The 56,037-nt window shown below is 55.9% G+C and carries 60 protein-coding genes (2 of these 60 running past the window's edge); 32 read left to right on the plus strand and 28 right to left on the minus strand.

Going from position 1 to position 56,037, the window contains the following annotated elements:
* A protein-coding gene (locus tag LUQ43_RS06665) for a HEAT repeat domain-containing protein (protein WP_299965429.1) crosses the window boundary here: on the plus strand, positions 1-3,115 show its 3' portion. Its footprint begins 125 nt before the window's first position; only the last 3,115 of its 3,240 coding nucleotides appear in the window; the start codon falls outside the window, past its left edge; the stop codon is at positions 3,113-3,115.
* Positions 3,116-3,215: 100 nt separating this feature from the next.
* Here LUQ43_RS06665 and LUQ43_RS06670 read toward each other — a convergent pair whose 3' ends face one another.
* Both LUQ43_RS06670 and LUQ43_RS06675 read right to left on the minus strand, forming a co-directional pair.
* Positions 3,216-4,940: a histidine kinase N-terminal 7TM domain-containing protein gene (locus tag LUQ43_RS06670; RefSeq protein ID WP_299965432.1), complete on the minus strand. Its 1,725-nt coding sequence runs from the start codon at positions 4,938-4,940 to the stop codon at positions 3,216-3,218.
* A 96-nt stretch (positions 4,941-5,036) separates the two neighbouring features.
* Complete coding sequence (locus LUQ43_RS06675; RefSeq protein ID WP_299965609.1) at positions 5,037-5,612, minus strand: flavodoxin family protein; 576 nt, start codon at positions 5,610-5,612, stop codon at positions 5,037-5,039.
* A gap of 121 nt (positions 5,613-5,733) precedes the next feature.
* Between LUQ43_RS06675 and LUQ43_RS06680 the strand changes: the two genes are divergently transcribed.
* Positions 5,734-7,332, plus strand: coding sequence for a DEAD/DEAH box helicase (locus tag LUQ43_RS06680; protein ID WP_299965434.1), 1,599 nt, complete (start codon positions 5,734-5,736; stop codon positions 7,330-7,332).
* A gap of 178 nt (positions 7,333-7,510) precedes the next feature.
* On the opposite strand, the gene LUQ43_RS06685 is transcribed toward LUQ43_RS06680, so the two are convergent.
* Positions 7,511-8,068, minus strand: a complete 558-nt coding sequence (locus LUQ43_RS06685; RefSeq protein ID WP_299965437.1) for a DUF308 domain-containing protein — start codon at positions 8,066-8,068, stop codon at positions 7,511-7,513.
* 133 nt (positions 8,069-8,201) lie between these two features.
* Between LUQ43_RS06685 and LUQ43_RS06690 the strand changes: the two genes are divergently transcribed.
* Complete coding sequence (locus LUQ43_RS06690; protein WP_299965440.1) at positions 8,202-8,705, plus strand: hypothetical protein; 504 nt, start codon at positions 8,202-8,204, stop codon at positions 8,703-8,705.
* Between the two features lie 28 nt (positions 8,706-8,733).
* On the opposite strand, the gene LUQ43_RS06695 is transcribed toward LUQ43_RS06690, so the two are convergent.
* Entirely contained in the window at positions 8,734-8,943 is a 210-nt protein-coding gene (locus LUQ43_RS06695; RefSeq protein WP_299965442.1) for a hypothetical protein, read from the minus strand.
* Positions 8,944-9,115: 172 nt separating this feature from the next.
* Here LUQ43_RS06695 and LUQ43_RS06700 point away from each other — a divergent pair, with 172 nt between their 5' ends.
* A complete protein-coding gene (locus tag LUQ43_RS06700) occupies positions 9,116-10,381 on the plus strand; it encodes a nicotinate phosphoribosyltransferase (RefSeq protein WP_299965444.1) in 1,266 nt (421 codons plus the stop codon).
* A 69-nt stretch (positions 10,382-10,450) separates the two neighbouring features.
* Complete coding sequence (locus LUQ43_RS06705) at positions 10,451-11,182, plus strand: YkgJ family cysteine cluster protein (RefSeq protein ID WP_299965446.1); 732 nt, start codon at positions 10,451-10,453, stop codon at positions 11,180-11,182.
* 7 nt (positions 11,183-11,189) lie between these two features.
* On the opposite strand, the gene LUQ43_RS06710 is transcribed toward LUQ43_RS06705, so the two are convergent.
* The 3 genes from LUQ43_RS06710 to LUQ43_RS06720 form a co-directional block, all read right to left on the minus strand.
* Positions 11,190-12,953 (minus strand): CHASE4 domain-containing protein, encoded by a 1,764-nt coding sequence (locus tag LUQ43_RS06710; RefSeq protein ID WP_299965449.1) that lies wholly within the window; start codon positions 12,951-12,953, stop codon positions 11,190-11,192.
* Between the two features lie 180 nt (positions 12,954-13,133).
* Positions 13,134-13,946, minus strand: a complete 813-nt coding sequence (locus tag LUQ43_RS06715; protein ID WP_299965451.1) for an N-formylglutamate amidohydrolase — start codon at positions 13,944-13,946, stop codon at positions 13,134-13,136.
* A gap of 387 nt (positions 13,947-14,333) precedes the next feature.
* Positions 14,334-14,831: an adenosine-specific kinase gene (locus LUQ43_RS06720; protein WP_299965454.1), complete on the minus strand. Its 498-nt coding sequence runs from the start codon at positions 14,829-14,831 to the stop codon at positions 14,334-14,336.
* 175 nt (positions 14,832-15,006) lie between these two features.
* On the opposite strand from LUQ43_RS06720, the gene LUQ43_RS06725 reads away from it, so the two are divergent.
* Together LUQ43_RS06725 and LUQ43_RS06730 are read left to right on the plus strand one after the other, a co-directional pair.
* On the plus strand, positions 15,007-15,768 hold the full coding sequence (locus LUQ43_RS06725; protein WP_299965456.1) for a hypothetical protein: 762 nt from the start codon (positions 15,007-15,009) through the stop codon (positions 15,766-15,768).
* 10 nt (positions 15,769-15,778) lie between these two features.
* Positions 15,779-16,285, plus strand: a complete 507-nt coding sequence (locus LUQ43_RS06730; RefSeq protein ID WP_299965458.1) for a hypothetical protein — start codon at positions 15,779-15,781, stop codon at positions 16,283-16,285.
* A gap of 35 nt (positions 16,286-16,320) precedes the next feature.
* On the opposite strand, the gene LUQ43_RS06735 is transcribed toward LUQ43_RS06730, so the two are convergent.
* Positions 16,321-16,806, minus strand: coding sequence for a cytidine deaminase (locus LUQ43_RS06735; protein WP_299965460.1), 486 nt, complete (start codon positions 16,804-16,806; stop codon positions 16,321-16,323).
* A gap of 119 nt (positions 16,807-16,925) precedes the next feature.
* Between LUQ43_RS06735 and LUQ43_RS06740 the strand changes: the two genes are divergently transcribed.
* Positions 16,926-17,405, plus strand: coding sequence for a GyrI-like domain-containing protein (locus LUQ43_RS06740; RefSeq protein WP_299965462.1), 480 nt, complete (start codon positions 16,926-16,928; stop codon positions 17,403-17,405).
* 35 nt (positions 17,406-17,440) lie between these two features.
* Here LUQ43_RS06740 and LUQ43_RS06745 read toward each other — a convergent pair whose 3' ends face one another.
* Positions 17,441-17,722, minus strand: a complete 282-nt coding sequence (locus tag LUQ43_RS06745) for a DUF1294 domain-containing protein (protein ID WP_299965464.1) — start codon at positions 17,720-17,722, stop codon at positions 17,441-17,443.
* Positions 17,722-18,255 carry a DUF6125 family protein gene (locus tag LUQ43_RS06750; protein ID WP_299965466.1) on the minus strand — a complete coding sequence of 178 codons (534 nt, stop codon included), beginning with the start codon at positions 18,253-18,255 and terminating at the stop codon, positions 17,722-17,724. The genes LUQ43_RS06745 and LUQ43_RS06750 overlap by 1 nt, the downstream gene beginning before the upstream one ends.
* Before the next feature lie 726 nt (positions 18,256-18,981).
* On the opposite strand from LUQ43_RS06750, the gene LUQ43_RS06755 reads away from it, so the two are divergent.
* Entirely contained in the window at positions 18,982-19,347 is a 366-nt protein-coding gene (locus LUQ43_RS06755) for a hypothetical protein (protein ID WP_299965468.1), read from the plus strand.
* 6 nt (positions 19,348-19,353) lie between these two features.
* On the opposite strand, the gene dinB is transcribed toward LUQ43_RS06755, so the two are convergent.
* The 6 genes from dinB to LUQ43_RS06785 all read right to left on the minus strand — a co-directional run bounded on the left by dinB (position 19,354) and on the right by LUQ43_RS06785 (position 25,257).
* Positions 19,354-20,502, minus strand: a complete 1,149-nt coding sequence (gene dinB, locus LUQ43_RS06760) for a DNA polymerase IV (RefSeq protein WP_299965470.1) — start codon at positions 20,500-20,502, stop codon at positions 19,354-19,356.
* Between the two features lie 10 nt (positions 20,503-20,512).
* On the minus strand, positions 20,513-21,688 hold the full coding sequence (locus tag LUQ43_RS06765) for a hypothetical protein (RefSeq protein ID WP_299965472.1): 1,176 nt from the start codon (positions 21,686-21,688) through the stop codon (positions 20,513-20,515).
* 125 nt (positions 21,689-21,813) lie between these two features.
* Positions 21,814-22,305 carry a YkgJ family cysteine cluster protein gene (locus LUQ43_RS06770; RefSeq protein ID WP_299965474.1) on the minus strand — a complete coding sequence of 164 codons (492 nt, stop codon included), beginning with the start codon at positions 22,303-22,305 and terminating at the stop codon, positions 21,814-21,816.
* 3 nt (positions 22,306-22,308) lie between these two features.
* A complete protein-coding gene (locus LUQ43_RS06775; RefSeq protein ID WP_299965476.1) occupies positions 22,309-23,367 on the minus strand; it encodes a hypothetical protein in 1,059 nt (352 codons plus the stop codon).
* A gap of 134 nt (positions 23,368-23,501) precedes the next feature.
* Positions 23,502-24,488: a PEGA domain-containing protein gene (locus LUQ43_RS06780; RefSeq protein ID WP_299965478.1), complete on the minus strand. Its 987-nt coding sequence runs from the start codon at positions 24,486-24,488 to the stop codon at positions 23,502-23,504.
* 76 nt (positions 24,489-24,564) lie between these two features.
* Positions 24,565-25,257 (minus strand): hypothetical protein, encoded by a 693-nt coding sequence (locus LUQ43_RS06785; RefSeq protein WP_299965481.1) that lies wholly within the window; start codon positions 25,255-25,257, stop codon positions 24,565-24,567.
* A gap of 272 nt (positions 25,258-25,529) precedes the next feature.
* Here LUQ43_RS06785 and LUQ43_RS06790 point away from each other — a divergent pair, with 272 nt between their 5' ends.
* Positions 25,530-26,513, plus strand: a complete 984-nt coding sequence (locus LUQ43_RS06790; RefSeq protein ID WP_299965483.1) for a CorA family divalent cation transporter — start codon at positions 25,530-25,532, stop codon at positions 26,511-26,513.
* Positions 26,514-26,611: 98 nt separating this feature from the next.
* On the opposite strand, the gene LUQ43_RS06795 is transcribed toward LUQ43_RS06790, so the two are convergent.
* The 11 genes from LUQ43_RS06795 to fhcD form a co-directional block, all read right to left on the minus strand.
* Positions 26,612-27,181: a DUF5698 domain-containing protein gene (locus LUQ43_RS06795; RefSeq protein ID WP_299965486.1), complete on the minus strand. Its 570-nt coding sequence runs from the start codon at positions 27,179-27,181 to the stop codon at positions 26,612-26,614.
* A gap of 205 nt (positions 27,182-27,386) precedes the next feature.
* The gene (locus tag LUQ43_RS06800; RefSeq protein ID WP_299965489.1) at positions 27,387-28,355 is read right to left on the minus strand and encodes an isocitrate/isopropylmalate dehydrogenase family protein; all 969 of its coding nucleotides are present in this window, start codon (positions 28,353-28,355) and stop codon (positions 27,387-27,389) included.
* Entirely contained in the window at positions 28,352-29,152 is an 801-nt protein-coding gene (locus LUQ43_RS06805; protein ID WP_299965492.1) for a hypothetical protein, read from the minus strand. The genes LUQ43_RS06800 and LUQ43_RS06805 overlap by 4 nt, the downstream gene beginning before the upstream one ends.
* Complete coding sequence (locus tag LUQ43_RS06810; protein WP_299965494.1) at positions 29,149-29,619, minus strand: 3-isopropylmalate dehydratase; 471 nt, start codon at positions 29,617-29,619, stop codon at positions 29,149-29,151. The genes LUQ43_RS06805 and LUQ43_RS06810 overlap by 4 nt, the downstream gene beginning before the upstream one ends.
* Positions 29,619-30,830 carry an aconitase/3-isopropylmalate dehydratase large subunit family protein gene (locus LUQ43_RS06815; protein WP_299965496.1) on the minus strand — a complete coding sequence of 404 codons (1,212 nt, stop codon included), beginning with the start codon at positions 30,828-30,830 and terminating at the stop codon, positions 29,619-29,621. Before LUQ43_RS06815 ends, LUQ43_RS06810 begins: the two co-directional genes overlap by 1 nt.
* Entirely contained in the window at positions 30,827-31,954 is a 1,128-nt protein-coding gene (locus LUQ43_RS06820; RefSeq protein WP_299965498.1) for a homocitrate synthase family protein, read from the minus strand. The genes LUQ43_RS06815 and LUQ43_RS06820 overlap by 4 nt, the downstream gene beginning before the upstream one ends.
* Complete coding sequence (locus LUQ43_RS06825) at positions 31,935-33,206, minus strand: thiamine pyrophosphate-dependent enzyme (protein WP_299965500.1); 1,272 nt, start codon at positions 33,204-33,206, stop codon at positions 31,935-31,937. The genes LUQ43_RS06820 and LUQ43_RS06825 overlap by 20 nt, the downstream gene beginning before the upstream one ends.
* Positions 33,203-34,171: a radical SAM protein gene (locus LUQ43_RS06830; protein ID WP_299965504.1), complete on the minus strand. Its 969-nt coding sequence runs from the start codon at positions 34,169-34,171 to the stop codon at positions 33,203-33,205. Before LUQ43_RS06830 ends, LUQ43_RS06825 begins: the two co-directional genes overlap by 4 nt.
* Positions 34,153-35,049 carry a methanogenesis marker protein 11 gene (gene mmp11, locus LUQ43_RS06835; RefSeq protein WP_299965506.1) on the minus strand — a complete coding sequence of 299 codons (897 nt, stop codon included), beginning with the start codon at positions 35,047-35,049 and terminating at the stop codon, positions 34,153-34,155. Before mmp11 ends, LUQ43_RS06830 begins: the two co-directional genes overlap by 19 nt.
* Positions 35,033-35,989 carry a tRNA(Ile2) 2-agmatinylcytidine synthetase gene (locus LUQ43_RS06840; RefSeq protein WP_299965508.1) on the minus strand — a complete coding sequence of 319 codons (957 nt, stop codon included), beginning with the start codon at positions 35,987-35,989 and terminating at the stop codon, positions 35,033-35,035. The genes mmp11 and LUQ43_RS06840 overlap by 17 nt, the downstream gene beginning before the upstream one ends.
* A 91-nt stretch (positions 35,990-36,080) precedes the next feature.
* A complete protein-coding gene (gene fhcD, locus LUQ43_RS06845) occupies positions 36,081-36,965 on the minus strand; it encodes a formylmethanofuran--tetrahydromethanopterin N-formyltransferase (RefSeq protein WP_299965511.1) in 885 nt (294 codons plus the stop codon).
* 311 nt (positions 36,966-37,276) lie between these two features.
* On the opposite strand from fhcD, the gene LUQ43_RS06850 reads away from it, so the two are divergent.
* The 11 genes from LUQ43_RS06850 to mcrA all read left to right on the plus strand — a co-directional run bounded on the left by LUQ43_RS06850 (position 37,277) and on the right by mcrA (position 48,205).
* A complete protein-coding gene (locus LUQ43_RS06850; protein ID WP_299965612.1) occupies positions 37,277-37,549 on the plus strand; it encodes a 4Fe-4S dicluster domain-containing protein in 273 nt (90 codons plus the stop codon).
* Positions 37,550-37,559: 10 nt separating this feature from the next.
* Positions 37,560-38,735 carry a 4Fe-4S binding protein gene (locus LUQ43_RS06855; protein WP_299965513.1) on the plus strand — a complete coding sequence of 392 codons (1,176 nt, stop codon included), beginning with the start codon at positions 37,560-37,562 and terminating at the stop codon, positions 38,733-38,735.
* Between the two features lie 5 nt (positions 38,736-38,740).
* Entirely contained in the window at positions 38,741-39,322 is a 582-nt protein-coding gene (gene hdrC, locus LUQ43_RS06860; RefSeq protein ID WP_299965515.1) for a CoB--CoM heterodisulfide reductase subunit C, read from the plus strand.
* Between the two features lie 2 nt (positions 39,323-39,324).
* Positions 39,325-40,248 carry a CoB--CoM heterodisulfide reductase subunit B gene (hdrB, locus tag LUQ43_RS06865; protein ID WP_299965517.1) on the plus strand — a complete coding sequence of 308 codons (924 nt, stop codon included), beginning with the start codon at positions 39,325-39,327 and terminating at the stop codon, positions 40,246-40,248.
* 10 nt (positions 40,249-40,258) lie between these two features.
* Positions 40,259-42,427 carry a CoB--CoM heterodisulfide reductase iron-sulfur subunit A family protein gene (locus tag LUQ43_RS06870; RefSeq protein ID WP_299965521.1) on the plus strand — a complete coding sequence of 723 codons (2,169 nt, stop codon included), beginning with the start codon at positions 40,259-40,261 and terminating at the stop codon, positions 42,425-42,427.
* Positions 42,428-42,886, plus strand: a complete 459-nt coding sequence (locus tag LUQ43_RS06875) for a hydrogenase iron-sulfur subunit (protein WP_299965523.1) — start codon at positions 42,428-42,430, stop codon at positions 42,884-42,886.
* A 415-nt stretch (positions 42,887-43,301) separates the two neighbouring features.
* Positions 43,302-44,615: a coenzyme-B sulfoethylthiotransferase subunit beta gene (gene mcrB, locus LUQ43_RS06880; protein WP_299965525.1), complete on the plus strand. Its 1,314-nt coding sequence runs from the start codon at positions 43,302-43,304 to the stop codon at positions 44,613-44,615.
* Between the two features lie 17 nt (positions 44,616-44,632).
* On the plus strand, positions 44,633-45,103 hold the full coding sequence (gene mcrD, locus LUQ43_RS06885; protein WP_299965527.1) for a methyl-coenzyme M reductase operon protein D: 471 nt from the start codon (positions 44,633-44,635) through the stop codon (positions 45,101-45,103).
* A 2-nt stretch (positions 45,104-45,105) separates the two neighbouring features.
* Positions 45,106-45,741: a methyl-coenzyme M reductase I operon protein C gene (gene mcrC / locus LUQ43_RS06890; protein ID WP_299965529.1), complete on the plus strand. Its 636-nt coding sequence runs from the start codon at positions 45,106-45,108 to the stop codon at positions 45,739-45,741.
* 5 nt (positions 45,742-45,746) lie between these two features.
* Complete coding sequence (mcrG, locus tag LUQ43_RS06895; protein ID WP_299965531.1) at positions 45,747-46,514, plus strand: coenzyme-B sulfoethylthiotransferase subunit gamma; 768 nt, start codon at positions 45,747-45,749, stop codon at positions 46,512-46,514.
* 2 nt (positions 46,515-46,516) lie between these two features.
* A complete protein-coding gene (mcrA, locus tag LUQ43_RS06900; RefSeq protein ID WP_299965533.1) occupies positions 46,517-48,205 on the plus strand; it encodes a coenzyme-B sulfoethylthiotransferase subunit alpha in 1,689 nt (562 codons plus the stop codon).
* 92 nt (positions 48,206-48,297) lie between these two features.
* Here mcrA and LUQ43_RS06905 read toward each other — a convergent pair whose 3' ends face one another.
* Positions 48,298-48,786, minus strand: a complete 489-nt coding sequence (locus tag LUQ43_RS06905) for a DUF2124 domain-containing protein (RefSeq protein WP_299965535.1) — start codon at positions 48,784-48,786, stop codon at positions 48,298-48,300.
* A gap of 144 nt (positions 48,787-48,930) precedes the next feature.
* Between LUQ43_RS06905 and LUQ43_RS06910 the strand changes: the two genes are divergently transcribed.
* The 11 genes from LUQ43_RS06910 to LUQ43_RS06960 form a co-directional block, all read left to right on the plus strand.
* Positions 48,931-49,143, plus strand: coding sequence for a hypothetical protein (locus tag LUQ43_RS06910; protein ID WP_299965537.1), 213 nt, complete (start codon positions 48,931-48,933; stop codon positions 49,141-49,143).
* 41 nt (positions 49,144-49,184) lie between these two features.
* Positions 49,185-49,505 carry a hypothetical protein gene (locus LUQ43_RS06915; RefSeq protein ID WP_299965539.1) on the plus strand — a complete coding sequence of 107 codons (321 nt, stop codon included), beginning with the start codon at positions 49,185-49,187 and terminating at the stop codon, positions 49,503-49,505.
* A gap of 45 nt (positions 49,506-49,550) precedes the next feature.
* Positions 49,551-49,928 (plus strand): DUF134 domain-containing protein, encoded by a 378-nt coding sequence (locus tag LUQ43_RS06920; RefSeq protein WP_299965542.1) that lies wholly within the window; start codon positions 49,551-49,553, stop codon positions 49,926-49,928.
* A 157-nt stretch (positions 49,929-50,085) separates the two neighbouring features.
* On the plus strand, positions 50,086-51,681 hold the full coding sequence (atwA, locus tag LUQ43_RS06925) for a methyl coenzyme M reductase system, component A2 (protein ID WP_299965544.1): 1,596 nt from the start codon (positions 50,086-50,088) through the stop codon (positions 51,679-51,681).
* Between the two features lie 44 nt (positions 51,682-51,725).
* Entirely contained in the window at positions 51,726-52,619 is an 894-nt protein-coding gene (locus LUQ43_RS06930; RefSeq protein ID WP_299965546.1) for an Mrp/NBP35 family ATP-binding protein, read from the plus strand.
* 18 nt (positions 52,620-52,637) lie between these two features.
* Positions 52,638-52,985 (plus strand): hypothetical protein, encoded by a 348-nt coding sequence (locus LUQ43_RS06935; RefSeq protein ID WP_299965548.1) that lies wholly within the window; start codon positions 52,638-52,640, stop codon positions 52,983-52,985.
* Between the two features lie 64 nt (positions 52,986-53,049).
* Positions 53,050-53,388 carry a cupin domain-containing protein gene (locus tag LUQ43_RS06940; RefSeq protein WP_299965551.1) on the plus strand — a complete coding sequence of 113 codons (339 nt, stop codon included), beginning with the start codon at positions 53,050-53,052 and terminating at the stop codon, positions 53,386-53,388.
* 492 nt (positions 53,389-53,880) lie between these two features.
* Positions 53,881-54,147: a hypothetical protein gene (locus LUQ43_RS06945; protein ID WP_299965553.1), complete on the plus strand. Its 267-nt coding sequence runs from the start codon at positions 53,881-53,883 to the stop codon at positions 54,145-54,147.
* Between the two features lie 246 nt (positions 54,148-54,393).
* Complete coding sequence (locus tag LUQ43_RS06950) at positions 54,394-55,035, plus strand: type IV pilin N-terminal domain-containing protein (RefSeq protein WP_299965556.1); 642 nt, start codon at positions 54,394-54,396, stop codon at positions 55,033-55,035.
* Entirely contained in the window at positions 55,032-55,655 is a 624-nt protein-coding gene (locus tag LUQ43_RS06955; protein ID WP_299965558.1) for a type IV pilin N-terminal domain-containing protein, read from the plus strand. The genes LUQ43_RS06950 and LUQ43_RS06955 overlap by 4 nt, the downstream gene beginning before the upstream one ends.
* Positions 55,656-55,752: 97 nt before the next feature.
* Positions 55,753-56,037, plus strand: partial view of a type IV pilin N-terminal domain-containing protein gene (locus LUQ43_RS06960; RefSeq protein WP_299965560.1) — the start only. 372 nt of this gene lie beyond the right edge of the window; 285 of the gene's 657 nt are visible here — the first part of the coding sequence; it begins with the start codon at positions 55,753-55,755; its stop codon lies beyond the right edge, outside the window.

Below are 56,037 nucleotides of genomic sequence, written 5' to 3' on the forward strand. Positions count from 1 at the left end.
CCAGGCATTCGGGAAACCCGCCCTTGTTCCTCTGCTTGAGAAGATCAGGAATGCTGATGACGCCCTCCGTTTGAGAATCCTTTTTGTCCTCCATGGCCTTGACAACGTTACGCCTTCAGAGATCTGCACCTGCATAAAGACCAGTTGCCGGATGGAGGATACTGAGATCGAAACGCTGCTCTCCCTGCCGGGCCGCAATGCCCTCCCGTGGCTCCTGAAGATTATTGCGGATGCCGATAGTCATGTAAGATTAGTTGCTATTGGCGCCCTTGCAGAAATCGGTGAGCCGGGTGTTCCGGTCCTGGTAAAAGCGCTTTCCCACCGATCACACCGGATCCGGGCTGGTGCAGCCGAAGCGCTTGTCCGCCAGAAGTGGATGCCCAAAAACAATGATGACTACTTTCATTTTCTCCTTGCGCAGGAGAAGTGGCCCGACATGATCCGGGCAAAAAAAGGTGCTGTCCCCTATCTCACTGAGGCGCTATCAGACCGGTATTACGGGATCCGCATGGGGGCAGCCAAAGCACTCGGGGCGATCGGGGATCCCCGGGCGATATCCGCCCTGGGCAGCTTGCTCGCAGACGATGAGAACGAGGTCTGCATCAGCGCAATCGAGGCGCTTGAACAGATCCATGATGAGAAAGCCGTCCGACCTCTTGTCGATGCCCTCTCCCACAAGTCCTATAATGTCCGGCACATGGCAGCAACAGCGCTCTCGTTCCTTAACTGGACCCCGGACAACTCGGATGAGAAGGCCCGGTTCTGTCTTGCATCCGAACAATGGCACGAACTTACCAGGATGGGTAAGGCAGCAATCCCGTACCTTGTCGACCTGTTAGGCAACCCGCGGTACACGCTGCGGGCCGGGGCAGCATCTGCATTGAAAGCCATGGGGACACCGGGCCGTGAAGCCCTGGTTGCTGCTGCCCACAGCCAGGACCCTGTGATCAGCAATGCGGCACTTGAAACATTGAACGAAAGCTCGGGTGTCCGGTCACAGACAACGGCTCCTGCTGTTCCGGATCAGCATCCAACAGGAGCAGTCTCGCCAAAAAAACCGGTTGCTCCTCTGGATCCGCGGGCACCACACGGGAAATCCCCGCAATTGCCGTCAAACAACACCCACCCGGCACCTGAACAGAAAGCCGGGTCACAGCCAGCCGAACCGGTAGTTCACCCGCCACCGGATCCGCAGCCCGAAGAACAACCTGCCAGAAAACCACGGGAGTTCGTTCCGCCACCACTTCCCGATAGTGCCGACCTTTCAGCCCGGGAACGCACACCGGATTTCTCCGGCCTTGCAAAAGAGGTTTCTGAACCCGAGATCTCTGACGAGGAGATTGCTACTCTTATCAATACCCTGCAGAGCGGGGACGAGAACATCCGCACCCTCGCGGTCGATGCCCTTGGACGCATCGGACCCCGGGCGATCGATGCACTGGCAGGGGCGATCCGCGATCCCTCCATGGAAGTCCGGCTTGCGGCAGCCGATGCCCTCGGCCGGATCCCTGACAAACGGGCAACCACCCCACTCATCGAGGCCCTGCAGGACAGCGATGAGGAGGTCCGGGCAGCGGCCGCCCGATCCCTGGGCAGGATTGGTGATCCTGACGGGTTTATTCCGTTGATCTCCGCTCTCACGGATCCGGACGCCAGCGTCCGGACAAGTGCTGAAAAGGCGCTGGGATCATTTGGTCAAATGGCTGCCGGGCCGGTACAGAAGCTCCTGTCACATACAAACCCGCTCGTCCGGGGCAGCGCCGCAGCAATTCTCGTAACCATTGCCGGTACCGCCGCTATCCAAGACATCGAACAACTCGTTTCCGACCCCGATACTGAAGTACGGGAGCGGGCGGTGGTAGCTCTCGGATCCCTCGGGGTGCCTGCGATCCCGGCACTTGCTTTCTTTCTTGCAAGCGCCGACCCGGCCATCCGCCTGCTTGCCGTCATTGGCCTGGGACAGGTCGGCCCGGCTGCAGAAGAATACCTTGTCGCTGCCTGCCGGGATAAGGATGCCGCCGTGCGGGAGAGGGCTTCGACCCTCCACGCAGTTCTGCGTAAAAAAGCAGAGGCTGAGGCTGCCCTTGCACCCTCGGAATGCGTTATCCCGTCCACTTCTGTCTCTCTGCCGGGACCTGCAGGAGCGTCAACACCGACAACGGAACACGAGACCTGCCGGCCGGTCAAATCCGATGGGGACACGATCCTCTTCCTGATCGAGACCCTTGCCCATTACAGCCCACAGATTCAGCGGAGCGCAGCCAAATCACTGATAACAATCGGAGAGCCGGCGATAATTCCGCTGATCAATGCCCTTGCATCGGAAAAACCCCAGATCCGGATTCCTGCCGCCCGGGTGCTGGGCTCAATCGGCGATACCCGCGCCATTCCTCCACTTACAGCGCTCCTGGACAGCACGGATACGGGTATGAGGAGGGCCGTGGCTGAGGCGCTCGGGAAGATTGGCGATCCCGGATCAATCCCTGACCTGATTGAACTCCTGCGTGATCCCTCAGAGGAGATGCGGATCGCTGGTGCCCGGGCTCTCGGGGCGATCGGGCATTACGAAGCCATCACCGGCCTCATCGAAGCCTTGTGCGACGAGGAATACAGCGTCAGGGCTGAAGTCTGCGATGTCATGACCCGGAACGGTCTCATCGTCATCCCCTCGCTTGTGGGTGCCCTCTGCCACCCGTCCCGCGAGATCCGCAGGGGTGCGGTCTCCTGCCTTGACACGCTGGGCTGGGAACCGGATACGATCGAGGAACTCGTCTATTACCAAATTGCCTGCGAGGCCTGGGTCGCACTTTCACAGGCAGGAGACTGTGCCCTTGCACCGCTCCACCGGCTGGTGCTCTCCAGCGACGAAGAGGATCTGCGGATGGGTGCGGTCCTGACGCTGGTCAAGATGGAAAGTCCGGGCGCCATCGATCTGCTGATCGAGGCACTGCGGGACAAGAGCCTCCAGGTGCGGCGCAAGGCGATGAATGCCCTCGTCGACCGCGGTGAATCCGCCCGTGATCCGCTGATCGCCGCAACCACCTCGTCCGATCCGGATATCCGGTCCGCTTCAGCACACGTGCTGGAGAGGATTAGCCGCAAATCAAGCGCGTGAACGGATTTCTGCGGTGATCGATCACTTCACAGGAACGAATCGGGCAGGAACAGATCCTGCCCGTTCACCTGCCAGAACCCCGTACCAGGCTCTTCCACGTTCACTCTTCCGGGGTATCCACGGAAGAACGGTATTCCCCGCAGGGTACCGTGATCTCGAACCGTGCACCTTCCCCAGGCGTCCCGTTCTCGCGGATCGTGATACCGGTGATCGAGAGGATCTCGCGGGAGAGGAAGAGCCCAAGACCGGTATTCTTCCCGAATCCCTTGGTGAACAGCAAGGGCTTGTCCTTTGCGGCAATACCCTCGCCGTTATCGGCAAACGTGATGATCATAGATCCATTCTCCTCGCAGGACGTAACCCGGATCATGTTCATCTTCCCGCCGCCATACCGGAGCGCATTGTCGATTAAGTTGTAGAACACCTTCTCCAGCAGTGGATCAGCATATATTTCAAGACCGACAGGATGGATAGCAATCTCCACGCGGGGGTAGTGCGCCGGAAAAAACGCCACATTCGGCTGCACAAGAGTATTAACATTCTGCCACGTCGGTGTTTTAACACCGAGATCCTGGTAATCACGGGTGAACTCCAGTTCTTCCTGGAGTACACGGGAGATCTTCACCATATTCTCGATGTAGGTGTGCAGAGTGGCCTCCTCCTTTTCCTCCTTTGCAAGTTCTAGGTAGGTCGCAAGGCCGGTCAACTTGTTCAGCATGTCATGTCGCGTGATGCTGGAGAGCAGGTTCAGTTTCCGGTTCGCGGTCTCGATCGCGCGACTGGCCTGCCGCATCTCAGTCACATCGCGTATCATCAGGAGACGACCGCAATACTCGCCGGCACCCGCAGAAATTGTCCGGCACGCCACCTCATAATCCCGGGCGGCCCCATTCCTTCCCTGAAGGGTTACCGGGAAGACCGCATCCCGTCCGGACTCTTCGCTTTGCAAAAACGCGATGATACCGGGAAGCAGGGTATCCGTGACCGGCTGCCCGATCACCGGACGGCACGTTTCATTGAAAATCTTCAGGGCAGCGGGATTCAGATCGCTGATCCGGTCGTTCCGGTCAAGGACGATGATGCCGGCATCAATGGCCGTGAAGATGACCGGGTAGGCTACCGGCGCCAGAGAGAAGAGCTGGTACCGGATGATCGCGAGCACAAGAATGATACCCGTGATCATGAACATCACCGGTGTGAGATCAAGGCCTGGCACCGGATCAAAACCCATAACATAGAGTATGTTGACGAGTGTAGGTGCGCCCGCTGCGATGAGCAGGAGAAGGATCTGTTTCCGGTAGATGACGGGCGAACTGAAGAACCGGGATGCGATCAGCAGGAGGGCAATCCCTGTCAGCAGATAGGAGTAACCGGCATGGATCCAGAAGAGAGGGCCGTGCACAAAATTCCAGATCACGATGCCGTTCACAACATCGGGAATGTAAGTCGTATAGTAGAGGTGGTGGTACGGGTTGGTTGCGACAAGGATCAGAACGATGGCCGGCACAATGAAGAGCAGGAGTGTGTTCTTCAGGGTGACGAGGTGTTCGCGACCCGTATAACAGAGTACGATCAGCAGCCACGCGATCGGAACCGAAACAATACCCGGATATTCGAGCGTATTGAACAGGATATTGGAGGCGAGGTCGGCACTCTCCAGCTGGAATACTGACATCACAGTCCAGAGCGTTGTTGCACACATCAGGAGGATAAACGGTCGGATGATCGGGGCATCCCGGTGTTTCAGGCTGATCACCGCGAGTATGCCGGTAATGGCAGCAGAGATGAGCAGGGGGACAAGAAACGGGGTGTTCTGGATGATCATAGGACGGCGGTCACCGGAATCGTGTTACTGGAGTTGGATATAAAGGATGTTAGACATTTCTGTTTCCAAAACACGAGGGATCATCCCGATAAAAAATTATTTATTCAGTTTCTTCAGCACCCACGCCAGGTTTGCGCCCAGCGTTGTCATGGTCGCAAGCCCTTCCTCATCGTCATTCACCTCGCCGGCCTCCAGGCCGAGACCCATGTTCCAGTAGGATGAGCCGGGCACCACCATCTGGCTGATGAAGAAGAAGTGATTCATGGTGTCGAATGCATGGATCGCCCCTCCCCGCCGGACTGCGACGACCGCTGCTCCGACCTTGCGACGGAACATGTCATCATTGGCCTTGGCAACATACCCGGTCCTGTCAATCAGGGCTTTCATCTCGGTCGAGACATCGGCAAAGTACGTGGGGGATGCCAGGATGATCCCATCCGCTTCGACCATCTTCGCGATACATTCGTTGATGATATCACCCTTGATCGCGCACATCCCGTCCTTCTTCTCAAAACACTTCCCGCACGCAATGCAGCCGTGGATCTTCTTTCCGGCCAGCGGCACGAGTTCGGTCTCGATCTTTTCCTTCTTGAGCTCCCTGAACACGGCTTCGACAAGGATAGCGGTATTCCCGTCTTTTCTGGCACTGCCGTTGAATGCAACGACCTTCATGGACATCACTATCAGGATCGTCGTTCCCTCCAATATTAAATACGTTGTTTCCCGGGGATAGGGAATACGGGGTAACTCAGTACGCCATCTTAAGACCCCTCACGCTAAATGGGATAGCGATATGCCAACACGTATACAGTTTTCCGACCTTCACCTGTCAAGGGAACTCGGAAAAGCAATAGAAGATATGGGATTTGAGGAGCCGTCGCCCATTCAGGCCCTCGCTATCCCCCTCATCCAGGCCGGCCGCGATGTGACCGCGCAGGCACAGACCGGTACCGGTAAGACCGCTGCATTCGGCATCCCCATCATCGAGAAGATCGACCCGTCCAGAAGGACCGTGCAGACCCTCGTGCTCTGCCCCACCCGCGAACTCGCGATCCAGATCGCCGAGGAGTTTTCAAACCTCCTTGCCCACCTCCCCAAGATCACCGTACTGCCGGTGTATGGGGGGCAACCAATCGAGCGCCAGCTTCGCGCATTGCATGCCGGCGTCCACATTGTCATCGGCACACCGGGACGCATCATGGATCACCTGGACCGCCGCACGCTCCGGCTCGACGATGTGACAACCGTTGTCCTCGACGAGGCCGACCAGATGCTCGATATGGGATTCCGTGACGACATCGAACTGATCTTACGGAAAGTCCCGCAGAACCGCCAGACCCTGCTCTTCTCCGCGACCATGCCACAGCCGATCCTCGAGATCTCCAAAAAGTTCCAGACAAAACCGGAGTTCGTCAGGGTCGAGTATGCAGAACTGACCGTGCCACTGACCGAGCAGTCATATATCGAGGTGAAGGAGCGCGAGAAACTCGATGTGCTCTGCCATCTCATCGATCTCATCGACCCCCATCTTGCGATCATCTTCTGTAACACCAAGCGCCGCGCAGAAGAACTCTCGGGAAAAGTCCGCGCACGCGGGTACCGGGCAGATGAACTCCACGGGGATATGAAACAGTCCCAGCGCGACCGGGTCATGGGCGGGTTCCGTAAGGGTATCATCGATATCCTGATCGCAACCGATGTCGCGGCTCGCGGTATTGATGTAGAAGACGTGGATATCGTGATCAATTACGATGTTCCGCAGGACGTGGAGTATTACATCCACCGCATCGGCCGGACCGGCAGAGCCGGGAAGAGCGGCAAGGCAGTCACATTCGTTGCCCCGAAAGACTTCACCAAGCTCCGGGAGATCATGCATTTTGCGAAGGTCCAGATCACCCGCATGCCGGTACCCACCCCGAGCGATGTCGCCCAGTCCAGAACCCGCGGGGTGCTGGAACGGGTGCGCGAGACGATCCAGGCCGGAGGCCTCGAACAGTACGCCCGGATCATCGAGACAGAGACCGAAGGAGATCACAGCACGATCGATATTGCGGCAGCCCTCCTTAAGATGCAGATGGAGCCCGTTAATGAGTCCGAACCTGAGAAGAAGGAGGAGATGGACTTTGGGGATACCGGCGCGGAGGTCGGCATGGTCCGCTTCTTCCTTGGCGTTGGCCGCCAGCACCGGGTAGCACCCAAGGATATCGTTGGGGCAATTGCCGGCGAGACGGGAATCCCCGGTAAAGCTATCGGTGCCATACGGATCCTCGACTCCTACTCCTTTGTGGAAGTGCCCAAGGAGCACGCACGGGACGTCTATACCATCATGAAGGAACGGACGATCCGCAACCAGCCAACAGGAATCGAACCGGCGTCAGGAAAGCGGGCATAACTGCCCCGAAGATGCTCTTTTTTTCTCTGTCTCATTTCTGTCTCTTTTTTGGTTTCCCATACGGATAGCGACAACTATGCAGACCACAGGGTTTCGTTTAACGTATCCATCTGATGAAGATCTTGCCAGCCCTGCAAAAGGCTGATTGAAAAAAGGATGTCCGGAAACCGGCCGGATTTCAGAGATGCCTGACCGTCACATTCTGGTCAACATGACGCTCGGTGAGCCCGTGAGCAATGCGCATCATGCCGTAGACAACGAGATACAACCCGACAAGCAGGATCAGCGTGTCGATGCCCAGCACGGGATTGAGGAGAATAATGGTCCCCAGGAGGATGGCAAAGACCCCCATCAGCGCGATAACGAGGCGCACCATCAGGTCCTCCATGAGCATATACGCAACAACGGCCTCAATAATCCCAAAGACGACAAGGAACAACCCGAATACCACACCGGTTGCGATGACCAGCAGCGAGGGGACTGCGATGAGAACAATCCCGAGCAGGATCCCCAGGATTCCCAGGATGAGGACGCCCCAGTGTGACACACCCTCGTGATCGAGGAAGAGGCCTTCAACCATGACAACCGCAGCCAGGATGATGATGGCGATCCCGCCAAACACGACAAATAGATCGGCCGCGTATCCCGGGAAGAAGATCAGGACAACCCCGATAAGAATTGACAGGAGGCCAAGGCCGATCATTGACTTCCACCGGAGCGGATGAGGTTCATGCATAGTACCTACACACTCTCCGCCGTGCGGGATAATCGTTTCGTACGGTCTCCGTCGTATTTTTTGGTTTGGGCATTGTTCATGAAACCACCGCTGTGACAAAACCCTGATATACCCTCCCGGGAAACCTACCCGCATGAAAAAGATAATAGCAAGTGCCCTTATACTCGGTGCCTGTCTTGTGCTCGTTCTGGCTGCCGGATGCACCCAGCCGACCACAACGACGGTTGCCACCACAACGGCACCGACCGCAGTCGCGACAACCGAAGAGACCGTAGCAGCAACACCCGTCCCGACAACCGTTGATTCTCTCACCCCCGGCCCTACCCAGACCCTTCCGGAAATCTGGAGCATCGAAGTCCAGGTCGAAAGTAATGGAGAGTCCATCAACCCACAGATCACCACAACACTGCGCGGCGGCAAAGGCATGAATGTCGTCCCGCAGATTGATGTAAAGATCACCAGGTCAGACGGTGTTGTCGAGACCGGCCAGCTTGTCCAGCCGCTTCACATCGGCCAGACGATTGTTCTTGCCGGTACCACCAAGAATACCGACCGGGCAGAAGTCTGGGTAACTACCCCCAACAGCGAAAAAGTAAAAGTCTATGATGCGTACATACCGTTCCGGTCGTACAACTGATTTTTTTCTTTTTTTAAACGTGCCGGTTTCAGGGTTTCGGGCGGACCCATCCGAATGCAGAATAGAACGATAGAAGCACGATAAGGAAACCGACCGCTATGATCGCATATCCCTGCGGCTCGTCACCGAATGGCGGTGTCAGGACAATCCAGATACCATTAATAAGAACAAACACTCCGACAAGACAACTGATCGCTTTGATGACAGGCTCCATGATCTTCTCCTGGTTCCCTCTCATGGATGGTTCTCCCGGGAACTATTAAGCGCTTGCCTTCTTTACCGGACATCCCCCCATGGCGCAGAGGATGACCCCCCTGCCGACGGATCCAGGAAGACGGATATCCATTCATTTTTCTCCTGTGCTGCAGAACATAACAGGTATCAACCCGGCAAACACGAGGGATTGTCCCATGAGTACTGCACTTCTCACTGACCTGTACGAGCTCACCATGGCCCAGAGTTTTCTGGAACATAACAAGACCGGCAATGCCGTCTTCTCCATCTTCCCGCGGAAGCTTCCCGATGAACGGAATTTCCTCGTTGCCGGGGGACTTGAAACCCTGGTAAACAGCCTGGAGGCATTCCGGTTCTCTCATGAGGATATCGTGTATCTTAGTCAGCTGAATGTCTTCAGCAGGGATTTCCTCGACTGGCTTTCCGGTTACCGGTTCTCCGGGACACTCTATGCAATTCCGGAAGGCACGGTCGTATTCCAGAACGAACCGCTCGTCCAGATCGAGGGGCCGCTTCCCGAAGTCCAGGTACTGGAGACGCTCGCGCTCAACTGTATCCATTTCGAGACCCTCGTGGCATCGAAAGCGGCACGAATTATGGGTGTAAGCCGGGGCAGAAGTATTGTGGATTTCGGGTTCCGTCGTTCTCATACAACGGATGCAGGCATAGCGGCAGCCCGGGCAGCATGGATCGCGGGGTTTTCCGGTACCTCAAACCTTGAGGCCGGGAAACGGTATGACATCCCGGTGGTCGGGACCATGGCACATTCCTATGTTATGATCTTCCCCTCAGAGGATGAGGCATTCCGGGCTTACCATGCCTCGTTTCCCGACCGGTGCCTCTGCCTCATCGATACCTATGATACGCTTGCCTGCACGGAGACCATCATCCGGCTGGTTCGCGAGGGGGTACCGGTTACCGGGATCAGGATCGATAGCGGGGATATTCCCGGGCTTGTACGGAAGGTCAGGGAACAGTTTGACCGGGCAGGACTGCCCCATATCCGGATCTTCGTAAGCAGTGGCGTGGACGAATATTCCATTGACCGCTGGCTCTCAGATGGAGTGCCGATCGATTCATTCGGCGTCGGGACGCACTTCATCACCTCTGCTGACGCCCCCTATCTCGACATGGTGTATAAACTGGTGGAGTACGAAGGAACGCCCCGGTTCAAGACCAGCCCCGGCAAGACCACCTTTCCCTACCTCCGGCAGGTAGTGCGGTATCAGCAGGATGGCGTGATGGAACACGATGAGGTGGTCCGCATGGACCGCAATGAAACAGGCGGGCTTGTCAGGCCGTACCTCATGGACGGAAAACTGCTTGCGCCAATGCCGCCCGTTGAGGAAATACGGAAGCGATGCGCTCACGAACTCGCGTCACTGCCGGATCAGTTCAGGACACTTGCACGGCAGGAGTATCGCGTAACCGTGCAACAATAACCCGTAACAATAGTGTAACGAGGGAGCAAATACACCCCAAAAAAGAATATAGTCTCCGGTTCCATGTTCATGGAGATACACCCGGGGTTGATCATCCTGTCCCTTGTCCCGATACCTTTCCGCATCTCTGCCCTTACACAGGAGCAGAACAGCCTTCTTGCCTACCCTATAGAACAGATGGCAACGATTGTCCGCGACGTGAAGTTCCGCTGTACCTGCTGTGCAAAGTGCTGCACCCGTGCCTTCAACGGCCATGTCTTCCTGCTGGACAGGGATGTCAGGGCAGTAAAAATGATCGATCCCGATGCCATAGAACCGGCACCGGACCCGGAGTTCTGCGACCAGAACGGGACGTATTACGTATCCGGGTACGCGCTCAGGGCAAAGGAAGACGAAACCGGATCCTGCTGGTTCCTGGAGAACGGACGGTGCCGGATCTATGAGACCCGGTTCTCCATCTGCCGCATCTACCCGTACATGCTCCACCGCGAGCCGGATGCATCAGGCACCGTGGACTGGAGGCAGATCTCCGGTATTGATCAGCACGGGGAATATGACCGGGAGATCGAAGACGAGGAATCACTTACCATCGCCCGGGAGACAAAAGAGTTCGAGCATGCCTTCCTCTCCCAGGAGATTGCATTCCTCGAATACGTACAGGAGTATTTCACCCGGCACCATCTCCGTCATGTGCAGAAAGTGTATGACGATCGGATGCGGGCATTTGTAAAAGGGGTGCCAATCCGGGTGATGGTATTTTACGATGGCCAGTTCGAGGAACACCATATCCGTACGGGTTGACAGCGGATCACAATTCTGATGCGGGTCCTTTCCGTAAGGTGAACCGGATCGCTGCTCCTTCCCCGCATTTACCGGGGATCCGGTCATCCGCCCGGATGCGGCCGCCATACGCTTCCACCAGCATCTTGGCAATATGGAGGCCCAGCCCGTAACTGCTGCGCTTCTCCGATCCCTGCATGAACCGGTCAAATACCCCCGGCTTCTGCGCATCGGGAATACCCGGACCGGTATCGGTGATGGTGATTTCTGCCATCTCATCAGCAGCATCACGCACCGTGATCCCGATCTTCACGTCACTCCCGCCAAATTTTATACTGTTTGCGATGATATTGTGGAACACGCGCGCGAGCATCGGATCGGCGAGCACGCTCATCCCGCAGGCATCATAATGGATACCGGTGCCGGGATATGAGGCTGTTACTTCCCTGATGATATCGTCAAGATCAACCGGTACCCGGACAGGGGGATGCTTGAAGATCTTTGAGATCGTCTCAACGTTCTGGATTACTTCTGTATCGCGGGTGATGGTATCGGTGATGCGCTGTGCATAAAGACATTCCATCTTCCCCCCTTCAGTCCGGATCAGGTCCGCATAGCCCCGGATGCACATCGTCGAATTCAGGATCTCGTACGTCAGGACGTCAAGGTACATATCAAGATAGATGGTTGTCTTCCGGTTTGCCTCGGCCAGCATCTCCTGGCGCCGTGCCAGTTCCGCTTCCTTGTCCTGGAGCTCCTGCAGCATCGTGTTGAGAGAACTTTTGAGAGACGCTATTTCATCGTCACCTTTGACCGACAGACGCTCGGATAAATCGCGGCGATGTCCGATCGTTTTCATGGCATTGTCAAGGCCGAGAAGGGGATTGATGAGATACCTGCGGAGGAGAAGTTCGGTGGTGACGACATACATGATCCCTATAAGGACAAACGTACTTGCCAGGAATACCACGGTAGCCATGGCCTTCTGGTAGACATACCGGGGGGTGTCAACCCGAAGCAGGAGGATCGGGCGATCATTGATGTCCCGTACAAGGGTATACCCGGAGATGGTATCGGTATCTGTTGGAATGGTCTCGATCACCGGTGTGCCATTGCCAGCTGTGTTCACCAGATCCGGATTCGGAAGAGGTGATTGTTCTGTGAGGGCCGAAAGGCTGACCGACCGGTGAGTGAGGCTCTCCATTTCATCAACCTGTTCCTGATCGATAGACCTGACCATGATGAGGGTTCCGTTGCCAGGACCGACCCCGGAACTGGGCAGGATGGAGGACATGGATACCAGAACCGGCCCTTCCGGGAGAAGGACCAGCCCGTTCCGTCCGGTTCCTCCGGCGCTCCTTGTAAAGAGCTGACGGTTGTTGTCAAAAAAGAGAAGAAGATCCGGGGGAACCGGAGCCCCGGACGCATTATGCAGGTCATACCACCGGCCGGCAACCAGGTTGCAATCCGAATCATAATACAGGATACCGTTGATCCGGAGGCTCTCATATGAGGAGTCTGCGGCAATATTTGAGGTGTAATACTCGTGGTTGCGATCTTCCATGAACGTATAACTGGCATCCCAGACCGCCCAGTCCCGGGCACTGTTCGCGAGCTGCGACTGTTCATGCGCAATCTGGTCCACAACCCGCTGCACGTTGGTAATCGCTTCCTCCTGCTCGATCTGCGCGTAGGATGACAGGATGAAGAACTGGGCAAGAAGGTTGATGGCAAAGATCAGAACAAATACCGTTACGCCAAGGATCAGCAGGGTACGGGTGTGGATCTTCACAGTGATCGTTTGATTATCACGAGGCATTATTATTAAATCTGTCCAAATGTTCAGGAAGAATATGAATCAATGATATTACCTGACAGAAGTGATAATATAGGAGAGCGTGTAAATCGCTCTGCATAATCCTGCCGGACCCATTTCAGGAATTCACGGAGAATTCCAACGGGTCAGGTGCTCTTACTCATTGCAGTCGTGATGATCCCAGAACGAGGTCAACACGTCCCAGATCCGTTTATGTAACCTCCCGACCGATCTGCTCCTCTTATCGAAAAACAGGTTCCCCCGCAATTGTCCTGGGTCATACAGGGACCGGTTGACCTCTATCTGTACCCAGGGTATACCTTTTCTCCAGTAGTGCGCATTGGCGATAAATCCCCCGGAGAAGGGGTTATTGATCGCTACCTCGCCCTCATGCGAGAACTCACGCTGGAATCCTTCAGCAAGATCCTGGATCAAGGCTTCCGGGCAGGTGGCAATGCTGCCTTTTTTTGGCCGGCCTTTCCGGTCCCCGTTGTTCCCCAGGCAGATCAGCGGCCGGTTCTTTCCGCTATCCTTCTGTTCTGCTGATCCCACGGGCAGCATCGAGTGGCAGTCAAATGCGATCTTCACGTCATGGTTATCGATCAGTTCGTCGATGCGCTGGGGGTAGGGGAAGTACCATGCCATCATAAGACGATGGATCAGGGGCATGTCAGGAAACAGGCCATCGCGGTACACAGGTTTCCCGTCAATCGTGCGGAGTTTGATGATACCTTCCGGATCACGGGGGGGCAGCGGCAGCGGAGGGCGGTTGAGGTCAACGGCCATGCGGGAGACCGGGGTGTCGATGAAAGCAGCAACAGATTCACAAAAGCCATAGAGTTCCCGGGTATCGGGATCGCTGTAATACCGAAGCTCCTGTTCGTTAAGCACAAGGTGCCCGTTCAGTTCCCGGGGGATCTCCGTTCCCCCGTGCGGCACTGATATAAGGAACGGGTATTTCACGGTCACGATATCTGATTATATCTTTTTGCATGAATTAAGGGTTTCACGCGGGGGATCAACAGAGGCCCGGTCGCTGCCGAAATGTGTTTTGGAAACGAATGCCCCTGGTTTTACGAGCAAAAAGAGCTGCGCGACCCATGTAAAAGGGGATTTTTTAAATACGCTCAATTGTCTCCATTACCGGATCGGGCTATTTAAAACAAACATTCCACTGGAAAGAAAGGGGTATAAAAGGATGATCAAATTGCCGGATTGGCAGGATAATTGATTTTTTTTTATGAAATCCATAACACTGGCTGGAGACACCGTTTTTTATTCTCACCAAAGGGCTCCATTCTGCAATGGTAAACACGGGCAGGTACCGCATGACAGTGCAGATTGCAGGGAGTATGATCAGCGCCGTTTGTATCCGAACTGGCGGAGCAGCCCGGTTCTCCATGCAACACCCTCAGGCCCCTCGACACCTTTAGGCTTCTGACCATCGATCACGCCCAGGATCCCCCGGCCCTGTGCAGACTCAGCAATGATCACATCCGCAGCATTTGCCGTGGCACAATAGATAGTGCAGACCTCCTGGATCATCTTGATCGCATTCAGGACATTGATGGGGTAACAGTCACGCAGGAAGAGGATAAAGGAGTGCCCTGCACCGATCACGCGGGCATTGTCCCGGGCAAGGGCAACCAGGTCACTGTCGTTGCCGTCAAGGCGGATCAGGCAATCGCCGGATGATTCGCAGAATGCCAGGCCGAACTTTGCACCCGGGACGGCACTGACAACCGTCTCGCTGATGTCCTCAACGGTCTTGATAAAATGCGACTGACCGAGGATAACATTGACATCTTCGGGCTTGTGGATCTTCACCACCATGAATTCTACCGGTTCGCTCATGTTTTCCACATGGATGAGATATAAGTGCTATGATAAATGGGTTGTGCCGGGCCCGGTCGTTAACACATGGGGGAGCGCTTGGATCGTGTCAGGGAATCCGGGTACGAATACCACATGCTTTTAACTTCTGACGTGAAATGTCAGGTGAACATACAACTATCCGGCAGGGTATCTCATGACGAATAGACGGGTGACCGGTATCGCTCTTTTCATTGCCCTGTGCTGTATTATTGCGATGATCCCGGTCCCGACCCTTGCCCTGGAACAATCTGTCAGCAATTCGCTGACCCGGGGCAGCAGGTTCACCGTCACTATCACCGGTCTCCCGAACACCGCGTACTATGTCTGGCTGCCGGGAACATTCACGATGACCGGCGAACAATACGACAGACCCCCGGTGATTGCGGATACGGCAAACGTAGTAAAGGATCCCGATGACGGTCCGTATACCATCGGGTCCTACCAGTACTACAATGGAGGCGGACGGACAATTCTCGACGATGTAGCGCCATCCACAGATACGGTGTCCTGCACCAACTACTATGCCAGGGTGACCACAGATTCCACCGGCCTGGCGATCGTTGAATTCAGGACCTCGGTATATACTGCGATCAGGTCCTACTCGGTGAGCGTGGAGAACCCGCAGGCACCGGAGAACACCAACCTGAAAGTCGAACAGACAGTCTACAGCAGGTCGGCATCCCGTCCCCTGATCAATACGCGGTCCCCCACAGCCACGGTTGTCATTACGACTGCCATTCCAACACCCACGCCATCGCCCACCCCGTTGCCAGCAACAGTCCTGCCGACAACAACAGCCAGTCCCCTGCCATCACCCGTCCCGACCCGTACCTCCCCGCCGGGTGCAGGAGACGCAATTATCGCTGCGGTTGTCGTGGGCACATGTCTTGCGGTACGGGAGCAGAGAGATCCCTGAAGTGCGTGTTATGGCAGACGATACCTGTGACAGAAAGAGCGATGCCTGCCAGCAGGGAATGGATGCCATCCAGAGGTTCTTTCTCCGCCCGTTCTTTCTGAGCTGCACGATCGGTATCCCGTTCTGCCTCTTCAAGATCCTCTTTGGCCTGAGCATGATGCGGGCCGGATCTTCAACCGGGGGATCACTGGTATTCTGGGGACTGGTCGTGACTACCTGGGCAGTGGCTGACCTCCTGATGAATGCGGGAAAATCGGTCCTCGACCTGTTCCACTACACAGCACCGTTCGAGTACTGCACTATTGCCCAGCTCGGGCGTATCCTCGGCATGCCGCTGGTCTTCCTAGCCTTCGATACCCTGCTGACCTTTGTGATCATCTCCGCCATGCTCTGGACCGGGTGGATCGCAACCCTGACACCGGTTGAATCGATCCTCTGGTACGCAGCAACAACCATGAACCTGATCAGCCTCTCGCTCGTCTCGCTCTACAACGAGATCCGCCGCGGGAAAAACTGACGGGATTCAACCGTGCAATCTGAAAAAGAGGGCAATTATTTGGCGTCGTCGCCAAGCGATTCCCGGCTCCGCATCTGGTACAGGACCATCGGGTCCATCTCCTTGTAAGTATCAGCGCTGGTCCGCATGATCACGTTGGTTATCCCACAGTTGACGATCATCTTGGAGCAGAGGAAGCACGGCCAGATCTGGGTGATCCCGTCGGTCTCGACATCGAACCCGGAGAGGTAGAGGGTGCAGCCCCGGGCATGCTTGCCGGCCTGGAGGAGCGCGTTCATTTCGGCATGGACGCTCCGGCAGCGCTCGTAGTTCGATCCTGATGGGATGTTATGCTCCTTTCTCCAGCAGCGGTTCAGCTCCGTACAGTCCATCTGTTTTCTGGGTGCGCCGGTGTAACCGGTCGATACGATGGTATTGAATTCATCGACAATGATCGCGCCGAAATTGCGCCGAAGGCAGGTGCCCTGGCGGGCGCAGCGCGAAGCAAGGTCGAGGAAATACTGGTGCCTGTTGGTCCGCATTCAAGAGTGTATGGAAAATCCCGGTATTAAAGAGGTGGGGTTTGTACGTGAGCCGACACACTTTCACGCCACACAATCCTCAGGCCTTTAAAGGAACGATGAGATGGTGAATAGTAGTTATGACAGAGATTACCCTTGTTGATGTCCCGACCCAGAACGTGCTTGGGACACAGAAGACCGGAACCTATGCCCTGATCCCTGAACTCCTCATGAACCTCGTTGAGCATATGCAGAAAAAGAAGATCGCTATTGCCGGAGCACCGATCTTTATCTGCCATGAGACTTCCCCGGAGGCCGTGAACGAGGCAAATGAGAAAGGGACAGCAGAGATCGAGGTCGCATGGCCGGTGGCGGAGCCAGTGAAAGGAACAAAAGAGATCAAGGCGTACGAACTTCCCGGAGGACAGATGGCCCATATCACCCACAAGGGACCCTATGCTTCCTGCGAGCCGACTTACCTCAGGCTCTTTTCATGGATAGAGGAAAAGGGCCTGGTCATCAGTGGCCCGGTCCGCGAAGTATATCCCAATGATCCACGGGAGGTTGCGCCAGAAGAGATCGTCACCGAGATCTATGTGCCGGTCAGACACCTGGAATAACCCACGACAGTGCCATAAGCAGCCTGAGGGTAGTATTACCGGAGAATACCGGTCAGCAGCCAGATAATCAGGATCGCGTGGATAATGGCAAAGATCGGCACAAGCCAGAACTTCACTTTCTGCGTCTTGTGCCGGAACAGGCACATGGCGGCAAATGCTCCAAACGGCCCGAGAAGGGCCAGCACGAGCAGCGTGCTCTCGCTGATCCTCCATGCGTTCCGTCTCGCCCGGCGCTTGTCCCATGCAAAGGCACAGCCTGCAACCAGGTTAACGCAAAGATAGATCAGCGCGGGGATCCCAAGTCCATTGATCTCCATCAGCACCCGCCGGTCTTATCGAGATAAAAGCGCCACTGGCAGAACATATCCGCGGGATGGGGATCGGGGGGGGCAAACAGGCATTCCACCCGGATAGCCGGGTCAATCGCCTGCGCAAAGGAGGTGAACTCCGCCCGGTGCATCTCACGGCAGACGTACTCCCCCTGCCCCCTGCGGAGCCGGGCCTCCTGCGTAGGGCACGACGGAACGGAGATGATCACCTCGTCCTCCCTCTCCTCGATGGTGTATCCGACGATCATTGCCCACGGGAAATGCCGGAGGGCTTTGACAAAACCGGGGAGTCCTTTTTCTGTGATCGTGAAGCGGCGGGCGATGTCCTTTGCCGCCATGCCGGCCACGCGTCCCCAGACATCTTCGTTGATCTTCTCCGCAACCGGCTGCCCGTACGTGTCAGAGATGTTGATGAACCAGAAGGCGTCCACGACCCGGTAATGCCAGAGAAGGAATTCCAGGTACTGGTGTTTGTCTGCATCGGTCATGCCATCAAAGAGCTCGAGGTTCATGTAACTCATGGAGGGATCACTTCAGGGATGGAAAGTGTCGTTCCGGGGTTATATGAACGTTGTTGTCTGTGTGCCGGGTGCAGAGATCGGGCATTTCAATAGGAGGTCAGTATTAGTTACTATTTTTTCAGGCAGGGTCTGCTGAAAATTTTTTTGAGCAGGGTCCGGTTGATCGGCTCGCGGATTTCAAGCAGGGGCTGAGGGGGTGCCTGAAATTTTTCAGGCAAGGTCCGGCAAAAAAATTTCAGGCAGAGTCTGCTGAAAAATTTTCAATCAAGGTCTGCTCAAAATAATGTAAGCAGGGTCTGTTTCATTTCAGGTTTTTCTTACGACGGAACCCGGTTTTCTGGTTTTACGTTCATACAGATCTGTTTAACTTTTTGCAGGTAAGGTCTGCCTGATTTTTTTTAAGCAGGGTCTGGTCAAAAAATGTTGAGCAAGGTCTGGTTGATCGGCTCGCGGATTTTGAGCAGGGTCTGAGGGGGTGCCTGAAATTTTTCAGGCAAGATCCGGCAAAAAAATTTTGGTCAGAGTCTGCACAAAACCCACCCAACCCACCATTATTCCACAACTATCCAGGCCATTATCTGGCCGGGTAGTACGGGGAACTGATCTCCAGGAAAAACCAGATGACAGAATGGATCTGTCAGATCGCTACAAAAGTTTGTGATCACTGCGCCGGATTCATGTGATACCAGAACCTATTCGTACTGATCATACAGGCGAGGGCAGAAGATGCAGGAGATCACGGTAGAGACGATCATCGGGATGCATGACAGGATCCTGGCAAAAGACGGGGGCGATGACCGGATCATCTGTGAAGGAATCCTGAACGAGGTAGTATTCCAGGCAAACCTCCGCGAAGAGGGGATCCCCCGGGCTGCAACAGTCTTCTGGTCGCTCTGCGCCTATCCTGCATTCCGCGAGGGGAACAGGAGAACAGCATACCACCTTGCAGAGGCGATCCTCTCAACAGGCCATTCACCGGTCTCCCTGCCCTGTGACGAACTGCGTGCACTGGTGCAGGGCATTGCGGCATACACCGTTGAGATCGAAGACGTGGAGCAGGTGCTGGAACGCCATGCAAAAACAGGTAGGTAAACTCGTTTACAGGCAAAGCGTTGCCTGAAGCGCATCCGTCTTCTCAAACGACGACAACCGGATCCCGATGAGCCGGATCTTCCGACCGTCATAGACCTCGCGGAAAAGGATCCGGACAAGGGACCGTACCGTTGCAGGATCGCGGGAATAATGCGATAAACTACGACTTTTATTCCGGGTGATGAAACCCGGGTACCGGATCTTGAGCGTCAGGGTTTTGAACCGCAACTGTTCTTCTGCGAGGGTATCGCAGACACTGCTGGCGAGAAGGTCGAGCGTGGAAATTATAACCTCCGGATCATCCGTATCCATATCGAATGTCGTCTCCCGGGAGATCGATTTCACATCATGAGAATCAACAATCTCACGATCATCGTTGCCGCACGCCAGCTGGTGCAGGGCGATTGCACTGCGGCCAAACCGGCCGATCAGATCCTGGACATCATGCCCCAAAAGATCCCCAACAGTCCTGATCCCCATCTCGAGCAGCAGGGCCTCTGCTTTTTTCCCGACACCGGGAATCTTCCTGACGGGAAGGGGATCAAGGAAAGCCTGCAGAGCGGCGGGGGGGACGACCGTAAGTCCGTTGGGTTTCTTGAAATCCGAGGCTATCTTTGCAACGGCCATCGACGGGGCAATACCTATCGAGCACGAAAGTCCAAGCCGGTTCCGTATGGCTGCCCGGATCTCTTCTGCACGCGCTTGAGCATCCGGGAAATTCCCCACCGGGCTTACATCGAGAAAGGCCTCATCGATACTGACCTGCTCCATCAAAAACCCGTATGACCGGAGGATCCCCATCACTGCAACCGATGCCTGAGTATATGCAGGAAAATCCGGTGGCAGGAAGATCGCGTGGGGACAGAGGACAAAGGCCTGCGAGATTGGCATTGCCGACCTTATGCCGAATGCCCGTGCCTCATAGGAGCAGGTTGAGACAACACCCCGCCCTTTTCCCTGCTTTGGATCTGCACCGATGACAACGGGTTTACCGGCAAGGTCCGGCCGGCGCTGCACCTCCACCGAGGCATAGAAACTATCCATGTCGAGATGGATGATGATCCTCCGATTCTCTGCCGCTATTTCCCTCTCCACACCATGCAATGCATCCGGATATGCCGTTATCGCAGGGGGATTAACCGTAACGGGCACCATACGTCGGACCTCACCCTGCTGCCGGGATGAAATCGCCAAGCCTGCACTGCCGTTCGCGGATAACGGACCGGAGGAGTTTTCCTTCCTCGATGAACCGGGTGACCGGAAGGGTGAACTTCTCTGAAAGGTACCGGAGGGCGGGCTGGATTCCCTCAAACTCGGAGGCGGGCTGCTGCATTGCGCTCCGGACATTCTCCCGGACATTGAAGACCCCCATCGGTACATAGCCCTTCCGTGCCTCGCGGAGGATGATCGCCCCGGCCTGCCTCTGTTCGCGGGCGAGCGATTCGAGAACTGCCATCTTGCAGGAGTAATAGCATCCGCCAAGGGGGGAGTACGTGGTCTTTTTCTTTGTACCTTCATGATCCGAGAAGACCAGTTCCTCGTTGCCCAGCACGTGGAGAAACGCCTCCGACCACTCATACTGCCATGCGGTTGGCATCAGGATGACCGCGTAATGATTATTGAGGCTGGAGAACTCGTGCACCCGCCAGGTATCGATGACCGGCTGCTTCTTTACTGCGGTAAGCAGCCGGTCACCGATGATCGTGTCGCAGGCCGTGATCGACCATCTCGTTGGGACAAGACGGCGCCCCCGCTCCTGGCCCATCGTCCCCACCGAGAATGCCTTCTGGATGCCCGAGAAGGGAACGCCGTCCTTATGCAGGTCCATCACCGCATCGGCGGCCTTCAGATCGGTATCGTAGAACACCTTCTCCAGATCATGGTTCCACCGTCCCGCCTCGATATCGAAGCGCTCGATCGGCGCACTGGGGCCAAACGGTGTGTGCTCTTCAGAGAAGGATTGCCCCTGGGGTGTGCTGGTGAAAGCGATCTCGCTCTCAAGGGAAGACGCTGACAGGGAGATCTCCTGGAGCTTCCCGACAAAACGGGTATCGAGATCACCGGCATTCACCTGCTGTTTTCCCCGGATGAGGTTCATCCGGTACCCGATGATCTCATCCTGTGTCTTGTTCCCGGAGATCCAGGCTTCTGGCATATCCATGACCGTTGTATCGCCATGCATCGGGGCGACCATGGGGCCGGCAAAGACATCCGGGTAATTCCAGCTCCCGACAAATACGGACGGGGGAGTACTGCCTTCAATCTCCTTTCCCATAGCAACAGACTGCATCGGCATCGTGGATGCGGTAAGTTGCCGGAGATAAGCACCTTTCCCGATCATAGTCTGATGAGAACGAGGGCAGCAGATCATTTAAGGGGGATACCGTGCGGGTTGAAAGTGAACCGGGGCATGTATACACAGTACTGCAGGAATGTATGATGGGGAAACGCTGATGAAATACCGGCCTACCTGCGTACTGAATAGCCAGCTTGTCTGAGGGTGCGAATCATCGCATCCTCCCACTTCTGGTCATCCGGCTCGTTATTCACATCTATGCAGTCATCCCAGATCTTTATCAGGAGCGGATCATCGGAGCAGAGCATCCGGGAATACCTGATGCGCCCCGCCAGCCGGCCTGCATGATCGAGGATCAGCAGCCGCCAGCATTCGTAATCCCGACAGATCTCCGGGCGGGTCCGGTGTACAGTACATAAGGCATTCCCGCTACCCGGCTGGTGCCGGAAAAACGGACAGGTATGGGGGAATTTTTCAAAGATGCTCCTGTCATCAAACAACCCGCGCTTGTCCGGATCCACTTCAACCGGGGTATCTTCCCCGGTATACGTATTGTGGAGCAGGAAGCGGTAATCCCCGTACTCTTCACGGATCACGTGGACGTACCCGAGATTCCGGCAGCATTCCCCACACTGGCTACATTCGAACGCCAGGGGGATCACCCCTTAATGGATGGCCATGACCATGAACACCAGTTCGAACGCGATCAGGATGATGACAACCCATTCCAGGAAATTGGAGTGCTGGATACGCACTTCATCCGAGAGCATCGAGTAGTTCTCCTGGATCACCTTTATCTTGCGGCTGACGCTCTCGCTCCACTGGCCGCTCCGGAGTACTCTGAGCGCCGTTGCATAGACGCGGGCATAGTAGACATCCTCCGTCACCTTGATCAGGTTGTTGACCTTCTCAATGATCTCGGAGATCTCCGCCGAGGTCTCCATGAGTTTCGCCATGATCGCGTGGTACTGGCGGCCCCGGTGGAACTGGGACATGCGGTCTGCATGCTCGATGTCGTCATACATCTTCTCCATCTCCCGGGTCAGTTCACGGTCATAGTACCGGAGTTCCAGCACCTGCACGTTCGCGAACTCGATGAGATCAATGAGATCCGTCGGGCTCTCCGGGTTGCAGAGAAGAGCTGAATCCCACGAGAGGATGGCAAGGTCATCCGTTGTGTAACTGAGGGAGTTCTTCATTATCTCGTCGCGGATCTGCGGGGAAAGGTTGGTATTTTCTCCTATCAGGAGCGCGACCGGGTCAATGGAATCATCCCGGTGGTCGGTGACATAGATCGAATAATCCTCATAGAAATCCGGGTTGATGGCAAATCCCTTGATGTGCGGGCGGATGATCTCACCGAGCGTCTTGAGGTACTGGACATAGTACTCTGCAAGACCTTCCTGACCTGCAAACAGGAATGCGAGCTCCTCCAGTTCCGCGATTGCAGCCTCCTGGTTCTCGTAAATGAAACAGAAACTGATAACCCCGATATCGTACACCCGGGCTACCACAGAGAATTCAAACGGCCTGCCGTCCCGCTCCACCCGGATCGGGTTCATCTGGATCATGAGCGGGGGGTCTTCAAGCATGATCGATTTGGGTTTGACCCGCACGAAACTGCTCCTTGCAGTAAAATAATTCTGGGCAAGCGCCTTTTCAAGCCAGTCGAGATCGATCTCCCGGCCAATATCGTATATCCGGTAAAACCGGAGTGAAATCATGATTATCTCTCCTTTAAAATCCAGGTATCTGTATCAGAAATAATGAACAACCATGAAGATGATAAAGCCTTGCGACATTCCACCATCCTAGGAAAAAACGGGGATTATCCTGGGCAGGACTGCCTAAAAAAGGATTATTTCCGGGAGAGCGCCGACACCATGGCGCACGCAATCAGGAGAGAGAGCCCGCAAATCCATACGGGGAGGTGGGATTTCTGGGTCGTGGTAACCGGGACGGTGGTGGTGCCCGGCTGGGCGTTGAGGGTTGCGTACAGGTCAACCGACTCACCCTTGGCAGGATAGGTGTCGATCGTGCCGGTATAAGGCACGTACCCTCCCTTGTAGACTGTGAACGTCTTGTAGGGGGTGCCGGTCACATAGACCTGCACCGTCAGGTTCCCCTGGGTAATCTGCCCCTTTGCATCATTATCGAAGGAGACCGTGGCACCGTCAACATTGCAGTGCACCACGTACCAGCCGATATTCCCACCGATTGTCGCCGGTGTGGTTGAGGTCGTCGCCACCGGGTTAAGGGTGGCATAGAGATCAACAGTCTCACCTTTCCCCGGAATTGTGGTGAGCGCCGATGTATATGAGGTATACCCATCCTTTTTCACGGTAAAGTCCGTGTAGGGTGTGCCGGTGCTGTAGACCGCCACATACACTATCCCCTTCGTGATCTCACCCCGGTTCGTTTCATCAAACATGACCGTGGCACCATCAACATTGCAGTGCACCACATACCAACCTACGTCGCCACCTACCGCGGTCTCGGTCGTATCGGGAACCGCGTTGAGGGTTGCATACAGATCAACAGATTCTCCTTTGGACGGCACCCGTTCGATCGAAGAGGTAAACGTGGAGTAGCCGTTCTTCTGGACACGGATCGTTGAATAACCTGTGGCGGTTGTCGATACCGGGACAGTGAGCGTTCCCAGTTGTACCGTCCCCACATATTTGTCATCAAGATAGACTTTTGATCCATAGACATTACAATGGATCACATACCATCCCTGATCGCTGTTATCTGTTGTTGTATCCGCTGCAACAGAGGCAATACCTGCGGTCAGCAAAACAAGGATCATCACAATCCGGTACCCGTTCTCCATACGCATCACCATTTCTTACAGATTCCTTTGAGGGAATCTTATAAAAAACCGCGCGAACTGATATCGGGGGGAAAATAAGAAAAAAGGATTATTTGCGGGAGTGCCATGCAAAAGCACTTCCTGCAACGCCCAGCCCGGCAAGGAGGGTACTGAACAGTAATGGGGATTTTTTGGTTGTTGTAGTTGCAACCGGTGCATTTGTCGTGCTGACAGGCAGTGAAGTTACCGGGGCCACGAGCTGGAAAGTACACTTGGTATAGATATCATCAACACCAGGCAGGTTGAATGCATCAGAAAGGGCAGCAGCTGCCGCAGAATCCTGCACGCTCCCGGTGCCGGTGAAGTTGAATACAAGGTTGCCGGTCTTCGTGTTCACGACCTGGCCGGAATACGATCCCGTTGTATCCATTACTATGTTCAGGCTTCCATCCTTACCGGGGCTTTGCACGATCACGTAATATGTTGCCGGGGGAAGACCTGCAGTTTGGTACGTCTTCGAAAATGTTCCATCAGTATTGACCGGAACCGTTGAGACATTCACATAATTCCCTGCAAATGCCCAGATCTGGACACCCGCAGTGAGATTCCCACCGGTTGCCACACCACTGACAGTGACAGGATCGCCAACCGCTGCCTGAGCGGGAGAGACTTCAGCCGAGATAAATGGCTGCGCCGCGGTGGTCGCATTGACAGATGTGTCGGTCCCGGAAACGGGAGCCGCGATAAGGGCAATCAGCAGCACAGTACAGAACAATACACTGTATGAAGATATGCTTGTCATACCGGGAAATAGGGTGGACATCAATATCATAGTTCTGGTTTTCCCGGAGCCTAATGGGGGTGTATCCGGAATCAGGTTCCTGCAGCCAGGACCTGTGGCTACATTTATACACATCCGGTTGCAATAGCTCGTATATCCCCTGCATATCCGGCACCGGCCAATAATCGTGAGGTGTTACCATACCCGACCAGAGCATCCCGCAGACTTCCCCCACCTTACCCATTCCCCTCAGTTTTTGCATTCTCCTCTATCCTGACGGCAGGATCGAACGCATGGTGGATCACCCGGTTGACGAGTATTTTGCTGCCATAAAGGACGCCAGCATCGCCTGGATCGATTGCAGTATCAAAGACGAAGAGAGGGAGATGGAACCGCTCACCCTGCGTGCCGGGTTCACCAAAGTCCCCATCCCCAAACTCGCGCACGGATTCTATTCGGCATACGAGGACTATGACACGGAACTGGGCATCATGCTCCCGTCCGTCACGGTCAAAGGTGAGAAGATGACCGTCCACCCGCTCTTCATCCTGATCCGGGAGAAACTGGTCCTCACTGTCCACTCCGACGAGATCAACCGCCTGCTGCGGTTCTCCCGGTACGCCCAGCCATTCTTCAAGCGGATTGCCGCCGAGAGCGTACCTGACAAGATCACGCTCACCCTTGAACGGATCATCGATGAGAACAATGACCGCAACTTCGAGTATCTCCGCGAGATCGAGATGCACGGGGATGCGATCAGCAAATCGCTCATCGAGGAGAGCGTGGCAAAGAAGAAGATCGCCCGTGATATCTACCGGATGAAACATGTCCTCATCGATTACCTGAATGTCCTCTGGGCCACCAAGGATGTGGTCGATTCTTTGCGGTATGGAGACGCCGACCTGATCACCAATGACGAGAAACTGCTCGGCAGGATCGGTATCCTGTCGGACAATATCGACCGCCACATCGAGCTCTCCGAGCAGATGTCAACCGTGCTGGCATCCGGCCTTGAAGTGATGCAGAGCATCTACAACAACCAGCTCCAGACCACGAACAACCGTTTTGCCCTTGTCACGGCCTACCTCACGGTGCTCGGCACCGCATTCCTTGTCCCGAACACCATCGCCACGGTTGCCGGGAGCGGGGTGATGGAAGGAACCATGGCAGCACAGTGGTGGTATGTCCCCCTGCTCTTTGGTTCAACCATTGTTGCCACGGTTGTATCGCTTCTCTGGGTGGTGCACGTCTGGAAAAAGAAAGAGGAAGAGATATAACCCGCAGCCCGTGAGAATTATTTCCAGACCAGCCCCGTTACATGGCAGGGTGCCTCCCGTCGCATCAGGAGGCAGAGCATGGGGGGTACGGGTAACGATTACATCCCGAAAAAACCGAGGATCCTGCTCTTGGGATCCTTGTAGAAGATCCGTGCACCGTCTTTGATGTTCCGGACATCCTCAACCGTATACAGGATATCGGGATACTCTTTTGACAGGACGCTGAGCAGCCGTCCCAGTTCAGTCCGGGGAACGATCATCAGGATGATAGTGACCGTTTTGGAGAAACTGCCCTGCCCTTCGATCCGCGTCATGCCATATCCAAGGGTGGAGAGATGGGAGACGATAGGCTGGGGATCGTTGGGAGTAATAAGCCGGACGATGACATCGCCGATCGAGATCATGTTCTCGATCTGCATACCCAGGAGCGTCCCGATACCATACCCTGCAAGGTAGGCAAAGAGATTCCAGTAATCGGTGAGGTTGGTTATCACAAGCCCTGTTGAGATCAGCCAGATCCCGGTCTTGACAATCCCGACACAGGCCGCAAGGTTCGCGTGACCTTTGCTGATATAGATCGTACGGATTGTTTCAAGAGCAGCTTCAAAAATCCGGGCTACCAGGATCAAAACCGGGATTGAGATGAGTATTGCAGCAAGGTCTGGCACGATGACGATTCACTTCTGATTAGAATATTCTCACCGGTCTGTTTGAATACCTTACGGAATGCGATGGCCACTCACGATTTTACAGGTCACCAGTACCGTGGGAAAAACAGACAGATAGGGGACTGCCAGGATAAGTATACCTGAGATCACACCGGACAAGAGCCTTTTATAAAAAGGGTGCCGAAAAAACGCCCGGAACGTACTATTACAATTGTTGGCAGATATCCCTGATTACAAAGTCCCCGAACTCCCGGGTGCCGGCAGAACCGCCGAGATCACGGGTCCGGATTCCCTGTGCCAGCACCCGGCCGATCGCGGGTTCCACCAGTGCAGCTCCCTTGCGGTCACCAAGATATTCAAGGAGCATTGCCGCGCTCCGGATCGCGGCGATCGGGTTGGCAATATTCTTACCGGCAATATCGGGGGCGCTCCCGTGAACCGGCTCGAACAGGGCGTACCGGTCGCCGATATTCGCGCTCGGTACAAGGCCGAGGCCTCCAACCAGGTACGATGCCATATCCGACAGGATATCCCCGAAGATATTGGTCGTGACAACAACGTCATAGGCAGCCGGGTGCTGGAGGATATCCAGCGCAAGGGCGTCGATGAACTTGTCATTGAAGGTCACGCCCGCGGATTTCGCTTCACTCATGCAGATGTCACGGAAGAGGACGTCTGATTTGAGCACGTTGGCCTTGTGCCCGATGGTCAGGTGGCCCCTGCGCTGCTGCACGAGGCGGATTGCTGCCCGTGCGATCCGCTCGCTTCCCCTGCGGGATACTACGCGGAGGGTGGTGGCCCGTTCGGGGGTACTCTCCTCAATACCGGAGTAGAGCCCTTCCGTGTTCTCCCGCACGATCATGATATCGAACCATTCACCCTTGACCGGGCGGAAGTTCGCGTAGAGATCGAGCGCCTTCCGGATGCGGAGCACCACGCTCTGGTAATCCTTCATGGGAGGCGTGGTGATCGCCCCGAACAGGATCGCATCGGCCGTTTTGAGCTCATCGATCTCCCGGTCGGCACAGGGGCAGCCGGTCCGCTCCCACATGCCATATCCCACATCGACCGGGAAGTACTCGTACTCCGGGTGGAGGATCTCAAGGATTCGGCGGGCAACCGGGATGACCTCGTGCCCGATCCCATCACCTTCGACAACCGCAATCTTCGTCATTTTGCCCTCCAGCGTGTCACCAGTTCATTCACCGACCGGGCGATCATTGCCGGGCCCGCACCCCAGTGGACAATGGCGCCGAACTTCCCGTTCCAGGTACCGATCCCCTCCCTCTCGGCCCGGCAGCACCGGGCAATGAACGGTTCATCGTTTACCTGTTCGAGAGGGCAGATATTCTCAAGCGTGAAGTTTTTCCCATAACATTCCGTGTAGAACTGCGAGCCCGTGAGACACCCGGCCACACGCTCGCCACCGTGCATAGGATCGGCATCGAGCGTCCGGGTATACCCTGCAGCACGGCAGGGATACACATCCGCAGGAACGGTGGAGATGTCCCGGATATGATGATCGAACTGCACGCTGAGTTCCCCAAAGAGCCCGTCTGCTTCAAGCTCCTTCAGGCATGCCGACAGGGTAGGCCTTGGGGGAATGACATCGTAGACATGGACCGTGAGAAGACCGGAGAGATCCGGATCAAGGACAAACGTCCTGTTCTCTTCAAGGCTCGTAAAGACCGTGCAGCGGTACCCGCTCTCACCGGCCAGGTGAACAAGACGCGTCCGGTCATGGATCTGCACCCGGTCCGGGAAACAGTACACCTGATCCGGAGATGCAAGTACACGGGAGGAGACAATCTTCCGCATCATTCCTTTTCCCGCGGGATCAAGGGTCACTTCCACCAGCTCGGTGCCGTCAGGTGTTTCACGAAGGAGATACCGGCTCAGGAAGTATACGCGATTGCCGCAGGGCCGGGTTGAGGCCGATCCCACGTACTTGCAGTGCTCCGGGAAGATCATCGGTGTTTTCTCCAGAACGCAACAAGGCCACCGGCTGCGAGGATCTCCTGCATCCGGGGCGAGAGCGTCGGGACATCATGACGTTTTCCCGCCACGTCTACCCAGCCCTGAGCAAGGTTGAATGCTATGGCACTGCCGTCGGTGCAGGAAATATCCGCTTCAATGAGGGGTAGGCCGACATTGATCGCGTTCCGGAAGAAGATCCGGGCAAACGAGGGTGCAATGACCGCGACAACCCCTGCCTCCCGGATCGCAATCGCTGCCTGCTCCCGCGAGGAGCCGCAGCCGAAGTTCTTGCCGGCAATGATGACGGCCCCTTTGAGACGGGGTGCAAGCCCGGGATCCAGGTCTTCAAAGACGTGCGTTGCCCAGATGCTCCGGTCCCTGGTTCTCAGGTACCTGCCGGCAATCACGACATCCGTATCAATGTCTTCCGGGAGACAGACCGCATGACCCTCGGTATGCATCAGGCCACCTCCGGAACGGTGATCTCTCCTTCAAGCGCACTGGCAGCGGCCGTTGCAACGGAGGAGAGGTAGATCTCCCCGCCAACACCCATGCGGTTTTTGAAATTGCGGTTTGCAGTCGAGAGACAGACCTCTTCTTCTCCGAGCACCCCCATGTGGGCGCCAAGGCAGGGACCGCAGCCGGGTGTACCGATGGTGCACCCGGCTTCCACGATATCGGCAAGTACGCCGGTCCGGATTGCCTGGGTGAGGACCGCGGCGGATGCGGGGACCACGATCGTCCGCACGGCCACTTTATTCCCTTTGATGATCCGGGCAAGCCGCGCCAGGTCCGAGTATCGCCCGTTGGTGCAGGTGCCGACAAAGACCTGGTCGAGAGGGAGGCCGGCAAGTTCGTCAACAGGCTTGACCGTGTCCACCCGGTGCGGGACGGCGATGAGCGGGACAATATCGGAGAGATCGAACTCCAGGTCACGGAGGTACGTGCAGGTCTCCGGAACCTGGGGTTTTACTGCATGTCCCCGCTCCTTCAGGTACCGGACCGTCACGTCATCTGCATAGAACAGGCCTGCTTTTGCCCCGGCCTCCACCGAGAGGTTGGAAAGGACCAGGCGTTCGTCGATGGAAAGATCCTTGGTCCCGTCTCCCACAAATTCAAGCGACTGGTACGTGGCACCGTCGGTTCCCAGTTCCCCGACGTATGCAAGGGCAAGATCCTTGGCCTCTGCTGCACCGGTGAACCGTCCTTCAAGGTGGACTGCGATGGTTGCCGGGACCCGGAACCAGGTCTCGCCGGTCAGCCAGATCGCCGCCATGTCGGTTGCACCGACCCCGGAGGCAAATGCACCGAATGCGCCGAGCGTGACGCTGTGCGAGTCTGCGCCGATCACGATCTCGCCGGGCAGGACAACACCTTCACTCATCAGCTGGTGGCAGATGCCGCAGCCGATATCCGAGAAGTTCATGAACGAACTCTTCGCGAACTCCCGGAGCTCGTGCTGGAGGGTCGCAGTCGTTGTATTATTGGCCGGGGCAATATGATCGAAGATGATGGAGAACTCCGTTGCATCGGCAAGGCGGCTGGCGCCCATGTTCTTCCAGGCTTCGAGGGCTAAAAGACCCGTGCCGTCACAGGCATAGGCGCGGTCAACCTTGCGATCAACATATTCACCGGCAGGGGCGTTGAGGATTCGTTCAGAGAGTGTGCTCATGCAGGAGACTCCTGTGCTTTCTGGATCAGTTTCCGTAAGACTTCCGGAGTGATCTTACACTTGTGCTCGGAATGTTCCTTGACCATGTCGAGCACGGTGCAGATCTGGGTTTCCGAGAGCTCGCACCCGAGCGAGGCCACAACGTGTTCGAGCGCTTTCTTGCCGGTGTGTTTCCCGAGGATGAAATGCCGTTCCCCGCCCACGAGATCCGGCGGGAAATATTCGTATGTCGACGGGTCTTCAAGGATGGCTGCAATATGGATGCCGCTCTCGTGCGAGAACGCGAGTTCTCCGGTGACCGGCTTGTTACGGGGGAGCGCAACACCGGAATACTGCTCGACCATGCGCGAGAGTTCGGTCAGTTTCGAGAGATCATACCGGTCGATACCCTTTTTCATCCGCAGGGCCACCAGCAGTTCCTCCAGCGAGGCGTTGCCAGACCGTTCCCCAATTCCATTCACGGTGGTGTGGAGCTGGAACGCCCCGGCTTCGGCAGCGGTTATCGTGTTTGCCACCGCACAGCCCATGTCATTGTGGCAGTGGGCGCTGAGCGGCCGGTCAACCGAAGCTACGAGCTCGGTCATGATCCGGTGCATCTCGGAGGGGATGAGACACCCGACCGTATCGGCAAAACTGATCATGGCCGCCCCGTGATCTGATGCACCCCGGTAGACCTGCTTGAGGAAGGGGAGATCCGTCCGGGAGGCGTCCTCTGCCGCAAACCGGACCTGCACGCCGTGATCGCGGGCAAAGTCGATCATGTTCAAGGCATCTTCGAGCACCTGTTCCCGGGGTTTTTTGAACTTGAGCCGGACATGGAGCTCGGAGGTGGGAATGAAGATGCTCACCATGTCGACACCGCAGTCGATTGCGGTCTGGATATCAGGTTCGCGGGCCCGGCAGAAGCCGCAGACACGGGCGTCAAGGCCAAGGTGTGCGATCGTCTTCACGCACTCATTCTCATTTTCCGACACCGCAGGGAAACCGGCCTCGATCATCTCGATCCCGATCTCATCGAGCATGGTCGCAATCTCCACCTTCTCCTTACAGGAGAACGAGACACCCGGGGTCTGTTCCCCGTCCCGCAGTGTCACATCGCAGATCTCAATATTCAACGAGTTCATGACTACACCCCTCCGGACAGGTCCCGGAGATAACGAGGGTCCGTGGCCTGTCCGTTACCACGAGCTCGCGTTCGAGTTCCGACAGATCCTCCGCACGGCAGATCACCGGGTCTGCCCATTGCAGGTACGGGAGCGGGTTATATGCCGGCTGTTTACCGGTCATTGCTGTGCACTCGTTATTCATCACAATACAGAGTATCGGCAGACGCTTCTCGTACACATCAATGAGTGCGTTCAGGCCGGAATGGAGCAGGGCATAATCCCCGATCAGGGCAACCTTTGTGCTCCGTGCGGCAACAGCGATGCTGGCACCCATCCCGTAACTGGCCACTCCAAGTTCATATGGGGGGGTCATCCCCAGCACCGAACATCCCGCATCGCAGATCATGGCGGTGTTCCGCGCTTTCAGGATATCCATCATGCCTTTGAACGGGCAGTTGCTGCAGAACGTCTTGTAGTGGCCACGGTCTTCCAGGCACTGGGGGCGCTTCTGGGGTACCGGGGGCTGCACACCCCGATGGTCGCGAATGAACGTCCTGCCATATTCCCGCACTTCCTGGATCGCTGCAGCCTGCTTCGGCAGGGGATTCACGGTCACGATCCGGGTCTTTCCGGGCAGGGGACCGGCACCAGCAGGTTCACCATCCCATCGGTTCAGGGGAGATGCCGAAGACCATGCAAACATGGTGCGGTAGAGTTCCTCTGCCGCGGTCACCCGCCCGTTCATCGTCCACGTACGTTCTGATAGCCGGCCTTTCCCGTCCTTCCGCTGCACAGGGATGTTTTCCACATCGGCTTCCAACAGGGTTGGCGTGAGCCGGAGCATGGCGACACGGGAGAAGTGTTCCGAGGCCTCCAGCGCGGCTTCAACGCCAAGAGAACATGTTGCCGTACCGGGTTCGATAACCGGCAGTTCCGCAAGTTCCCCGTAATACCGGGAGTCCTGCGCGGTCTGCGACCCCTGGGCATCCGGGTCATCACCGGCCACCAGCACCACGCCACCGATGAGCCCCTGTGCGGTTGCCTGGAGAAGGGGATCGGCGCAGGCATTCACGCCGACATTCTTGACGATCACTGCCGCCCTCCGGCCCTGGAGAGAGTCTCCGAGTGCATATTCAAGGGCAGTCTTCTCGTTGATCACCATTTCTGCATGCACACGTGCACCAAGATCCGTGATGGGGAATCCCGGTACGGTGTACTGCCGGTCAGTACATGCCAGAATGGCCTCTGCAATCACATCAATGCCTTTCATTCATCCCTCCCGGGTACGAGATCGCAACCGGCGCAACTGGTGCACATGGTCATAGCCTCGCAGGCATCGAGCCCGGATTCTGCAAGAGCCTGTTCGTGCAGGGAGAAGATCTTTTTAAGCCGTTCCGCGGACGGGCGGGGCGTGCCGGTGAGCTCGGCAACCGGGTTGAGCGGTCGCAGGACCGGGATAACGCCATGGGAAGCCAGTTTCCGTATGCAGGCCTCCAGTTCCTCGTCGGTCTCGCCAAGGCCGACAATGACATTGGAGAAGACCCGGTTCTTCCCGAACAGTTCAACCGATCGGTCCAGCGCAGACCAGATCTGTTCATAGTCCAGACCCGGGCACATCTTCGCGAAGAGTTCCGGCGTTGCCGCCTCGATATTGAACTTCACTTCCGCTACACCAGACTGTTTCAGCCGATCAGGGGTCTTGTCTGAAGGGTAGATCGATACCCCGATGGGCATGCCAAAGAACGAGAGGTGCCGGATCACCTCGAGGACATAAGCTTCCTCGTCTTCAATGCTCTTCAGCACCCCGCTCGTGATGGAGATCGCATGGATACGGTGCTGTACCGATTCCACCATACCCATGATCTCTTCGATGCTCTTCCGTTTCCCGCCAATCCGGGGAACGGTGCAGTACCGGCATCTGAAGATACAGCTGCCGGTGACCGTGATGAAGGCCTGATCGGGACAGTGAAGCCCGGGCTCAATAAGCCGGCCCGGGATCAGTTTTCCTCCAAAATACAGGTCTGCAGCACCATTGCCCCGGTGGGCGATCTCCACGGTGCTGGCCGGGTTCAGGGCCAGCTTGACCCGGTGGCTTCCCATGCCAAAGAAGATCGCACCACGCCCACCGGCTCCCGGCCCTGCCGCGGATTTTGCAATAAACCGATCCGCGGGCTCCCCGGTCAGGTTCGCCGATCCGATCCCGAGCAGCCGTGCCTTCAGTTCTTTCCACTGCATAATTCCAAAGCCTCCTCATAGTTCGTAAAAAAGGGTATTGCTGCCACAGCCCCGACAATACCCCTGCCGTTCATGATAACCCGTAACCGGGGATCGTGAACCGATTCCAGCAGGCCGGGCTCTACTTCACTCCGCTTGACCTTGCGCCCGTACGAAAGCAGGTCTTCGGATGGGGAGAAACCTGCGTAAACCGCCATGCCGGTCTTCTTCGACAGGGTATACTTCTCAAGCAGCCGGTGGAACCGGTCAACCAGCCCTTCAGGATCATTGGTTGCAAACTCCACAACAAGCCCCACGCAGTTCTTTGTCCGGTAGGGCACCGGGAAGAGCTGGACAATGGTATGCGACAGGTAGATGGAACGTTCATCTTCTATGGCACAGGCGATGTTGTGGACAAGCGTCCACGTTGCTCCCTCTTCAGGAGTATCGGTGTCATCCACGCCAATAAGCACACGCTGCATCCGAGGAAGCCAGATAGTGGCACCGGCAACGCGTCCTCCCCCGGCCGGGTCACTCCTGCTCCGGAGGACACCGGCAGCATCAGAACGGCAGGCAGCTGCACCAACACCTCCCCCACCCATGCCGATGTAGGTGACGGCAATCTCGGTACCATCAACCGTACATGCCGAGATCCCTGCCGGGAACCGCGAGCCTTCCAGAGCAAGATCAACACTTCCGGTTTTGAGGGAATACCGCATTGTGGATCCTACGCAGCGGACACTCCGGACCAGCGGGCTCTTTGCATAATGGCACTTCGACCACATGGCCCCCCCGATACAGTCAAAGAACTCGATGAGTTCCACGGAACTGTTGGAATCGTCAGCGATTGCAACGATCCGCGGGTAGTGGATTACGTACGGATCAGAGATGTTCTCCATAGAGTCCTGCCGCCTCGATACCCCGGTTACCCCAGAGTACTGCACCCAGTGCACCGATCCGTCCCTTCCGTCCATTGGTATCTATATAGGTGATCCCCAGATCCTTTGCCGCCGCTTCGGCCTTCTCGACCGTCAAAATCTCCGTTTTCACCGCAGCAAATGCCGGCGAGTCGTGGGGGAACCCGATGCCACGATGGTACGCTATTCCCGTGTCCTTCGAGAATGTGTTCTTCTCAACAAATGTCCGGACAAAGTCCAGCAGTTCGGGCACCTTACCCGGAGTGACCGCAAAATTCAGCGCAGAACCCACGCAGTTCGTGGTCTTCTGGGGTACGGCAGGGTTGAGCTGGACAAGACGCATGTTCAGGAATTCCACTCCCGGGATAGAGCATGCCCCTGCACACTTCAGCGCCATGACCCATGTGGCACCTTCCGCTTTCGTATCCGTATCGTCGATGCCAATACAGATCTTCTCATACCGGGGCGAGATTATCCTGACCCGGTTGGTGCGTGCCCCGCCAATCTTAAGATCATCTTCTGTGGGGTATTCTGCACGGATCACACCCGGCGCCTGGGGAAGGCAGGCGGCCACACCGACACCGGCACCGGCAATACCGGCCCACGTCGTGATCACTTCATCACCGGATACTTCAACCGCTTCCAGCGCCTGCCCACCGATATCCCCGGCAGCGGGACCAAAGTTGACGGGATAGGTACCGAGTTTCGCATCGATCACCATGGTGGTTCCTTCAACAGAGCAGCCGGCAACGGCACCACCGGCCCGGCGGCGGTTCATGGCATCCCATTCAATGGGCCCGCGTGCCCGGCACTGCTCTAAGATCTCTGCCCGGCCACTCTGTTCGTCTACCATCACCAGGAATTTCTGCGAGAAAAGCGGACCGAACCGCTTCTTTGCATCGTCGGGTGTAAGGGTGATCATGTTATCGCCGAAAATTTCGTTAACAAAAGATTCGGCAATAACTGTATATATAGAGATCGATACGTGAAAACCAGTCTTCAGAAAAAAAGGATTAGAGGATTTTGTGGAGCTCGATCTTGTACGGTCCGAGCGTGCCGCCAAAGTTTCCGGCCGAAATGAACTTCACACCGGGCACCATTGCTGCTGCCTTGACACCGGCTGCCATTGCTGCTGCAACCGACTTCTCGTCAACACCGTCAATAACGATCTCATACACTGCCTTGATACCTGCGGGAATCTTGCTGTCTGCAACTTTCTCGCGGAGTGTCGGGCAGTACTTCTCGTTGGTTGAGGCAACCATGAACTTGTACTTCAGGCTGCCAACCTTGGAACCGCTTGCAACGACACCACCGGGGAAGCTGGTGATAACTCCCTTGACATTGGCGATCGCATCGGAGGCTGCCTTTGCGCCCATGAGTGCGGCCATCTGGTTCTCGCCCATGACAAAGAAGTTGCCGCCGGCAACACCCTTGACAATGCCGAACTCTTCCTCACCGATGTATTCGCCGTTCATAATCGGGATGACCCAGCACTTGCGTCCTCCAACTTCCTTCTGGTATTCGTATCCATCGCCGAAGAAGTGGAGCTTGACCGGGATCTTCTCTTCAGCAGTAGTGATGCCATTGAAGACTGCGGTGGTGGGTGCCGTCAGGACACATTCTGCCAGGCGCTCGACAACCTGCTCTTTGAGTTTCTTCTTGCTTGCACAGATCAGGATAGCAACGCCGGGACGTCCATCGGGTGTCTCGCTTGCCGGGACCATGCCTTCGATGCCTGCTTCGCAGGGACAGCCGATTGCCGATGTGGCAAAACCCGTTGCCTCGGTTGCTGCTGTCTTTGCCCATTCCTCAGTAACCGCAGTGATGATGATTCGACAGACCCAGGTCGGGAATGCCTCTGCGTAGGTATTGTCAATAGTAACTCCGTTGATTTCCATGAGATAACCTCCGGTACTACAAAGGTACCATGATGGTGGTTGAATAAATTTTCTAATTGGTTTTTCCAGTATGACTGAGTGTTATGAGCGCAGGAAAAAAACAGGAAAATCCCGGTAAAAGTACATAACAATCAGTTAACCTCTGAGTTTTCACCATTAACCTGCGGAACGGGTATTTAAATTAACATAATTAAAATTACAATAAAACGAGAGTATCCTCCAATAAATTTCAGAACATTTATCTATCATCTTCTACCACTTTTTGTTAGTCGATTTTAGAATCGATCTATAGCTGGTGCGTGAAAATCAAAATGGCATTTGCAGTGCACATAGACATGGAACATTGTACTAGCTGTAATAATTGTGTGGTTGCTTGTCCTGTTGACACATCAGAGCTTCATACCGCAGATCCCGAATCCGGGGTCTGCAGGGTCAGGGGCGGAGAATCCGGTATCCCTGATTTCAGAGGGCAGCTCTGTGCCGGGTACGGCGTATGTGTCCAGGCGTGCCCATACGGTGTTATCAGAATTGCAGACCTCGGGTCCTCCGGACCCGTGGTGCGTGTGCAACAAGAAACAGCGTGAGGGTTAATACATGGCATTGTTTCCAAAGTTTTCCAAAAAGAAGGATGGGGTAAATGTTGTGATGGAGCAGAAGCTCCTTCAGAACACTAACAACCTTATTCTCAATGCAGAGACCTGCACGGGCTGCGGCATATGTGTCGACGCCTGCCCCGAGGAGGCAATCGTCCTCGGGCTTGTTGGTGCATCCAGGCGTGGTGCAATCAACTATGCAGCCCCAATCGATGTTGACGAGACCAAGTGTTCTTACTGTGGCGTCTGCGTCATCATGTGCCCGTTCAATGCATTGACACTGAAGGTGGATGGCAAGGAGAGACTCCCGATCATCGAGAAGGAAGGATTCCCGCAGTACGACATGAAGGCGGAGATTGACGACGAGAAATGTGTCAAGTGTACCATCTGTGAAGAGGTATGCCCGCGTGACGCAATCGATCGCAATGTCCCCGCGTACGAAGGAACCTACAAAGGTCCCGTTGCCGGCGCAAAGCCCAAGGCGGCCGCAATGAAGAAGAAGACGACCTTTACCGTCGACAAGGAAAAGTGCTCCCTGTGTGGCCTCTGCGGTGCAATCTGCCCCGCAATCGTCGTGAAGCACAAGGAGTTTACCTCTGAATCCGGTAAAGTCGAAGGCGACGTGATCTGGGACGAGACAAAGTGCGATGCCTGCAAGGTGTGCACCGAGGTGTGCCCCGAGGAGTGCATCACTGTCGAGCGTGAGATCATCTCCGACAAGATCGATGGAAAGGTCAGTATTGTCCAGGACAACTGCTGCACCTGCCGGTGGTGTGCAAAGAACTGCCCGACCGAGGCAATCACCGTCGAGAAGATCTTCGAGGGTGACATCTCGTTCAACGCCGACAAGTGCCCCGGCGGCTGCTCGACCTGTGCAGACATCTGCCCGGCAAACGCAATTTACCTGCCGAGCCCGGTCCCCGCAGCAGAAATGAAACACGACAGCATCGAAGCAAAGATCGCCGTGAACAAGGATTACTGTATCCTGTGTGGTGCCTGTGTCAATGCCTGCCCCGGTGAGGACATCATTGTCATGCAGCGGACCGGTGTTCGCATGAAGGGCAAGGAGACTGACCTCTTCAACAAGATTAAGGCAAAGCTCTTCACCAAGAGAACTTCGAAGGTGAAAGAGGACATCTCCGGCCAGGTCAGCATCAAAGTAATGGAGAAGGCGTGAGCAGTATGGCACGAACAAAAGGTTACCCAGAAGCTCTGGAGAAGAAACTCCACGAGCAGAGATTCTTCCGCGAGGACTCAAATCCTGAATTTTCCAAGAAAGTGAAGACTCTCTCCCGCACTATCCCCCACATGTGCTACCAGTGCGGTACCTGCACCGGCTCCTGCCCGTCAGCACCCCGCAGCACCTACCGTATCCGTAAGTTCATGAGGAGAGTTGTGCTCGGACTTGAGAACGAAGCACTGACTGACCCGGATCTCTGGCTCTGTACAACCTGTTACAGCTGCTCAGACCGGTGCCCGCGGGACATCCTCCCGACGGATGTCATCATGACCATGAGGAATCTCGCATTCCAGAGAGATATCATCCCGGTCAATTTCCTCAAGACCGTTACGGCGATCTATGCTTCAGGCCACGGTGTGCCCAACAACGATGTCAACCGTGCAGCCCGCGAGCGGCTCGGCCTGACCCGAGACCCGCCGACCACCCACATGTATCCGGAATACATGCCTGCTATCAGGAAGATCATTGACCACTATAAACTGAAGGCCAATGCAGACCGGATCATCAAGGAACGGGAGGGCTGACCATGTCTGAATCAGGAATAAACCACAAGTTCGCATTCTACCTTGGATGCATTGCCCCCAACCGGTACCCCGGTGTCGAATCCGCCTCCATCAAGGCGATGAAGAAACTCGGCGTAGAGCTCGTTCCCCTCAAGGGCGCCAGCTGCTGCCCCGCACCCGGTGCATTCGGTTCGATCGACCAGAGTGTCTTCTATGCAATGGCAGCCCGTAACCTCGTGCTTGCCGAGCAGATGAAGATGGACATTGCCCTTGTCTGCAATGGCTGTTACAAGTCGATCTGGGAGGTCAACCACAAGCTCAAGCACAACAAGGATCTCCGCGACGCAGTCAATGAAGTCCTTAAAGAAGTGGACATGGAGTACAAGGGTACCATCAATGTCTACCACACCGCTGAACTCCTGTACAACGACAAGTTCATCGGCGTCGACAAGATCCGCGACAGCATCACCAACCCGCTGACCGGCGCCCGCATTGCAGTCCACTATGGCTGCCACCTCACCAAACCCCACAAGGACCGTGAGTTCGAGAAGGAAGTCATGCTCAACACCGAGCACCCGGTCTGGATGGAGGAACTCGTTGCTGCCCTTGGTGCAACACCGGTCGAGTACCGCAATAAAATGCAGTGCTGCGGTGCCGGCGGCGGTGTCCGCGGATACGATATTGTCCACGCACTGGACATCACCAACGAGAAGCTGATCAACTTAAAGGAAGAGAAGGTGGATGCACTCACCGATATCTGCCCATTCTGTCAGCTCCAGTTCGACCGTGGCCAGATCGAGATCCAGGAGAAATTCGGCGTTTCGTACGGATTACCCGTACTGCACTTCGCTGAACTCCTTGGTCTGGCACAGGGAATGAGTCCACAGGACCTCGGGCTTGATCTCCATGCGATCAGCTGCGAACCGTTCCTGAAGAAGGTGCTGTGAGGTGGTAAAAATGGCAGAAAAGAAATCAACCACCAAGAAGACCGAGTCCAAGAAGGACACCAAGAAGGTAGCTCCCGTGAAACAGGAAGTCAAGAAGCAGGCTGCAGCACCTGCAGCAAAGCCTAAGGCAGAAGAGGCTCCGGCAAAATCACCCATTGACAACCTTGCCAAGGCAGAAGACGCACGCATCGGCGTGTTCATCTGCCACTGCGGTACCAACATCGCCGGGTCAATGGATATCGAAGCTGTGCAGGAAGCTGCAAAGACCTTCCCGCATGTTGCCTATGTTGACAACTACAAGTACATGTGCTCGATGCCCGGTCAGACGGTCATTCACAAGGCAATCAAGGACCACAAGCTGACAGGTGTCGTTGTCGCAGCCTGCACCCCGCGTCTCCATGAGCCGACCTTCAGGACGGCCACCAAGGATGGCGGCCTGAACCCGTTCCGGTTCGAGATGGCAAACATCCGGGACCAGAACTCGTGGGTGCACATGCACGACCGCGAAGGTTCAACGGATAAGGCAAAGGATGCCATCAGGATTGCCGTTGCAAAGGCAGCACTCCTCCAGGATCTCCACCCCAAGGCGGTGCCGGTTGAGAAGGCGGCAATGGTCGTCGGTGCCGGTGTTGCCGGTATGCAGGCAGCCCTTGACCTTGCAGCAGCAGGGATCAAGACTTACCTGATTGAGAAAGATATGAGCATCGGCGGACGCATGTCCCAGCTCGACAAGACCTTCCCGACCCTCGACTGTTCGCAGTGTATCTTAACACCGAAGATGGTGGATGTCGGCAGGAGCCCCAATATCGAACTCATGACCTGGTCTGAGGTCCATGAAGTCGAAGGGTATATTGGTAACTTCGATGTCACCATCCGCAAGAAGGCACGCGGCGTGATGACACCCAAGGAGGCAGAAGCAAAGGGCATTGTTGGCGGCGGCTGTAACGGCTGCGGAGACTGCGAAGGGGTCTGCCCGGTTATCAAGCCGAATGAATTCGAAATCGGCATGAAGCCAAGGAAGGCCATCTACGTCAACCACCCGCAGGTCGTTCCTCTTATCTACACCATCGACTTCACCTCCTGTGTCAAGTGCGGCCTCTGTGTGACTGCCTGCGGTCCCGAGAAGCGGGCAATCGACCTCGAGATGAAGGACGAGTTTGTCAAGGTCAAGGTCGGTACTGCGATCCTCGCAACCGGTTACGACATCTTCCCCATCGAAAATAAACAGGAATGGGGCTACAAGCGGTACGAGAACGTCATCTCCAGTCTCGAATTCGAGCGGCTCATCTGCGCATCCGGCCCGACCGGCGGCCACCTTGTCCGCCCGAGCGATGGCGAAACCCCCAAGAGAGTCGGGTTCGTACTCTGTGCAGGGTCACGTGACAACACCGGTACCGGCAAGCCGTACTGCTCACGGTTCTGTTGTATGTACTCGCTGAAACACGCCCACCAGATCATTGAAAAGATCCCGGGATGTGTTCCCTACATCTTCTACATGGATATCCGTTCATTCGGTAAGATGTACGAAGAGTTCTATTACCGCATCCAGGACGAAGGCGCGAAGTTCATCCGCGGCCGTGTCGCCAACATCATCGAAGACAAGGCAACAAAGAACCTTCACGTGATGGCAGACGACACGCTTCTCGACCGCCCCATCGACATGGAAGTCGACATGGTCGTGCTCGCTGCTGCAATCCAGCCGGCAGCGGATACCAACCGGACCCGCAAGCTCTTCGGTGTCTCCTGTTCAAGCGATGGATGGCTTCTCGAAGCCCACCCGAAGCTGAACCCGTGCGGAACCACCACAGCCGGTGTCTTCCTTGCCGGGGTCTGCCAGGGTCCCAAGGATATCCCTGACACGGTAGCATCTGCCGAAGGCGCAGCATCTGCAGCCAGCATCCCGATCCACATGGGAGAAGTCGAGCTCGAGCCCTACTTCGCCAGTTGTATCCCGGAGAAGTGTGCAGGCTGCGGTATGTGTGTCAACCTCTGTCCGTACTCCGCGCTCTCACTCGTTGAGAAGGACGGACGGACGGTCATGCAGGTCACCGAGGCCAAGTGTAAAGGCTGCGGTACCTGCGGTGGCTTCTGCCCCGGTGGCGCCATATGGATGAACCACTTCACAACCCCGCAGATCGTGGCACAGATCGATGCATTCCTGCTCGGAGGTGAGCAGTAAATGTCAGCACCCGGAAATTTCCCTATCCCCAAGCGTGGCCCCGGTATCTGGCAGCCCAAGATCATCGGCATTCTCTGCAACTGGTGTTCCTATGCCGGTGCTGACCTTGCCGGTGGTGGCCGTATCCAGTACCCCCCCGATGTCCGTGTCGTCCGTGTGATGTGCACCGGCCGTATCGACTCACTCTTCGTGCTGAAGGCATTCGCTGACGGCGCTGATGGTGTCCTCGTTTCAGGATGCCACTTCGGTGACTGCCACTACCTTGAAGGCAACTACAAGGGAGCCAAGCGTATGTTCATGGTCAAGCGCCTGATGAAAAGCATCGGTCTCGACGACCGCCGCTTCAGGATGACCTTTGTCTCAGCATCCGAAGGAGCAAAGTGGGGCGCCGTCATCACTGATGTGGTCAAGACCATCAATGAACTTGGTCCCAGCCCTATCAACGAGCTGAAGAAATAACGCACTGCAAATCCATGGGTTGAACGGGATCCCCTCAACGCATCAGGGATCTGATCCCCAACCCCACATTTTTTATATACAGCGCATACAAAAGTAGAAAATTTCTGTTATTGTGATAACAATTAGTGAGACCAAATCGAACTATTGTAATACTGCGTAAAAAAATGAAACCTTAAATATATGTAGTATTTGAACATTGCCCCGTTTTTCTTATTGATTCACCATAAAAAATAAAAATCCGTTCCGGTATAAAATAGGAACGCTTATATGGCAAAATTGGGAATTATTCAATGTCCCATCTTAGGGGACGTGCAATAGCGACTTTCATTCATTACTCGTGTACCTCAAGAGTACACGCTCTCGTTCAGTGACAGTATTGTATCGCGGTTAAACACGAAAATTTGGAGGAATTCAAATGGCAAAATTTAAAGACACGATCGACCTCTACGACGATGAGGGTAAGCTCTTAAAGAGCAATGTCACGATTGACAGGATCAGCCCCGTTGTCAACAAGGGCGCACTGCAGGTTATCGACCTCACCAAGAGGACGGTAGCAGTCAACTTACAGGGTATCGAGGACGCACTCAAGACCGGAAAGGTCGGCGGCAAGTCCAACCAGATCCTTGGCCGCAGCATGAACTGCAGCATTGTCAAGGACAGTGACGCAATCTCAGCCAAGATCAAGGACATGATCCAGGTCACCGCTGGCGACGACACCAAGATCACCAAGGTCGGCGGCGGCAAGATGCTCCTCGTTGAGATCCCGACTGCACGCATGAACGCAGCCGCAACCTACGATGTTGCATCAACCAACGTTGCAGCAGCCACCACCTATGCAGTGGTTGACCAGTACAAGGTCGACATGTTCGACGGCTCGTACATCAAGGCAGCAGTCTGGGGTACCTACCCGCAGACAATGGACATGCAGGGCGGCAACGTCATCTCGATTATGTCCATCCCGCAGAACAACGAAGGCCTCGGCTACGCACTCCGCAACATCCCCGCAAACCACGCGGTTATGATGACCCACCGGAATGCAGTCCAGGCTGCAACACTGATGTCCACCTTCGAGCAGGCAGGACAGTGGGAGATGGGTAACGCTGTAGGTCCGTTCGAGCGGGCACAGCTCCTTCTCTTCGCATACCAGGGCCTCAACGCGAACAACATCGTCTACGACCTCGTCAAGAAGAACGGCAAGACCGGAACCATCGGTACTGTCGTGCAGAGCCTCGTCGAGCGTGCCATTGAGGACAAGGTCATCAAGGCAGGCAAGAAGGGCAAGAGCGGTTACATCTTCTACGAGACCAAGGACCCCATGCTCTGGAATGCCTACGCATCTGCAGGTACCCTTGCAGCAACCATGGTTAACTGCGGTGCCGGACGTTTCGCCCAGGCAGTCTCAGCAACCCTGCTCTACTTCAACGACCTGCTCGAGCACGAGACCGGCCTCCCAGGCTCCGACTTCGGTCGCGCAATGGGTGTTGCAGTCGGGTTCTCGTTCTTCAGCCACTCGATCTACGGTGGCGGCGGCCCCGGTGTCTTCAACGGTAACCACGTCGTAACCCGGCACGCAGCCGGTGTCGGTATGCCCTGTATCGCGGCAGCCTGTGCACTTGATGCAGGCACCCAGATGTTCGGCCCCGAACACACCTCGAAGGTCTACCAGGACACATTCGGCCAGATTGAAGCATTCAAGAAGCCGATGCAGGCAATTGCAAAGGGCATTTAAGCCCCTCAAGGATACGAATGACAGAAGCCACGTTCCCCCAGTGCAGGATCATCACCGAGCGTCTGCTCAACCCCGAGACTACGGAGAAACTTCTCAACAAAGTTGTGAGCGTTGCCGGTGTCCGGCGCATGGTCCTTAACGGACCTCGCCTTCCTGCAACAATCCCCTACGGCCCGGCAAAAGGACAGGCCAACCCTCACCCTATGAGGAAGACCATCCATGTCGGCGACCAGGAGGTTCCCCTCCAGGTCCACGTAGGCACCGTCCTGCTTGAGCTTGAGAACCGCGACGTCGTTCCCGCACTGCAGGCCGCAATCGAACCGGTTTTTACAAATTTTTCTTTCCGGATACAGGAAGGGAGATACATGAAGACCGAGCCGTCACTTGTTGATTACTGCAAGTACGGCCCGAATGCGGACAAATCATTGCTCGGCCTTGCAGATCCTAGCAGCAAGTCCAAGCCGATAATCCTCCAGGGAATAAAATAATCATGCCGATTGGACGAGTAACCCAGGTTGTTGACTGCCGCGAGGCGATGGGCATGGGTAAAGGAGGCGGTCTTGCCCAGCGGGGCACCATCTCCGAATGCCGCTACCCGGATGTCATTGTGGTCGGGATGTCTCCCGGACGCCGCCACGTGACGAAGCCGGTGTGTGATATCACCTCAGGCTTAAGACAACAGGGCGTTGAATACAGTATCAGCACGCTGGTACTGAATGCCGGAAGCGGCGTTCCGCCGGATGCCCCTAAAATCGGAGGGGGCGTCCTCGGCGCTTATTTTGGGCTTACTCCGAAGGAGATCGCACAGATTGAGAAGCACAAGGTTGCCATCCTTCACCACGGGAATGTACGTTCCCATGTGGTGCACAAGGTCCGTTTTATCCTTCAGGCTTGTGATGTGAAGGCAATCGTAGTTTCCCAGTCCCCAGTCGATTACGAGGATCTCGCAAAGGAGGGTGTGAAGACATCGGTTGTGATGCCCCCGCAGGACAAGATCCGCACCAAAGGTACGGTCATGTCCATTGTGAGCGGTGTGACCCGGGGCCAGACCCCCACACGCGAGAAGATGGCAGAAGTCATTTCATCCGTTATGAGAATTGTGAAACAGAAGAAAACATTGGAGTGATACAAATGGCATACAAACCCCAGTATTGTGCAGGCCAGTCTATTGTTGCCGACAACAGGCGCAAGGCAATGGACCCCAACCACAAGCTCTCTAAGCTTCGCGATGTTACCGACAAGGACATCGTCCTGATCATGGGACACCGTGCACCCGGCTCAGCCTACAAGAGTGCACACCCCCCGCTCTCCGAGCAGCAGGAACCCGCCTGCCCGGTCCGCAAGATGGTGACCCCGACCGACGGCGCAAAGGCCGGCGACCGCGTCCGCTACATCCAGTTCGCTGACTCGATGTACAACGCACCCTGCCAGCCCTACCTCAGGTCCTACCTCGAGGCATACCGCTTCCGCGGCATTGACCCAGGTACCCTGTCCGGCCGTCAGATCATCGAATGCCGTGAGAGAGACCTTGAGAAATACGCCAAGGATCTCGTCAACACCGAGCTCTTCGACCCCGCTCTCTGCGGTATCCGTGGTGCAACCGTGCACGGCCACTCCCTCCGTCTCGATGAGAACGGAATGATGTTCGACATGCTCCAGCGCTGTGTCCTCGACAAGAAGGCCGGCATTGTCAAGTACGTCAAGAACCAGATCGGAGAGCCCCTCGACACTGAAGTCAAAGTCGGCAAGCCGATGGACTCCAAGTGGCTCAAGGCAAACACCACGATCTACCACTCACTCGTGGGATCCGCCTACCGTGATGACGCAGAAGCAATCGAATACATCCAGCGCATCCACGGACTCCGTGTAAAATACGGCTTCATGCCCAAGGAGGCATAATCATGGCAAAGTCAGCAAAAATCGAGAGAACCCAGAAGCTCTTCCTGAAGGCAATGAAGGAGAAGTTCGCAGAGGACCCGACAGCAACCTCAACCGTCTTCGGACGTGAGGGTCTTGAGCAGTCCCCGCGCAAAGTCGAGTTCATGAAGGCCGGTAAGAAGGCCGAGATGGACCGCGGCATCTCCATGTACGACCCCAAGCGCTGCCACCTCGGTGGTATCCCGCTCGGTCAGCGTCAGCTGATGACCTACGAAGTCAGCGGCACCAACGTCTTTGTCGAGGGCGACGACCTCCACTTCGTCAACAACGCTGCAATGCAGCAGATGTGGGACGACATCCGCAGGACCATCATCGTAGGTCTTGACCTTGCCCACAACACCCTCCAGAAGCGTCTCGGCAAGGAAGTTACTCCTGAAACCATCAACGAGTACCTCCACGTGCTGAACCACGCAATGCCAGGCGGCGCAGTCGTTCAGGAACACATGGTCGAGACCCACCCGTCACTCGTCGACGACTGCTACGTGAAGATCTTCACTGGCGACGACGAGATGGCAGACGACATCGAGCCCCAGTTCCTGCTCAACCTTGACAAGCTGTTCCCCGCAAAGAGCGCAGCAGCCTTAAAGGCAGCAGTCGGCAAGTCGATGTTCCAGGCAGTGCACATCCCGACAACCGTCAGCAGGACCTGCGACGGTGGAACCACCTCCCGGTGGTCTGCAATGCAGATCGGTATGTCCTTCATCGGTGCATACCACATGTGCGCAGGCGAAGCAGCAGTCGCTGACCTCGCATTCGCAGCAAAGCACGCCGGTGTTATCCAGATGGCAGACATCCTGCCCGCACGCCGTGCACGTGGCCCGAACGAGCCAGGTGGCATCAAGTTCGGTCACTTCGGTGATATGATCCAGGGCGACCGCAAGTACCCCAACGACCCCGTCAAGGCAACCCTTGAAGTCGTCGGTGCAGGTGCAATGCTCTTCGACCAGATCTGGCTCGGCAGCTACATGTCCGGTGGTGTCGGATTCACCCAGTATGCAACCGCTGCATACACCGACAACATCCTCGATGACTACTGCTACTATGGTCTTGACTACATCAAGTCCAAGCACGGTGGCATCGGCAAGGCAAAGAAGACCCAGGAAGTCGTCAGCGACATCGCAACCGAGGTCACGCTCTACGGTATGGAACAGTACGAACAGTACCCGACCACCCTCGAGAGCCACTTCGGCGGTTCCCAGCGTGCATCCGTCCTTGCAGCAGCATCAGGTATCTCCTGTTCACTCGCTACTGCAAACTCGAACGCTGGCCTGAACGGCTGGTACATGTCCATGCTCGCCCACAAGGAAGGCTGGTCACGTCTCGGCTTCTTCGGCTACGACCTGCAGGACCAGTGCGGTTCCTCGAACTCAATGTCAATCAGACCCGACGAGGGTTGCATTGGCGAGCTCCGTGGACCCAACTACCCGAACTACGCAATGAACGTCGGACACCAGGGAGAATACGCAGCCATCGCCGCCTCCGCCCACTACGGACGCCAGGACGCATGGGTTCTCTCCCCGCTGATCAAGATCTGTTTCGCAGACCCGTCGCTCAAGTTCGACTTCTCCGAACCCCGCCGCGAGTTCGCACGTGGTGCAATCCGCGAGTTCATGCCCGCCGGCGAGCGCTCACTGATCATCCCCGCAAGGTAAGCACATCCCCAACCAAATTTTTTTCTTTTTTTTTCAGATTCTCATGCCGACAGGCAAATGCCGGTCTTTTCGTATGCTTTTAAAAAAAAGGATCAGGAATTTCTCGTCACTTCAACCGGATCGATCGTTGCATCGATCAGGCAGTCGAACGATACCGTTGAGAGCCACCCGGCCTTCTCGAACATGTGCATAAAACAGACACCGATGACCGGCGTTCCGGGATGCCTTTTTAGCACCGCCGTCACCTGTTCTGCTTTCACGGGCACGTTGGGCATCGCAAGCCCGCCCATGATGACGATGACTTTTGGTCTGCAGGTCACCGGAGCGATACGGGCCTGCATGCCAACGTCATCAACGTGACCGATCTTCTTTACCCTGTGTTCGTCCACAAAGGGAACGAAGACCTGTTCCGGTTCGAGCGACCTGACCGCGAACGCGAGAAGTTCGACAAACGGCATGCAGGTCCCCGGGACTCCGTAGTAGGCGATCTGGTCGCCACATTTCAATCCTTTTTTCTCAATAAATTCCTTGAACGGGCGCAGGATGCCCGGAACACCGTGAAATATCTCTTTCGTGGTCATGATGGATCAACTGTTCCATGGAGGTATACTCGGGAGATGTCCGGATTTGTCCGGATTTTACGATTACGTGTACGAGGCGATCCTTTAAATGATTTATGCGCATATGAGTAATTATCGTACGACACCCGTACGGTTGGTGAACAGATGCCAGAAACCACACAATCCAACAACGAGAAGAAAGCCACTACCCTGCACACCTGCGCCTGCGGTGAAACGCACGAGCAGCATGAAGAGGGAAAGAGTCACCGCGATGAGTGCGAATCCCCCCTGAAATTTGGAAAAACCTGCTGCTGCGGATCCGATACGACCGATAACGTTGCACGTACCCCCTGCGGCCACGGGCCCCGGTGCCATTAAGGGCCCCCGCCTTTTTTTATTGACGATCAAGGTGCCCTGCCATGATCCGCCATCCGGAGATCCCCGACCTGCTGGAGCAGTACATGAAGTCTGCCGGTGCAGAAGAGCGCTGGGTCACGGTCAGTGAACTCCGTTCGTTCTTCCGGATGGACGAATCATCAGGGCCGGCATTCTCCGGATTTTTAAAGAAGATTCACCAGGGGCCGTACGTCTCCTGCCGGTACAAGGTAGTCCGGATCGAGAAGTTCCAGGATACCGTCCCTCCGTACCGGATCATCAGGAAATATCTTGTCCGGGAACGCCCGGCCCCGCGAAGCCATCAGGTCCCTGATGCCAGGGAATTCATCCGGCAGACCCGGTAATCCTGTTATACTATTCCGGATACATCTTATATCCAGGAGAAAGCAATGGCAGCGGATGAAACTACAGAGTTACCTGAGTGCCCGCGAAGGGGACGGCCCCGTGTCCGTCGCATCATTGAAGGAAACGGGGAATCCCGCTGTTACAAACCCTGCTGCTGCCCGGAGAAGGAGGGTCAGGGGATCTCGCTCCAGCCCGATGAGATCGAGCTGATACGGCTCATCGACCTCGAAGGGCTCGAACAGGAAGAGGCGGCAGAGAAACTTGGCGTCTCACGGAAGACCGCGTGGCGCGACCTGCACGAAGCCCGCCGGAAAATTGCCGATGCGCTGGTCAATGGCAAGGGTATCGAGATGGCCGGCTGCACAAAGGCAGCGGAAGGCCGGTGCCCGAAGTGCCCGCGCGATGCGACGGACAAGCGTTAAAACCGTACTCTTTTTTCAGGCGGGCCGGGTGCCCGTCATGGCGGTACCCTGATGGTAACCGGGAGATGCATGACGTCGCCCGCACCGCATACAATCCTCTGGATCCCGATCCTTAAATCTTTATGCTCATATGCGTAATAATTCCGTACGAGCAATCATGCCACAACCATTCATCAGTGTCCACGACCTCTGCATGGACTTCGACGATACCCGGGTCTTAAACAAGGTCTCGTTCGAGATCCCTGAAGGAGAGATCATGGGAGTCATCGGGCGGAGCGGGGCCGGAAAGAGCGTGCTCATGCACCTGCTCCGGGGCGTTGAACAGCCGCCGACCAAAGGCACGGTCATCTACCACATGGCCGCCTGCGACCGCTGCGCATACATGGATGTCCAGAGCCGGGCCGGCGGGAAATGTCCCGAGTGCGGGGGAAACCTCGCGGCCGTGGATGTCGATCTCTGGGATGAGAAGACCGATGGCATGAAGTCCCGGGTGATGAACCGGACCGCCATCATGTTCCAGCGCTCCTTCGCGCTCTATGGTGACGACCGGGTGATCGAGAACGTGCTCCACGCTCTTGATGACATCCGCTACCCTCAGGAGCTTGCGGTCGCCCGGGCAGCCGACCTGATCGACCAGGTCCGGCTCTCGCACCGGATGATGCATATTGCCCGCGACCTTTCGGGTGGCGAGAAGCAGCGGGTGGTGCTTGCCCGGCAGCTGGCGAAGAACCCGGCCATGCTCTTTGCCGACGAACCCACGGGCACGCTCGATCCCGAGACCGCCCGGCTGGTCCACGGCATGCTCACCGAAGCGGCAAAGAAGAACACGATGGGCATGGTCGTCACCTCGCACTTCTCGCAGGTGATCGAGGATATGGCGAACCGTGCAATGCTGCTCGTGGACGGCGAGATCGCCGCCATCGGGTCGCCGAAGTCCGTCATCAGATCGTTTGCGAAGGACTACCACGAGATCGGGGAAGCGGAGCCCGTGGAACTGGGCGGGAAGATCCTCTCTGCCCGGGACGTGACCAAGCGTTACATCTCGGTGGACCGCGGGGTGGTGAAGGCCGTGAACATGGTCACCTTCGATGTGGCCAAGAAGGAGATCTTCGGCATCATCGGGAAGAGCGGGGCGGGCAAGACCACGCTCTCCCAAATCATTGCCGGCATCATCGAGCCCACGAGCGGCGAGATGAATGTCCTGATCGGTGACGACTGGGTGGACATGACAAAGCCCGGTATCGACCAGCGGGGCCGGGCCAAGGAGTACATCGGCCTTTTGCACCAGGAGTACGATCTCTTCCCCCACCGCACGGTGATCGACAACCTGACCGATGCGATCGGACTGGAATTTCCCAAGGAGCTCGCGATCAGGAAGGCGGTGATCACGCTCCGGATGGCCGGGTTCACCGAAGAGAAATCCCGGGAAATTCTGAACCGGTTCCCGGGCGAACTCTCCGATGGCGAGCGGCACCGCGTGGCCCTTGCGCAGGTGCTCATCCGCGAGCCCCGGCTCGTGATCCTCGATGAGCCGACCGGCACGATGGACCCCATCACCAAGCAGGACGTGAAGCACTCGATCCTGCATGCGAGGGACGAGATGGATGAGACTTTCATCGTGGTCTCGCACGACATGGACTTTGTCCGGGATATCTGCGACCGGCTGGCGCTGATGCGGGGCGGGAAGATCATCGATATCGGCCCGACCGCTGCAATCCTTGCCCAGGTCACGGAAGACGAGAAGCACGACTGAGAACCGGGGCACAAATCCCCTGAATATTTTTGGATACTGGTACCATGACAGAACAATCCGCACACGATGAGAAGATCTGCGATGAGAACTGCACGGACAACTGCGATACCTGCCCGTCCGCACAACCGCACGCTGCCCCCAAGGGGCTGCCCCCGAAGGCAAAGATCGATGTGAAGCACGTGATCCTCGTGCTGAGCGGGAAGGGCGGCGTGGGGAAGTCCACGGTCTCCGTGAATCTCGCCTACGCTCTGGCGAACAAGGGGAAAAAAGTCGGCCTGCTCGACCTCGACTTCCACGGCCCCAACATCCCCAAGATGCTGGGGATCGAGGACCAGCGCCCTGCCGTGCTGGGAACGATGATCGAGCCGGTCCATGTCACCGGCAACCTCGCGGTCATTTCTATGGCATTCCTCCTGCCGGACACGAGCACGCCGGTGGTCTGGCGCGGCCCGATGAAGATGGTGGCCATCCAGCAGTTCCTTGCCGAAGTGAACTGGGGTGCACTCGATTACCTTGTCGTGGACCTCCCGCCCGGCACCGGTGACGAGGCGCTCACGATCGCCCAGCTGGCCCCCCATGTGCGGGGTGCGGTCATCGTAACAACCCCGCAGGATGTGGCCGTAATGGACGCGATGCGGGCGGCCAAGTTTATTGAGAAACTCGACCTGCCGGTCCTCGGGGTCATCGAGAACATGAGCGGGATGGTCTGCCCCCACTGCGGGGAGATCGTGAACCTCTTCAGTGCCGGTGGCGGGAAGAAGGCAGCAGAGGATCTGGGTGTCCCGTTCCTCGGGGCCATCCCCCTTGACCCGGAGATGGTGAAGGCCGGGGACGAGGGCCGACCCTATATCCTCCGGCACGCGGACTCCCCGACCTGGCGGGCGGTGGACTCCGTGATGGAGCACCTGGTACGGGAGATCGAATCCGATCCGAAATAGGGCACGATTCCAAAAACCATGAGAAAATATGATGGGATCCCGGAGCTGCTGGATCAGTTCATGGCAGAGCAGGATGCCGATGTGCGGTGGGTCACGGTGCAGGAGCTCCGGGACTGCTTCGGCCTGACCCGGTACCAGTGCAACACGGTCTCCGGTTTTTTGCGGCGCCTTGAGTTCGGATCGTTCGGCCGGTTCCCGTATCGTGTTCTCAGGATCGAGCAGGTGGCCGGGTGCCACCCCTCCGATCCTCAGAAATGCCGGTATCTCGTGAAGCGGAAGGCAATGGTTGCTGCTGCGGTACCCGGGATACACTATCACACCGGTGTTCAGGTCCGGGGCAAAGCGGATAGCGGAGGATCCGGGTAAGGGCCCGGATACCCTTATCTCTCCCCCGCACACAGGACGCATATATCGGAAGGTGGAAGATCAGATGAAAATTACCGATGTTTCAAAAGTAGTGTCGGGTCCCAACCCGCACCATGTGGATGCCCGGAAGATCTACGAGTCGCCCCATGCGATGGCGGTTGTCATCACGCTTCAGCCCGGTGAGGCGCTGAAGAAACACATCACACCGGTCGAGGTCTTCTTCTACGTGCTGGAAGGCACCGGTGTTGTCGAGATCGGCAACGAGAAGGAGACCGTCGGGAAGGATATGCTGGTCGAGAGCCCGGCGCGGATCCCGCACACCTGGAAAAATGAGAGTTCCGGTGTCTTCCGGGTGCTCGTGGTCAAGGTGCCCAAGCCTACACAAGAGACGAAGCTGTTGTGACATGAAGAGGCCACGGGGCATGACGACTCTCGATGGAACACCCCGATCCACCCCCCACCCGGCTCCTCCGGCCGGACCGATCTCCGGATTGCCGATCGATCCTCAAACCGGGAGGTCCTATATTGACATTTTTTCAGGGATGTATTACCTTCCGATTGTCAAAATGACCCCAATATTCCCCTCATTCAAAATCACTGTATTCTAATTCGCCAAAACGTGCGACTATCCAAAAAGTGGTTCTGTAAAATGGGCTCTGATCGGAAAACGGAGTGTTTTACTGGGTTTTTATCTGGCAGGTGATCTCCTCTACACGGTGGCTCTCTGACTACTTAATCAGAGGTATGTCCCCCCAATGCAGGGAGATCATCCCGGAATGGATCCTGGTTGTGGCTATAGGGCAGGCAATTGGATAAGCAAATTTTATTTAGTTAAATCAAAATAAGTTGTTTACATATGATGCAATCCGGAAACCGAAAGGAAGGACCAAATTTCATGGCGGAAGTCTCCCAAAAACAACAATGTACTATCACTGTGGTTTATGATAATCGCCAGAGAGATGTCTGGCCATCGCTTGAACGGATCCAGCAGAGATTCCGGACGATCATCCGGGCATCGTTACGGGCATCGATGAATAACGATACCGCGCTTGAGTTTATCCTGCTCCAGGGAGATGATGCACGGATCAAGGATCTTCTTGAGCAGCTGAAATCAAGGAAAGGTGTCAGGTCCGTGGACCTGACCGTGATTCCAGCCTCATAAAAATTTTCGATCGCAGCATTCTCCGGGGGGTTTTTGCAGCACCGGAAACTGGTCCGGATTTTGCTACTGTTTTTAAAATTTTTAATAATAATTGCTACAAATTTGAAAAGAGAAATGAACAATTAAAATAGTTTTAACGCAACTTTACTTGATCGAGTCATCTACGGTTGGACCATGTGGTCACTGACACTCCGGGGGCGTGTCTTTACTCATCGCATGATGGCCAAGATTTGGAGATGAGAAAAAATGAGAGTGAGTGAAAAAGCCATGTCGGAGCATGCCGTCTCACCCGTAGTGGGCGTCATGCTCATGCTTGTCGTAACTATTATTATAGCTGCTGTTGTGAGCGCGTTTGCGGGAGGACTGGGATCCGGTACGAAAGCCACCCCTTCCGCAGCAATGGATGTGAAAATCGTCACCGGAGCGGATGACGGTATGGGGGGAACAACCACGAAGATCCTCTTCGAGATGCTGAGTGGCGACGCGATCCCAACCAAGGATCTAAGTATTGTTACCTACTTCACCAATGAAACGGGGGGTGTCTACAAAACAAGCCACACTGCATCGAGTACGGCCTTTGATCTTTATGGCTATGGAACCGGGTATACCCGGCTCCCGTACCTGAACGATGCCGTTGCTGTTGGTATTGCAGGAGATAATCCGAAAGCAGACTTCGGGAACTATACTGCATCGACAGGAGATATCATGGCCGTTGGCAGTACCCGCCAGGTTGCCGATTTCCTCGGCCTTCCCTGGACCGCTGGCACGTGGCCGGCACCGGACACCATCGATGATCCATCCTTCAAGACGGGTGCTGTGGTTGATATCAAAGTCCTGCATGTTCCCAGCAACAAGTACATCTTCAACAAGGAGGTTGTTGTGAAATGAAGCAGATGAACCATGAAGCAGTCTCCCCGGTGGTGGGTGTCATGCTCATGCTCGTTGTGACCATCATCATTGCCGCAGTTGTGAGTGCATTTGCCGGTGGTCTCAACTCCGGTTCTTCAAAAGCACCTCAGGCAACGCTTGGTGTTACTCCCGTCATTGCAGGTATTCAGGACACTGATAAAACAAACTATGTTCCCGATTATCCCACCTCCTTTGAAGCAGAGAACGGCCTGCTCTTCGAACATAAAGGTGGCGATTCGTTCGCACTCAATGATGTCTACATCCAGTTACAGAGCCAGGATGCCAAGATCACGATTGGGCTGAACAATGCAATTAACCGTACCGCTACCACCTGCCTGCCCACGGATGTCACCGCATACCTGATGGAAGTGGGTGACAGCAACGGGTACATCGATCCGGGTGACAAGTTCATGCTCTACGCCGATAACTGCTACGACAGCAGCGACGCAGGCTATGCACCGGAAGGAAAAGCCCTCTCATGGAAGCCGACAAGTGCAGCCGGTGGATTCGCCGCGTTCCTCCACACCAAGTGCGAGTACAAGGTCATCGATAAGGCGAGCAGTAAGGTAATCCAGACCGGCACGTTCACCCTGAAATGATGGATGACCTGTCCCTATGAATCAACCGGGCGTCCTGTAAGCCCGTTTTATTTCCAGAACAACAGACGAGAAGATTCGGTGAAAACTGAGGATAATTATGTCAGAAATAATCGAAAAACAGAATCGGGCACAAACTGAATGTGCGGTATCTCCGGTTGTCGGCGTGATGCTGATGCTGGTGGTCGTGATCATCATTGCAGCGGTAGTGAGTGCATTTGCCGGGGGTCTTGGGGATACATCCAAGAAAGCTCCCACGGTATCGATGGATGTGACCATAGATCTAAGTGCTGATAATGGCATGGGAAGCAATGTACCAATGATCAATTTTAAGCACCTGAGCGGGGATCCGCTACCCACAAAAGATCTCCAGATTATCACGTAC

Source organism: Methanoregula sp., assembly GCF_028679125.1.
Classification (GTDB): domain Archaea; phylum Halobacteriota; class Methanomicrobia; order Methanomicrobiales; family Methanospirillaceae; genus Methanoregula.

What these genes read in the sequence shown, in the direction of transcription:
- LUQ43_RS06670 (WP_299965432.1), bottom strand. Translation starts at nt 4,940, where the DNA reads ATGATCATCCAGAACACCCCGTTTCTTGTCCCCCTGCTCATCTCTGCT.
- hdrB (WP_299965517.1), top strand. Translation starts at nt 39,325, where the DNA reads ATGTCTGAATCAGGAATAAACCACAAGTTCGCATTCTACCTTGGATGC.
- LUQ43_RS06685 (WP_299965437.1), bottom strand. Translation starts at nt 8,068, where the DNA reads ATGCATGAACCTCATCCGCTCCGGTGGAAGTCAATGATCGGCCTTGGC.
- LUQ43_RS06875 (WP_299965523.1), top strand. Translation starts at nt 42,428, where the DNA reads ATGTCAGCACCCGGAAATTTCCCTATCCCCAAGCGTGGCCCCGGTATC.
- LUQ43_RS06940 (WP_299965551.1), top strand. Translation starts at nt 53,050, where the DNA reads ATGAAAATTACCGATGTTTCAAAAGTAGTGTCGGGTCCCAACCCGCAC.
- dinB (WP_299965470.1), bottom strand. Translation starts at nt 20,502, where the DNA reads ATGGTGCCCGTTACGGTTAATCCCCCTGCGATAACGGCATATCCGGAT.
- mcrD (WP_299965527.1), top strand. Translation starts at nt 44,633, where the DNA reads ATGACAGAAGCCACGTTCCCCCAGTGCAGGATCATCACCGAGCGTCTG.
- LUQ43_RS06705 (WP_299965446.1), top strand. Translation starts at nt 10,451, where the DNA reads ATGGAGATACACCCGGGGTTGATCATCCTGTCCCTTGTCCCGATACCT.
- LUQ43_RS06825 (WP_299965500.1), bottom strand. Translation starts at nt 33,206, where the DNA reads ATGAAAGGCATTGATGTGATTGCAGAGGCCATTCTGGCATGTACTGAC.
- LUQ43_RS06855 (WP_299965513.1), top strand. Translation starts at nt 37,560, where the DNA reads ATGGCATTGTTTCCAAAGTTTTCCAAAAAGAAGGATGGGGTAAATGTT.
- LUQ43_RS06680 (WP_299965434.1), top strand. Translation starts at nt 5,734, where the DNA reads ATGCCAACACGTATACAGTTTTCCGACCTTCACCTGTCAAGGGAACTC.
- LUQ43_RS06955 (WP_299965558.1), top strand. Translation starts at nt 55,032, where the DNA reads ATGAAGCAGATGAACCATGAAGCAGTCTCCCCGGTGGTGGGTGTCATG.
- LUQ43_RS06725 (WP_299965456.1), top strand. Translation starts at nt 15,007, where the DNA reads ATGACGAATAGACGGGTGACCGGTATCGCTCTTTTCATTGCCCTGTGC.
- LUQ43_RS06730 (WP_299965458.1), top strand. Translation starts at nt 15,779, where the DNA reads ATGGCAGACGATACCTGTGACAGAAAGAGCGATGCCTGCCAGCAGGGA.
- LUQ43_RS06735 (WP_299965460.1), bottom strand. Translation starts at nt 16,806, where the DNA reads ATGCGGACCAACAGGCACCAGTATTTCCTCGACCTTGCTTCGCGCTGC.
- LUQ43_RS06765 (WP_299965472.1), bottom strand. Translation starts at nt 21,688, where the DNA reads ATGATCGGGAAAGGTGCTTATCTCCGGCAACTTACCGCATCCACGATG.
- LUQ43_RS06810 (WP_299965494.1), bottom strand. Translation starts at nt 29,619, where the DNA reads ATGCATACCGAGGGTCATGCGGTCTGTCTCCCGGAAGACATTGATACG.
- LUQ43_RS06720 (WP_299965454.1), bottom strand. Translation starts at nt 14,831, where the DNA reads ATGAGCGAACCGGTAGAATTCATGGTGGTGAAGATCCACAAGCCCGAA.
- LUQ43_RS06930 (WP_299965546.1), top strand. Translation starts at nt 51,726, where the DNA reads ATGACAGAACAATCCGCACACGATGAGAAGATCTGCGATGAGAACTGC.
- mmp11 (WP_299965506.1), bottom strand. Translation starts at nt 35,049, where the DNA reads ATGGAGAACATCTCTGATCCGTACGTAATCCACTACCCGCGGATCGTT.
- LUQ43_RS06780 (WP_299965478.1), bottom strand. Translation starts at nt 24,488, where the DNA reads ATGGTGATGCGTATGGAGAACGGGTACCGGATTGTGATGATCCTTGTT.
- LUQ43_RS06830 (WP_299965504.1), bottom strand. Translation starts at nt 34,171, where the DNA reads ATGCAGTGGAAAGAACTGAAGGCACGGCTGCTCGGGATCGGATCGGCG.
- mcrG (WP_299965531.1), top strand. Translation starts at nt 45,747, where the DNA reads ATGGCATACAAACCCCAGTATTGTGCAGGCCAGTCTATTGTTGCCGAC.
- LUQ43_RS06945 (WP_299965553.1), top strand. Translation starts at nt 53,881, where the DNA reads ATGGCGGAAGTCTCCCAAAAACAACAATGTACTATCACTGTGGTTTAT.
- LUQ43_RS06870 (WP_299965521.1), top strand. Translation starts at nt 40,259, where the DNA reads ATGGCAGAAAAGAAATCAACCACCAAGAAGACCGAGTCCAAGAAGGAC.
- LUQ43_RS06850 (WP_299965612.1), top strand. Translation starts at nt 37,277, where the DNA reads ATGGCATTTGCAGTGCACATAGACATGGAACATTGTACTAGCTGTAAT.
- LUQ43_RS06805 (WP_299965492.1), bottom strand. Translation starts at nt 29,152, where the DNA reads ATGATCTTCCCGGAGCACTGCAAGTACGTGGGATCGGCCTCAACCCGG.
- hdrC (WP_299965515.1), top strand. Translation starts at nt 38,741, where the DNA reads ATGGCACGAACAAAAGGTTACCCAGAAGCTCTGGAGAAGAAACTCCAC.
- LUQ43_RS06750 (WP_299965466.1), bottom strand. Translation starts at nt 18,255, where the DNA reads ATGAGTTACATGAACCTCGAGCTCTTTGATGGCATGACCGATGCAGAC.
- LUQ43_RS06695 (WP_299965442.1), bottom strand. Translation starts at nt 8,943, where the DNA reads ATGAGAGGGAACCAGGAGAAGATCATGGAGCCTGTCATCAAAGCGATC.
- LUQ43_RS06700 (WP_299965444.1), top strand. Translation starts at nt 9,116, where the DNA reads ATGAGTACTGCACTTCTCACTGACCTGTACGAGCTCACCATGGCCCAG.
- LUQ43_RS06910 (WP_299965537.1), top strand. Translation starts at nt 48,931, where the DNA reads ATGCCAGAAACCACACAATCCAACAACGAGAAGAAAGCCACTACCCTG.
- LUQ43_RS06915 (WP_299965539.1), top strand. Translation starts at nt 49,185, where the DNA reads ATGATCCGCCATCCGGAGATCCCCGACCTGCTGGAGCAGTACATGAAG.
- mcrA (WP_299965533.1), top strand. Translation starts at nt 46,517, where the DNA reads ATGGCAAAGTCAGCAAAAATCGAGAGAACCCAGAAGCTCTTCCTGAAG.
- LUQ43_RS06800 (WP_299965489.1), bottom strand. Translation starts at nt 28,355, where the DNA reads ATGACGAAGATTGCGGTTGTCGAAGGTGATGGGATCGGGCACGAGGTC.
- LUQ43_RS06950 (WP_299965556.1), top strand. Translation starts at nt 54,394, where the DNA reads ATGAGAGTGAGTGAAAAAGCCATGTCGGAGCATGCCGTCTCACCCGTA.
- mcrC (WP_299965529.1), top strand. Translation starts at nt 45,106, where the DNA reads ATGCCGATTGGACGAGTAACCCAGGTTGTTGACTGCCGCGAGGCGATG.
- LUQ43_RS06790 (WP_299965483.1), top strand. Translation starts at nt 25,530, where the DNA reads ATGGTGGATCACCCGGTTGACGAGTATTTTGCTGCCATAAAGGACGCC.
- LUQ43_RS06840 (WP_299965508.1), bottom strand. Translation starts at nt 35,989, where the DNA reads ATGATCACCCTTACACCCGACGATGCAAAGAAGCGGTTCGGTCCGCTT.
- LUQ43_RS06755 (WP_299965468.1), top strand. Translation starts at nt 18,982, where the DNA reads ATGCAGGAGATCACGGTAGAGACGATCATCGGGATGCATGACAGGATC.
- fhcD (WP_299965511.1), bottom strand. Translation starts at nt 36,965, where the DNA reads ATGGAAATCAACGGAGTTACTATTGACAATACCTACGCAGAGGCATTC.
- LUQ43_RS06745 (WP_299965464.1), bottom strand. Translation starts at nt 17,722, where the DNA reads ATGGAGATCAATGGACTTGGGATCCCCGCGCTGATCTATCTTTGCGTT.
- LUQ43_RS06775 (WP_299965476.1), bottom strand. Translation starts at nt 23,367, where the DNA reads ATGATTTCACTCCGGTTTTACCGGATATACGATATTGGCCGGGAGATC.
- LUQ43_RS06675 (WP_299965609.1), bottom strand. Translation starts at nt 5,612, where the DNA reads ATGAAGGTCGTTGCATTCAACGGCAGTGCCAGAAAAGACGGGAATACC.
- LUQ43_RS06920 (WP_299965542.1), top strand. Translation starts at nt 49,551, where the DNA reads ATGGCAGCGGATGAAACTACAGAGTTACCTGAGTGCCCGCGAAGGGGA.
- LUQ43_RS06690 (WP_299965440.1), top strand. Translation starts at nt 8,202, where the DNA reads ATGAAAAAGATAATAGCAAGTGCCCTTATACTCGGTGCCTGTCTTGTG.
- LUQ43_RS06785 (WP_299965481.1), bottom strand. Translation starts at nt 25,257, where the DNA reads ATGACAAGCATATCTTCATACAGTGTATTGTTCTGTACTGTGCTGCTG.
- LUQ43_RS06935 (WP_299965548.1), top strand. Translation starts at nt 52,638, where the DNA reads ATGAGAAAATATGATGGGATCCCGGAGCTGCTGGATCAGTTCATGGCA.
- LUQ43_RS06820 (WP_299965498.1), bottom strand. Translation starts at nt 31,954, where the DNA reads ATGAACTCGTTGAATATTGAGATCTGCGATGTGACACTGCGGGACGGG.
- atwA (WP_299965544.1), top strand. Translation starts at nt 50,086, where the DNA reads ATGCCACAACCATTCATCAGTGTCCACGACCTCTGCATGGACTTCGAC.
- mcrB (WP_299965525.1), top strand. Translation starts at nt 43,302, where the DNA reads ATGGCAAAATTTAAAGACACGATCGACCTCTACGACGATGAGGGTAAG.
- LUQ43_RS06905 (WP_299965535.1), bottom strand. Translation starts at nt 48,786, where the DNA reads ATGACCACGAAAGAGATATTTCACGGTGTTCCGGGCATCCTGCGCCCG.
- LUQ43_RS06740 (WP_299965462.1), top strand. Translation starts at nt 16,926, where the DNA reads ATGACAGAGATTACCCTTGTTGATGTCCCGACCCAGAACGTGCTTGGG.
- LUQ43_RS06815 (WP_299965496.1), bottom strand. Translation starts at nt 30,830, where the DNA reads ATGAGCACACTCTCTGAACGAATCCTCAACGCCCCTGCCGGTGAATAT.